Consider the following 57,671-nt stretch of genomic DNA (forward strand, 5'->3'; position numbering starts at 1 on the left):
CCCCAGATAGCCATCGTCACCGGCCCGGAAGGTGAAGAAATCCACTGTGACGAATTTGGCCGGGTAAAAGTACGGTTTCCCTGGGATCGGCGCCAGCAGCAAAGCAAGGTAGAGAGCACCGAGAACAACGAACACAGCAGCGCCTGGCTTCGAGTCAGCCAGGGTTGGGCCGGTGGTCAATATGGCTTTATGGCCCTGCCGAGAATCGGAAACGAAGTCATCGTCTCCTTTCTCGATGGCGACCCGGATCAGCCCATCATTACTGGCCGAACTTTCCACGCCACCAATACACCGCCTTACGCGCTGCCGGAACACAAAACCCGCACTACCCTGAAAACCCAGACCCACAAGGGCGAGGGCAGTAACGAGCTGCGTTTCGAAGATGAAGCCGGAAAAGAACAGATCTATATCCATGCTCAGAAAGACCTGGATCTGCTCACCGAAAACAACCGCACCGAAGTCATCAACAATGACAGCCACCTGACCGTTGAGAACGACCGCTTCAGCCACGTACAGGGCGATAGGCACCAAACCACCGACGGTGAAAAGCGCGAACAGATCGGCAAAGACCATAGCTTCAACGTAACCGGCACATTGCACCTGAAAGCCGGCACCGCGTGGCTCAGTGACTCTGGTACTGAACTACACATTAAGGCCGGACAAAAGGCTGTTATTGAAGCCGGTGCCGAAATTACCCTGAAGGCCGGCGGCAGCTTCGTAAAAGTCGACCCTGGCGGTGTCGCTATGGGTGGGGCTTCTATCAAAATGAACGCCGGTGGCTCGGCGGGCAAGGGGAGTGGACAGAAGGTGGTGGTGCCGGAAAAGCCTGGACGGGTAGAGAAGGCCGGGGTCGTCAGTCCTGCACCTGAACACTTACCAGAGGCACCTCAACGACCAATGGCCAAGCCAGATCAGATTCGCGCAATTAAAAATGCAGCCAATCAGGGCAAGGGAATATGTCAGGTCTGCTCACCAGAATCCCAAGGTGCGATTTGATGGGTAATCTGGCTGGATTTCCTGATATGGGGAAGACGTTCGTTCTCATTGACGGCGCAAAAGTGAATAACTTGTCCCAGTTCATATATCGAGAAGAAGAGTCCCCTCAGTGTGACGCGCTATACCGGGGAACCGAATTCGCCGATCTATCTGAAGTATCGCCGTGGCTGGTTGAAACAGGCTTTAATAGTATTCTGGCCCTGAAATGTTTCGATGAATGGAAGCACTTGGGTGCCGCCATCCTGATGCAGGCCGACTGTGATTTTGAGCAGGTCATGACCCACTTGCGTGGATTGCTTAAAGCCCGGCTAGTCAGCGGTGATGAGGTGATTTTTCGGTTTTACGACCCTGAAATCATGCGGGGTTTGTTGAAACAGGATTCGACAGGCGAGGATACGAGTCGCCTTATGGGTTCCTGCAGCATGTATGCCATTCAGGATCGCCGCACGGGTGAGTGGGAGTATTTTCACAATGCCCAGCCGTCGTATGAGCGGCAGAAGGAAGTGTTCAGTATTCGCGAGGAACATCAGGTTGCCATGGAAAAAGCGGCGGAGCGGACAGCTCTCCGAAAACTTGAGCTTCACACTGCAAAATACTTTCCCCATCTGCTGCAGCGGTCGGGTGGAAACGAGTGTAGCTGGGATGAAATATCTGCGTTGGTCGACGCAGCGAAAGAAAGAGGGCTGCACAGTGCGCGCGATATCGCTCTCTATATCAATATTATTGGCTGGCTTGGGCGTCAGGCGTTTGAGGACCGTGATGTCCAGAATCTGTGGAATAGGAATTCCGCAACACCCAGTAAGGCCATAACGCAAATCGCAGAATTGGCTGAGAACAAGTCAACGGAGGGACTGGCCCATGGGTAGCGCTAACAGCTCAGCATTTTTACAGGGCGCTGACGACATCGATTCCGCAGTGCAGGTATGCCCGCTACAACTTAAAACAGTTGCGTTGTATCCGGTTCGTTGGGCGATCAGCCAGGAAGAGACTGCTCTGCCCGCCAACTTTCACCCGCCAACCGTTTTACTTGAAAACACTCATTACTGTGTTCGCAAACTGACCCCGGGTTGGGTCTATATGTTCTCGGAGGTGTCCGGGACGTTTCATGAGTACAGAGTCAATGAGCAAGGTGTGATAACGGAAGTACAGCCGGGAGTGAATTCGGTTCTGCTCCCAGATGTTGATGCGGAAAGTGCTTTGCCCTGCATACACCACCCTGCGCAGGGGAAAGTGTTTTTGAAATTCGTTCATCATCGATGGACTGCTCGTTTGCAGGAACTTGCACGAACGGATGCAAAGATTCGTGAAGGGTACATGCAGGCATTCGATTTGCAGGAGTTGCCGGAGAAAGGTGAGGGCATCAATATTGGCGAAACCGAAGCTTTAAACGCTTTGGTTGAAGACTTTCGATCCGAGCTGCGGGATTTTAGCTGGAGTTTTACGGACTTCGCGCAAGGAATCAATGAAGCAGATCTGCAGGGCCAGTGTAAAAAAGAAACCGAGTTCTCGTATTGTGTTGCTCTTCAGGACGAGATTGGTATCGCCTCTGAGTTAGGGCAGCTGCATGCCCTGCATGTAAACCTGATTTTGAATCACGCCGAGGAAAATACTTACGCTTATACAACCTCGCAAATGGTGGATGCGCTTATAGCTCGAGAGGCTGGAAAAAAAGAAACGGAAGACAAACGAAACGAAGCAGCCGGAGAGTTGAAAAAGCGTATCCGCCTGGCAGACAAGGATGCCTTTTTAGAGGGCTATCATAAGCAGGCTCAAGAATACGACCAGGCACGCAGCTGCGTGTTTGATGATTGGAAACGATGGATTGATTCCGATCAGATGGCGAGGAAGCTGGAGCTCAACGACATCTACTGTGCAGATGGGTTTAAAGCGGTCGAAAAAGAGCTCGCGGATATTCTTGATGGGTACGTCGGAGCGGAGAAAGGCAAACAAGACGCAGAGAAGTGGATGGCGGCGGAAGAAGGCGATGCTGGCACCGTTGGAGGCTCACTAAAATGTGTGTTATTTCTGGCATCTGCAACCAACAAAATTACGCAACAGCTGAAAGATCTTCCCGGTTTTGACTATGGCAGTCTAAAAGTCGTGGGTCGTATTTTTGACATGCCCGCACATGTTCAGGTGAGTCTGGCTACGGACACCCTGATGCTGGAGTTTGCCGCACCCGCAGCAGCAATGGGGGCGTGGGCTAAAAACACGCAAACTCGTCCCCATTGGAAAAAGTGGATCAAGAATGTCTCGAAACGCTATGGCATCGAAATCCACGAGCACGGCATAGCGCTGGATACCGCGACGGAGTTGCTTCTGGAGGCCAACCGAAAATCACTCGAAGCGGCCTCGGGCCATTACTTCTCAGAGCTTTCAATGACTCCTTTGGCAGCTGGAATGGCAGATGTCCGAATCAGGAACTATCTGCAAACAACCCTGATCGAAGTGTTTCATCTGGATCCGAACTTCAAAGACAACCCGTTTGACTGGCTCCATACACGGCTTGATCCGGTGGTTGAGAGCATCAAAGAGAACTGCGGAAAGTTCATTGGAGCGGTGACTTTTTTTCAGGCGTTTAACATGGTGAGCCTGTTCTCGGGTTTGAGGGAAACACATCAGGATGTGATGTTAGGAGATCGCTCCATGGCTGATAAATGGTTGCCCTTTGTGGACAGTTTTTGGAGTGTCGCTGAGGGTATTGTCAACCTCAGTGGGCTTCTGATCCGATCAGAGTATGCCAAAGCCCTCGGAGTCGATCTTTCGGCAACTGGAGTAAGGGTGTCGGAAATTTTCAGGGGGGCGAGAGCAGTTCAGGCACTGACCAAGGGCACCACAATTATTACGAAGGTAGCCGTAAAATACCTTCCCCTTATTGGGCCGGTTCTGGCAATAATCCTGGAGGGAAAAGCTGTCCGCCAAGCCTGGCACACCGGTCAAAACGCGGCAGTGCTTCTGGCCGCTGTTCAGATCGGGCTGACTGTGAGTATAGGCTACCTGACCATTTTGGCTTTGGCAGGTGCGGCTACTATAGTGAGTGCGCCCATTGTGTTGATAGGTGCGATGTTGTTGGTGATCACCGTAGCTGTCAGTGCTATCCAGATGTACATCGCTCGCTCCCGGATGGAGGATTTCTTGTCACAATCCTTCTGGGGCGAAGCTCCTACTCTTCGCTATTGGGATAACCAATCTAGGCCTTCCAACGATGAACTACTTGACGCGGGAAGCTTCATCACTTCCCAAGATGAAGGTGTTGAAGTAAGGCAGTATTTCGAGGCGGAATTAAACGCGTTCCACTACATATTATTCTCTCCCTTTGTTCGGGTTACCGAGTATATGTCAAAGCATGCGGCAATTACTCGGCAAGGCGAGCACAAGATTCTGTCAGAATTCACGGGATTCGTAGTGTGTTTCCCTGGCTATGATCAGGCGTCTTGCACGGTTTCTATCAAGCTATTTGAGGCGGACCGAAATTGGTTTTTTGATGATCAGTGGGACGATATCACTGATTTATTTGAGCGTAGAATGGATGCCAGTTTTTCCTCCAATGAGGCTATGTATCGATTTACCCATTACAACCACAACAATCGGGAGCAGCTTGAACTGCTTATCGAGTATGTTAAAGACGGACGAAAAATTACAGGGGATGAGGGTCTGCGAATCATCCTGGATGGAAACGGCGTAGAGGAGTTGGGGGTTGATGAGCGACTCACCTTTGAACTGTGATTTCCCTGAGACGGATATTGAGCAGCAGCTAGAGAAGCGGCTGTACCGCACCCATGGAGAGCGGCTTGCTAGCCCTCCGGCCCGCAAAGTTGCGGGGATATCTGACTCTTCGGAAGAGATGGACTACGGTGTCGCTTACATCAGTGAACGATTCATGGACATACGGACGGCCTTTTTGATTTTTAGAAGATTTCAGTTGGTTGTCATAAACTTGTTTATGATAATTGCGCTGTCCGTCATGTGGATGATTGGCCAGTTTTACTATGGTGTGTTCTCAGCATCAGCGGCTCTGTTGTTACCTCTTTGGGTTGCAGTTTATCTGTTCGAGATATTCTTTCCGCTCACGTTGCCGGTTCGGATCGACCGGCAGAAACGTTTCGTATACGCGGGGCATCGGGGCACATTCTATCGTATTCCATGGGATGAGCTGGAGGTGAGCTTTTCCCACAACTTGCAGTACTTGGGTTCTGGTGTTGTTTGGGAACGGCAGTATTACTCCCATCTTTACCTGCGAGATAAGCACTATTTTTGCGGAAAAGCCCCCCGGAGGCCACTGCAGCGCAAAAAGCTCTCTTCGGGCTTTAAGGAAGAGGATATTTACAGGAAATGGAATTTCATTGTCAGGTATCACAATGAGGGGATTGTTGAGGGAGATGATGACAATCTTGCCACGGCCAATTATGACGCATATATAAAGCACGTTGGCTTTAAATCTTTAAGGGTTTCCCTTATTGATCACTTCTTCTTTATTTTTTTTATGCCTACTTTCATCTGGTGGAAATTTGCTCCTTTTAAGTTCAAATGGCCTAAAGAAATCGAAGATGTATTTGGCAAGTTTAATTGCTACTGATTTTTGGCGAACCTTGCCATTCGCTTTTGACGCAAGAAAGCCGAGCCTCCCGACTAACCCAATAAAATCTGAATGACTCACCGGCTAATATAGCCAAGTTTCTTAATAGTAAACTCCAGCATACAGGGATCAAAATCGATGAAAGGACTCCTTATCCCCCTCTTGTTATTAGTTACCCCCATCACCCAAGCCGGCGCCTACCGCTGGGTTGATGAAAACGGCCAGACTCACTTCGGTGATCGGCCACCCGCGAATGCAGTTGCTGACGAGGTACGCCTGGAAACAGCACCGCCGAACCTGGATGCGGCTGCCAGTGAGCGCAAACAGCGGGTTAGTGAATTCCTTGAGCAAAGCGAAAAAGAGCGTGCCGCCCGGGAAAAAAACCAAGCTGGACAGGAGGCCAGAGCGGCCAAGCTCAAAGCTCACTGCGAGGCCTTGGAGGCGCGCCTGAAACATCTGAAAAGCGTTTCGGGGATTTATCGGCTGAACAAGGAAGGCGAACGCGTTTTTGTTAATGATGAAGAAAACGAGCGTATTCGTAAGGAGTTTCGGGCGCGTGTCCAGAGTGAATGCGAAGTTTGAGTCTGGTTTGGTTTGCTGTCGCCCTCTCGGCTCAGGCAGCTCAATAATGCGGTAATGCCTCACCAAAGGTACACTGGCCTGCTTGCCAGCCGAAACTTCGGTGGCACACCAAATCAGGCCGGCAGCGACTTTAATCGCTGCCGGCCGACAGGCTATGGATTTTTTTATGGAAGACGAACAGCACTCAAGTGAACAGAGCAGCCCTGGAGTCGGAAAAACTCTGGCCGACCTTTCCACGCCTATCTACGGTCTCTTTACCCTGGGTATTCTTTACACCCTGTATCTTGCTCATCAGATCATTTTGCCGATGGTGTTGGCGCTGCTGACAAGCTTGCTGTTGTCGCCTCTGGCTTCGCGTATGTGTACCGGGCTGCGTCTTCCCAGAGTGGTCAGTTCGCTGATTCTGGTATTGCTGCTACTTGCCGCCATCGCGGGTGTGTCCATTGCTGTTGCCACGCCGGCGCTGGAGTGGGCGGGTAGGGCTCCTGAGGGTATTTCCCGCTTGCTGGTCGGAGAAAGTGAGTTGAAGCGGCAGATCAGTAAGGTCACGGAATCTGCACAGAAAGTGGAGGACTCTGTCAGTGAGTTCTCGGAGGGGGATGGCAAAAAGACCAGGCAGGAGCCAACCACGGTCGTTCTGCAGACCGAATCCTGGCGTGCCCAGCTTATGAACAAAGCCCGTGTAGGTATTGTGGGCCTTGCGCTTGCGATGGCACTGACATATTTCCTGTTGGTCAGTGGCGACAGGCTGGTGCTTAACTTTGTACGTCAGTTGCCGAGAGGTCACCGCAGAACTGTTTTGCGTATTACCCGGGATTCCCAGCACCAGATTGCCCAATATCTTGGCGTTCTGGGGTTCAGTAATACATCGGTTGGCGTGGCTACCGGTCTGATGGCCTGGGCTATCGGCCTTCCAGATCCGGCCGTATGGGGGCTGGTGGCGGGCCTGGCCCGCTTCATCCCTTATCTTGGCGTTATCCTCACCATTCTGTTGTTGGCAGTTGTTTCGGCGGTAAGTCTGGATACCGTCTGGATGATGGCCATTGCGCCGGCGGGCTATCTTGCCCTGACAACGATGGTGGGGTTCTTCATCGAGCCTTGGATACACGGTTTTCGCATGGCAATTAACCCGGTGATTATTTTCGTTTCCATTTTTTTCTGGGGTTGGCTGTGGGGTCCCGTTGGCGTGTTGCTTGCGGTGCCTCTGATGACCGTTATTCAGGTTGTTTTGAAGCAGATTCCCAAGCTGCGGCCTGTTTATAAGGTGATTGCCCGTTAGCCTGTAGCAGGCAATATCATGAATACCCGGCATAAGCCCTGACACCTGTGTGAATGTCACCTATCCTGAGGGGATACCTTACATTCCGCGGGCAGGGAAGATCATTTACTTATGATCCCGAATACCATGAAAGCCATGGTTCTTACCGACCACGGCGACATAGAAAAGCTTCAGTATCAAGAAGTGCCCACGCCGTCTCCGGCGCAGGGTGAGGTTCTGGTTCAGGTAACTGCTACCGCCAAGAACAATACAGATCGTAAGGCTCGGGAAGGGCTGTACCCCACCAAAAAAGGCGAAACCACTTCGTTTCAGATGGGTGGCAAGCCCACTTTGATTTTCCCTCGTATTCAAGGCGCAGACATTGCCGGCCGTGTCGTAGCCGTGGGTGACGGGGTTGATAGCAACCGTGTTGGCGAGAGAGGCCTGCTGGACTTCAATATCTATGCGGATAGCCGCCGGGACATCAATCTGACCCCGGATTATTTTGGCCATGGCGCAGATGGCGGTTATGCGGAATACGTGGCCGTTCCATCAGATCAGTTCCACGCTGTGCCGAATGAGGACCTGACCGATGCCCAGCTTGCCGCAATGGGAATGTGTTCATACCAGACAGCCATGCACATGCTCACGTCTGCCCATGTACAAGCCGGAGAGCGTGTTCTGGTTACCGGCGCAAGCGGCGGAGTTGGCACGGCTCTGATCCAGCTCTGCCGGATTATGGGTGCTATTCCTTACGCCCTGAGTACGTCGGATAAAGCCGCAGCTCTCGCGGAGTTAGGTGCAGAGTCGGTGCTTGATCGCTCTGATATGGACAGCTTCGTGGAGCGTGTAAAGGCGAAAACCGGCGGCAAACCCCTTGATGTGGTTATGGATCTGGTGGGCGGCGATATGACCGATCGCTTCATCGACGCCATGATCTTTGATATGAACGCCCGCGAGACCTATCCACGCCTGAGTATTGCCGGCGCCAGTGGCGGAAATGTCAGTGAAATTCTGTGGACTCGGATTTACCTGTATCAGGTGCAGATCTTTGGCGTCTCCCACGGCACCCGGGACGAAGCGGAACAGCTTGTGGCGTGGATTCGTAGCGGACAGCTCAAACCGGTGCTTCATGGTGCTTTCCGGCTTTCGGAGCTGCATCAGGCAGAGCGCTATTTCATGAATCGTGGCAGCAATTATCTCGGCAAGATTGTCATTGTTCCGGATTCGCAGTGGGAAGAGCACGGCAAGCCCTGGTCTTTGGAGAGAAACACATGAAACAGGAACTGACGATTCAGCTTATCGACACCCACGCCGGAGGCGATGTCAGCCGCATTGTGACCGGCGGCATCGATCCGCTGCCTGGAGACAGTGTGCGGGCACAAATGGAGTATCTGCGTGACGACGCCGACGGGCTGAGAAAATTGTTGCTGGAGGAGCCTTACGGTATCCCCGAGATGTCCGTGGATTTGCTGGTTCCTTCATCCGATCCCCGTGCGGCTGCCGGTTACATCATCATGGAAGTGATGGGGTACCCGATTTATTCGGGCTCCAACACCATCTGCACAGCGACTGCAGTGCTCGAAGCCGGAATAGTGCCGAAACAGGAAGGCAGGCAGAGCTTCCTGCTGGAGTCTCCGGCGGGTCTGGTGCGCATCGACGCACTGGTTGAAAGCGGGGTGGTTGAAGCGATTACCTGCGAAGGCCTTCCAAGCTACATACATACCCACCGGGCCAGTATCGAGGTGCCGTCACTCGGCACTGTTACTTACAGCGTAGCCTACAGCGGCGGGTTCTACGCACTCGTGGATGCGGAAGCTCTGGGGTTTGACCTGACACTGGATGAAGAACGAAAGCTCGCGTGTGCTGCCCACGCCATTGTCGAGGCGATTCAGGCGGAGCGGGGATTTTCTCACTATACCTTGGGTGATGTGGGGCCTCTGCCGTTTCTGCACTTTATGGGGCCGGTACACCAAGTGGCCGGGGGCTATTATCGCTCCCGCTCGGCGACCTATGTGCACCCCGGCGTCATCTGCCGGAGCACGACGGGTACAGGTACCTCGGCGCGGCTGGCACTGATGCATTATGAGGGGCTGATTCGCCCCGGAGACAGGCTCGAAACCGTGTCGCTTCGGGAGACCGGCTTTATCGGTGAGTTTTCTGGTATAGAGCAGGAAGGTGATTACCAGGTTGTGAAAAACAACATAACCGGGAAAGGCTACGTCATTGCTCGTTCGGATATTGTGGTCAATTGCGACGATTCATTGGTGGATTGTGATGGGCTTCATCATATTCTCAGCAGTCGCGAGTCCTGCTGATTGTTAACGACGTTCGCCTAAAGTTTACCTTTACGTAAAGTGAAGGCTATGATAAATCTTCATCATGCATTTAATGATAAAAATAGCAGGAGTTGATTATGAGCCTTCCCGAATACGCTGACGTCTACAGCAACTTCGATCCCGCCGCTCTGGAAGCGGACATCCTGGATGGAAGTCTGGAGAATGGGCTGAACGTCTGCCACGAGATTTGTGACAAGTGGGCGACCGATCCAAAGAAAGTCGCGCTTTATTACGAAAAAGATGGCGGCGGCGACGGCGTGCTCACCTTTGCTGAGCTAAAAGAACAGTCTGCCCGTTTTGCGAACTATCTGGCTTCGCAGGGTATTGGCAAAGGCGATCGGGTTGCCGGCCTGCTGCCAAGAGGCCCGGAACTGCTTATTGTTATCGCAGGTACGCTGCGCGCTGGCGCAGTTTATCAGCCGCTGTTTACGGCTTTCGGCTCCGGTGCTATCGAATATCGCCTTGAGCGTGCGGGAACAAAGCTGGTAGTGACGGACCCGACAAACTACCCCAAGCTCACCGACGTGAAGGATTGTTCGCCAGTACTGTGTATTGATGCAGAAAAAGCGGGTGCCGGTATTCCGGATTTCCGAAGTGTTCTTGACGCACAGAAGCCTGACTTTGAACCAGTGATGATCAAGGGTACTGATCCATTCCTGCAGATGTTCACCTCTGGTACCGTGGGCAAGTCAAAGGGCGTTGCCGTGCCGGCCCGTGCGCTGATGGCTTTCTATGTGTACATGAAGTACGCCATTGATCTGCGCGATGACGATACATTCTGGAACGTCGCAGATCCGGGCTGGGCATACGGTCTTTATTATGCAGTGGTTGGACCACTGCTGATGGGGCATGCTACCCACTTCAATCCGGGCGCGTTTACCCCGGAATCCACCTACGACATGATCCGCAAGTACAAGATCACCAACCTCGCCGCTGCGCCTACGGCTTACCGCCTGCTTAAAGCCAATGATCACGTACTTCCAGAGGGCGAGAACCTTGGCCTGCGTGTGGCCAGCAGTGCAGGTGAGCCCTTGAATCCCGAAGTGGTTAACTGGATCAAAAATCGGCATTACTGCCCGGTTATGGATCACTACGGCCAGACTGAAACCGGTATGACCTGCTGCAACTTCCACGCCCTTGCGCATCCGGTGCGCCCAGGCTCAATGGGCTACTCTTCTCCGGGCCACAAAGTGGTTGCCCTGAACGAGAAAAACGAAGAAGTGGGCGAGGGAGAGGTCGGGCAGATTGCTGTGGATGTGAAAGCCTCTCCGCTGTTCCACTTTGACGGCTACACTTGGGGCGAAAAAGACCCCTTCGTAAAAGGCTACTACCTCACCGGTGATATGGCGATCTGCCACGGTGATGGCAGCTTCTCATTCAGTGGGCGTGATGACGATATCATTAGTACGGCCGGTTACCGGGTAGGCCCCGCGGATGTTGAAAGCACACTGCTGGAGCACGCTGCTGTTGCAGAGTCCGGGGTAGTTGCCAAGCCGGATGAGAAGCGTGGTTCGATCATCAAGGCCTACGTTGTCATTAAAGGGGATCAGCAGCCTGCGGATGATCAGGTCCTGCGGGATGAGCTGCAGGAGCTGGTTCGTCGGCGCCTGTCTACGCATGCATTCCCCCGTGAAATTGAATTTGTGGATGAGCTTCCTAAAACGCCCAGCGGTAAGATTCAGCGCTTTGTGTTGCGTAACCGGGCCCAGGAAGAGCCCAATTCATGAAGATTACGTTTGAGGAGTTGGACATATTTCTTCAGGAACAGTTTCCTCAGGGGGCCGCTTACGGCAGCCTGAGGAAACTCGGTGATGGCTGGGCAGAGATGAGCCTGGATGTCGACGACGGTCACCTCAGGCCGGGTGGAACGGTATCTGGCCCGGTGATGATGGGGCTGGCGGATGTAACCCTTTACGCAGCGTTGCTGAGTAGAATCGGGCTGGTACCTCTGGCCGTAACCACAAACCTGAATATCAACTTTTTACGTAAGCCTGCAGCACATGCGCCAATCTGGGCGAGAGCGACTATGCTTAAAGTGGGGCGCACGATGGGGGTGGGGGAAGTTTTTGTCTATTCCGAAGGTTCGGAAGATCCTGTCGCCCATTCAACGATGACCTATTCGATTCCACCGAAAAAACATGAGAATTAGATTGACGTCTACGTAAACGTCAATCTAATCTGTACACAAGTACAAATGTACAACAATAACAAAAGGTAGATTGGCTCATGAGTGACCAGTACGTGCTGGAGACCCGAAACCTTGTTAAAGAGTTCAAGGGCTTTGTTGCGGTCGACGACGTGAATCTGAAGATTCAGAAAGGCCATATTCACGCTCTGATCGGCCCTAACGGTGCGGGCAAGACGACTGTGTTTAACCTGCTCACCAAGTTCCTCATTCCCACACGCGGAAAGATCCTCTTCAAAGGCGATGACATTACGTCCATGAAGTCAGCGGCGATTGCTCGCAAGGGCGTGGTGCGTTCCTTTCAGATTTCTGCGGTGTTCCCCCACATGACCGCTCTGGAGAACATCCGGGTGGCACTGCAAGGCTTTGAAGGCTCCTCGTTCAGTTTCTGGAAGTCCGGAAGTTCTCTGAACAAGCTGAACGGGCGTTGCATGGAATTGCTCGATTCTGTTGGTCTTGCCGAATACGCCAACACAACAACCGTTGAGCTGGCCTATGGCCGAAAGCGGGCCCTTGAGTTGGCTACGACCCTGGCCATGGAGCCGGAACTTCTGTTGCTGGATGAGCCTACCCAGGGTATGGGCGCAGAAGATGTGGACCGGGTTGTGGAGCTGGTCCGCAAGGCGGCGCAAGGTCGGACAGTACTCATGGTTGAGCATAACCTGAGTGTCGTGAGCAAACTGTGTGATCGAATCACAGTACTGGCGCAGGGCGCGGTGCTCACCGAGGGTGACTATGAAACGGTGTCTGCCGACCCGCGTGTCCGTGAAGTTTATATGGGTACCGCTTCCAGCGGAGAGCGCGGTTCGACCTCCGAGGAAAGCGAAACGGAGGCCGCCCGATGAGTCATAGCTCAGACAAACAGTATGAACAGCTGCGTATTTCCGGCCTGCATGCCTTTTACGGTGAGTCCCATGTTCTGCACGGCATCGACATGGTGGTTCATCGGGGCGAGCTGGTCACGTTGCTGGGGCGTAACGGGGCCGGTCGCAGTACCACGCTGAAATCGATCATGAACATGGTAGGGCGCCGTACTGGCTCGATCATGATCAATGGTGAAGAAACCATGGCCTGCGCGCCACATCATATTGCCAGGTTGGGTGTCGGGTATTGCCCCGAGCATCGGGGAATTTTTTCCGCACTCAGCGTCCAGGAAAACCTCACGCTTCCGCCAGTAGTGCGAAGTGGCGGAATGAGCCTGGAAGAAATCTACTCCATGTTCCCCAACCTCTACGAACGCAGGTTCAGCCAGGGCACTAAGCTTTCGGGCGGCGAACAGCAAATGCTGGCTGTGGCCCGTATCCTTCGCACCGGCGCCAACATGCTGTTGTTGGACGAAATTACCGAGGGCCTCGCCCCGGTCATCGTCGAGATGCTGGGGCATGTGCTGATGAAACTGAAGGAGAAAGGGCTGACCATCGTCCTTGTAGAGCAGAATTTCCACTTCGCTGCGCCTCTGGCCGACCGACATTATGTCGTCGAACACGGGCAGATAGTGGAAGAGGTCAGCGCCGATGAGCTGAGTACCAAACAGTCGGTGCTGGATCGCTATTTGGGCGTTTGATCCCGGATAGGAAAGAGCGAAAAGTAAAACAATAGCAACAATAAACCCGAACCAACGCAAACAGTAGCGGAGATATAATAATGACAATGATGAAAAAGCTTCTGACTTCAGCCGTTGCCTCAGCCATGATGGCCAGTGGTGCCCAGGCTGCGATTTCAAACGATACCGTCAAAATCGGCTATCTGGCGGACATGTCTGGTACCTATCGTGATCTTGCGGGCCCAAATGGTCTGACAGCACTGGAAATGGCGGTTGCCGACTTTGGCGGCAAGGTCAATGGTGCCAAAATCGAGATTGTGAGTGCTGATGACCGAAACAGCCCGGACGTTGCATCCAGCACCGTTCGTCGCTGGGTTGAAAACGAGAACGTCGACCTGGTAGCGGGGCTTGTGGCCTCGTCTGTCTCCATCGCCGTCAGTGACATCCTCGAAGAGAACGACAAGCTGGGCATCATTTCCGGTTCCGCTGCTTCGAGCATCACCAACGAGCACTGTACCCCGAACCACATTCACTACGTGTACGATACCTACCCGCTGGCCAACGGCACCGCAAGTGCTGTCGTCAAAGAGGGTGGCAAGACCTGGTATATCCTGACTGCAGATTATGCGTTTGGCCACTCCCTGGAAGCTGACGTAACCCGTGTGGTGGAAGCCAATGGCGGGGAAATCATCGGAAAGTTGCGTCATCCGTTCCCGACGCCTGATTTCTCGTCCTTTATTCTTCAGGCCCAGGCTTCGGGTGCTGACGTGGTTGCTCTGGCGAACGCCGGCGCAGATACCACCAACGCCATCAACACGGCCAGCGAGTTTGGTGTGACCCAGTCCGGTCAGACCCTCGCCGCGTTGTTGTTGTTCCTGACGGATGTTCACGCACTGGGTACTGAAGCGGCCCAGGGTATCCAGCTGACAACAGGCTGGTACTGGGATATGAATGATGAGACCCGTGCCTGGTCGGACCGTTTCATGGAAGAGACCGGTGTACGTCCAACCATGGTTCATGCCGGCATCTACTCCAGCGCCATGCAATACCTGAAAGCGGTTGACGCTACCGGTTCAGACGATGCCCAGACTGTGCGCAAGCAAATGATGGATACTCCGATCAACGACATGTTTGCCAAGAACGGTAAGATCCGTGTCGATGGCCGGATGGTGCATGATATGTTCCTGGCGGAAGTGAAGACCCCGGACGAGTCCACGGGTGAGTGGGATCTGTACAAGATTCTTCGCACTATCCCGGCAGACGAAGCCTACCGTCCGCTTTCCGAGAGCAAATGCCCGCTGGTAACTGGCAAGTAAGAGCGTAACCCTTCGGGCTCCCGCACCTGACGGGTGTGGGAGCTCCGGAGAACCCCAACGATGATTCCTGGTATCACGTTTGCGCTGCTTTTGGAGTAAGCAACATGTCCATGATTTTTGGTGTCCCCCTTGCTGTCCTTGCTGGTCAGCTTTTGATCGGGGTCATTAACGGCGCCTTCTATGCGCTGTTGAGTCTCGGGTTAGCCGTTATTTTTGGTCTGCTCAAGATTATTAACTTTGCCCATGGGGCAATGTACATGCTCGGCGCCATGGCTACCGTCATTCTGTTCGACGCTCTGGGCGTCAGCTATTGGGTCGCTCTTTTCGTGGCACCGCTGCTTGTCGGCGCTGTCGGCGTGCTGATCGAGTACTTCTTGCTCAGGCGCATTGCAGGCCAGGACCATATTTACAGCCTTCTGCTGACCTTCGGTGCTGCCCTGCTGATTCAGGGTGTACTGACAAACATCTACGGGGTATCGGGGCTCCGTTATTCCATGCCGGACCTGTTCAAGGGTGGGATGAATCTCGGATTCATGTTTCTGCCGTATTACCGGGCCTGGGTTATAGTGATTGCACTGCTAGTATGTTTTGGCACCTGGTTCATGATCGAAAAGACAAAGCTTGGTGCTTACTTGCGAGCAGGAACAGAAGATTCTCAGCTGATGCAGGGCTTCGGCATTAACGTGCCTTTGCTGATCAGCCTCACTTATGGATTTGGCATTATGCTCGCCGCTTTTGCCGGCGTTTTGGCGGCGCCAATCTATTCCGTAACGCCCGTGATGGGCTCGCACATTCTGATAACGGTGTTCGCGGTGGTGGTTATCGGTGGCATGGGTTCCATTGGTGGCGCGATCATTACCGGTATCCTGATGGGCATAATTGAAGGGCTTACCAAAACGTTCTACCCGCCTGCGTCATCCGCGGTGATCTTCCTGGTCATGGTGGTAGTTTTGATGTTCCGGCCTGCGGGTCTGTTTGGTAAGGAGACATAACCATGAACCAGCCCTTTGATCAGGCCGACATCCATAAAGCCATCCTGGAGCAGCAGAAGGCGGAAGACCGAAAGAAAATGATACTTAACGGTGTCCTGCTCCTGCTCCTGCTGGCGGCGCCGTTTGTCATGTATCCGGTCTTCCTGATGAAGATACTTTGCTTCGCACTTTTTGCTGTCGCATTCAACCTCCTGTTCGGTTTTACCGGGTTACTGTCCTTTGGTCACGCCGCCTTCCTGGCAACCGGCGGATACACCACCGGCTATCTGCTCAGCAATTACTCCGGCCTGCCTACGGAAGTCGGGATCCTCGCGGGAACGGCGCTGGCCACAGTGTTGGGACTTGGTTTTGCCCTGTTGTCGATTCGTCGTCAGGGCATCTACTTCGCGATGGTAACCCTGGCGCTGGCGCAGCTTGTTTTCTTCTTCTTTGTCCAGTCGTCATTCACGGGCGGGGAAGACGGTATGCACGGAATTCCCAGAGGAAACCTGTTCGGGCTAATCAATCTGGAAGACAACCTGAATATGTACTACTTCGTGCTGGCTGTGTTTATCGCATGTTACTTGCTGGTGCAGCGCATCGTCAGTAGTCCCTATGGCCAAGTGCTCAAATCCATCAAGCAGAACGAGCCCCGGGCGGTCTCTCTCGGTTACAACGTGGATCGCTACAAGATTCTGGCCTTCGTGATTTCCGCTGCGCTGGCGGGTCTGGCCGGATCCATGAAGTCGGTGGTATTCCAGCTGGCTTCCCTCAACGATGCGCACTGGCACATGTCCGGTGAAGTTATCCTGATGACCCTGGTGGGTGGTATGGGCACCTTGCTCGGCCCGGTGGTCGGCGCTACCTTTGTGGTCAACCTCGAGTACCAGCTTTCACAGGGCCCACTCCGGGACTGGGTAGACCCGATCCTGGGTGGCATCTTCGTGCTTACGGTGCTGGCGTTCCGCAGCGGTATTGTGGGGGAGATTCAGAAGTTCATGAAAAAGAATATGGGGTAGTGTCGGAGCCACGGATAGAGAAAGCAAAGGGTCACTTTTCGGAGTGGCCCTTTTTTATTGCTCCAACTAGTTCACTCAAAAGGTAAGCATGCTTATAATGCTGCGGCTCACAAAGAGCTGGTGGCTGCTTCATGCTTCACATTTCGAGGAACCGGGACACTATGTGCGATAACAACTACAGATCATCCGGAAAGCTGATAGGCAATGAGTCCGGACTTGTGAACAGCAGATTCATACTGCTCACCGTTATACCCCTCGCAGTGATTCTGATAGCCACTGTTATCTACCTTCTCGGCGGCCGTTATGTTGAAACCGAAAATGCTTACGTGCGCGCGGACATGGTCTCCGTGGTGCCTGAGGTATCCGGTACCGTTCTGAATGTAGCCGTGAAAGAAAATCAGAATGTGAAAACCGGCGATTTATTATTCGAGATAGACCCTCAGCGTTATCGGATTGCCCTTGATCAAGCAGAATCTGAACGGGCAGAAGTGCAGACCCAGATCGAAACCATGAAAGCCAGCTACAGGGAAAAACAGCAAGAGCTCTCGGTAGCCAGGAACAATCAGGCCTTTTCCCAGCGTGAGTACGAGCGGCAAGGAGAGTTAGCCAGAAAACGTGCGGTTTCCGAATCGGTGCTGGACAGCTATCGCCACAAAATGGAGCTCGCAGAGCAGCAGGTTCTGCAGGTTCACATGGGCCTTGAGCGCATCAAAGCCGGCTTGATCGGTGATCCCGATATTGCAGTGGAAGAACATCCGCTTTACCGCAAGGCGCAGTCTGCTCTTGAGGCAGCCCGGAAGGATCTTGACGATACTCGCGTACTTGCGCGTTTTGACGGCATTGCGTCCAAAACACCGGTAGAAGGGCAGTACGCCAATCCCAGCCGGGCGGCTATGAGTTTGGTATCCGTTGCCAGTGTCTGGGTGGAGGCCAATCTGAAGGAAACCCAGCTGACCCATATTCAGCCGGGCCAAAAGGTTGAGGTTGAAGTGGACGCCTATCCGGATTATTCGTGGCATGGTCGCGTAGGCAGTATTGCGGGTGCGGCTGGTTCCGAGTTTTCCGTTTTGCCGGCGCAGAATGCAACTGGAAACTGGGTGAAGGTCGTGCAGCGAATTCCTGTGAGGGTTGAGCTGGAAAACACTCCAGACGCGCCAAGGTTGCTGTCAGGCATGAGCGTGATGGTGTCGATTGATACTGGCGCTCAAAGTCGTGGCCCCGCGTTTATGCAGCCGCTGACGTCCTGGATTCAGCGAGTTTTTGGAGTTGATGCCGCGCCTGAGATGGCCGGAGATTCTGAGTGAGCGAGCAGGCCACTGGCTCCGGTGTCGCTAACCGGGGGCTGATTACCGTATCCATAATGCTTGCAACGATTATGCAGACGGTTGATACCACCATTGCCAATGTTGCGTTACCCAACATGCAGGGAAGTATGTCTGCCACGTCTGAGCAGATTGCCTGGGTGCTGACCTCTTATATCGTCGCTGCAGCGATCATGACGCCCATGACCGGCTTCCTGGCCGCCCGCATGGGCCGTAAAAAGTTATTTATGACCGCAGTTATCGGTTTCACCGTAACGTCGATGCTGTGTGGCATTGCCACCTCGCTGGAAGAAATGGTGTTGTTCCGTATTTTGCAGGGCGTATTCGGCGCTGGCCTGGTGCCGCTGTCCCAATCGGTGCTCCTGGATACCTACCCGAAAGAGAAACATGGCTCCGCCATGGCGATGTGGGGTGTGGGCGTCATGATTGGCCCTATCCTTGGCCCGACATTGGGTGGCTACCTTACTGAATACTACAACTGGCGCTGGGTTTTCCTGATTAACCTGCCGTTTGGTGTTCTTGCTCTGGTTGGCATCTTCTTGTTTGTTGAAGAAACAGAAAAGGTGTCACGGCGTTTCGACTTGTTCGGCTTTGCGCTGCTTTCGCTGGCTATCGGTTCTTTGCAGCTGATGCTGGATCGTGGGCAGAGTCTCGACTGGTTCTCCTCCATGGAAATCATCATCGAATCACTGGTCGCAGCACTGTGTCTGTACATGTTTATCGCTCATATGATGACCGCAAAGGAACCCTTCCTGGAGCCAGGGCTGTTCAAGGATCGCAACCTTGTTCTAGGTCTGGTGTTTATCTTCATTGTTGGCGTGGTACTGCTGGCTACTCTGGCGCTGCTGCCGCCGTTTCTCCAGAACCTGATGGGCTTCCCGGTCATTACTACCGGCGAGGTGCTGGCGCCCCGCGGTATAGGCAGTATGGTTGCCATGATTGTTGTCGGCCGCCTGCTGAGCGTCGTGGATGCCCGTTTGCTGATAGGCATCGGCCTTATGCTGGTATCAGTTTCTCTGTTCCAGATGGCGCAATTCAATCTGGATATCAGCCCCTGGGCTCTGGTCCAGACCGGCCTGATTCAGGGCGCCGGCCTTGGCCTGGTGTTTGTGCCGCTGAGCACGATTACGTTCTCCACACTGGCGACCCGTTATCGCACTGAGGGAACGTCCATGTTCAGTCTGATAAGGAACATAGGCAGCAGCATCGGTATTTCGGTGATGGTTGCGCTTGCCGCCCGGAGCACCCAGACCAATCATGCGGTTCTGGGTGAGCAGCTGACGCACTATCGCGATCCGGTTCAGAGACTGCTTGAAGAAGGGGGAGGCCTGGGTTCCGCGGATCAGGCCCTTGCCATTCTCAATGGTGAGCTCAGCCGGCAGGCAGCCGCCATTGGTTATCTTAACGATTTTCAGCTTATGGCATGGATGACGCTGCTGGCGATCCCACTGATTCTGCTGTTCCGGAAGCTTTGATGAAAAGCATCAAGATAGGTTGTTGCTCCGCCACCCGCTCTCTATCTCAAGGCAAGCTCAACTGCCTGGGCTGCGTGGATCTCTGTCGTGTCGTATAGCGCAACATCCGTATCGGAGCTTTGGATCAGCAAGCCGATCTCAGTGCACCCCAGAATAACGGCCTGAGCTCCGCGCGCGGCCAGTGAATCTAGGATATCAAGATACGTAGCTTTTGAATCAGGATTGATGATGCCCTGGCATAGTTCTTCGTAGATTATCCAGTGTACAGCGTCTCGCTCACCACCATCCGGAGTGATGACCTTGATGCCCTGTTTTTCGAGACGCTCTCGATAGAATGCCTGCTCCATGGTGAATCGGGTGCCAAGCAGCCCTACCGAGGTTATACCGTCTCTGATGAGTACCTTGGCGGTGGCCTCGGCAATGTGAAGCAGAGGCATAGTGGTAGCCTGCTCAATCTGCGGGGCGATTTTATGCATGGTGTTGGTGCAAATCAGCAGAAAGTCGGCTCCGCCGGCCTCAATGGACTGTGCAGCCGATATCAGTATCTTCGCAGTTCCGCCCCAGTCGCCCTTATGCTGGAGAGCCTCAATCTCGGAAAAATCTACACTGTAGAGAACGATTCTGGCCGAGTGGAGCCCACCGAGTTGTTCCCGGACTTTCTGGTTGATGAGGCGGTAATAGGTCTGGGTTGATTCCCAGCTCATTCCGCCAATTAATCCGATGGTTTTCATACAGCCTCAAATGTTCAGAAGGCGTTCTCAGCTTTTGACGTCACCATTGCTTTAGTGACGCCGGGATCACTGATGTTTTCTAGCCCACGAACATTTTTTTCGCAAGCGGAAGCCCCTTGAAACCGCTCACGGCCACAGTCGTCAGCAGGCCGCCGAGCATTGCGCCCACCACGCCGCAGGTCATGATGTCCTGGCCGGTGAGGTACAGGCCGGGTATGCGGGTTTTGGGCTTCAGCCAGTCCAGCTCGAAGCGGTCAGGGGTGTGATCCAAGCCATAGATTTCACCCTTGCTGTAGCGGCAGAAGTAGTTGGTGGAAAGTGGGGTGGATAGCTCGTAGTAATCCACTTTGCCTTCCAGATGCGGGAACTTCTCGTACAGCTTCGCAAGCAGGCGTTGGGCGTATTCTTCTTTTTTGGCTTCGTAATCGTCACCGCGCTTGCCCCAGGTTTTGTCCGCCCATGCTTCGTACCACTCAAACGGGCCAGGGGCCACGATCTCAATGGTGGCGCGGCCAGGGTAGCGCTCGGAAAAGCTGGGATCTTTGGCGGAAGGGAACGAAATATAAGTCAGCGGTATATCGTTGGCCTCCGGGTCTTCCATGAAGTCCTGTACCTGCTTTTCGTAATTCGGGCCGGGGTAAATCCAGTAGTTGGTTTTCGGTAGACCCAAGTTCTCAGCGGTATCCTGCAGGCCGATATACAGGCAGTTGCTGGCCATGGAGCGCTTAACGGTTGTCAGCTTGCCCTGGTAGTAGTCCCAGTTGGGTGCGTCTTTCGGCAGCAGTGTGTTGAAGGTGTTGAATACGCCGGCGTTGCTGATGACCAGTGGCGAGCGTATCTCCGCACCGTCGGACATGCGAACGCCCACGGCTTTACCTTTCTCGATCAGGATGCTGGTAACGTCGGCGTAGGTGAAGACTTCACCGCCGCCTTGCTGAACCACCGGGATGATGGTCTTAGCCATTTCGGAAGCACCGCCGATAGGGTAGTAGCCACCATGCAGGTAATGGCGAGCGATCAGTGAGTGAATGATGAAGCTGGATTCCGCCGGCGGCAGGCCGTTGTCGCCCCACTGGCCGGTGAGCACGGCAATCAGTTCCTGGTTGCTGGTAATGCTCTCCAGCACCTCACGGGTGGTTTTGTTGAGAAAGTCCGGAGCCCGGCGTTTGTTGAGCATGCTTAGCGGGCCGGCGGCCAGATCCGGCAGAACTTTGCCCAGAACAATGCCCGGCATGGCCCTGGATACCTTGCGCAGGTAATCCAGATAGGTATCGATCGCGCTTTCTTCTTCCGGGAAAGCCTTGATCAGTTCTGCGCGGAAGGCGTCCGGGCCGGCAACCAGATCCACGTGTTTGTCGCCCAGGAATATACGGTCGTAATGAGCGTCCATCGGCGCCCAGTGCAGCTGGCCGTCGGTGATGTGATCGAACAGCCGCTTGCCCATGGTATGGTCTGCCCCCATGTCGCCGATGTAGTGCACACCGACATCCCACTCATAGCCGTTACGGTCGTAGCTGTGCGTAAATCCGCCTGCGGTGTAGTGCTGCTCAAGGACTAGAACCTTTTTCCCCATCTTGCTCATGCACGCTGCAGCAGTCAGGCCGCCAATGCCGGAGCCGATGATGATGGCGTCGTAGGGGCCGTCCAGGCGGTTGGCGCGATAGCGGCGGCCGACACGAATAGTGCTGGGTTTGGGGCTGCTCATAGGATGAGTATGTCCTTGGTCAATATGGGTTCGGCCCGAAAAAAAGACCCCGGGAGTACCGGGGCTCAGATGGTCAGGATTTTACCTCAGCCCCATTTCCTCAATGGAGATTTCCCGCATCTTGAACTTCTGGATCTTGCCGGTAACCGTCATCGGGAACTCATCCACGAATTTGTAGTTCCGGGGAATCTTGAAGTGGGCAATCTTGCCCTTGCAGAAGGCCATCAGGCCGTCGGCATCAACCGGGGCTGCGTCGGGCCGCAGTTTGATCCAGGCGACCAGCTCTTCACCGTACTTGTCGTCGGGAACACCGGTTACCTGCACTTCCTCAATGGAAGGGTGGGTGTAAAGGAATTCCTCGACCTCTTTCGGGTAGATGTTTTCACCGCCACGAATCACCATATCCTTGATGCGGCCGACAATCTGGACATAACCTTCTTCATCCATCGTAGCCAGGTCCTCGGTATGCATCCAGCCGGCGGAGTCGATCGCTTCGCGGGTTTTTTCTTCATTGTTCCAATACTTCAGCATCACGCTGTAACCACGGGTGCACAGCTCACCGATCTCGCCACGGGGCAGGACGTTGCCGGTTGCCGGGTCGACGATTTTGGTTTCCAGGTGCGGCTGAGTGCGGCCCACAGTGGTTACCTGCTTCTCGAACGGATCGAGGGAGCTGGTCTGGGTGGACACCGGGCTTGTCTCGGTCATGCCATAGGCGATCTGAACCTCTTTCATGTTCATCTTGCCGTTGACCTTTTTCATCACCTCTGCAGGGCATATGGAACCTGCCATGATGCCGGTGCGCAGAGTTGATAGATCGTAGGACTCAAACTCCGGTTCGGCCAGTTCTGCGATGAACATGGTGGGCACGCCGTAGAGGGCTGTAGCCTTTTCCTGGTGAACCGCCTGCAGTACGGCCTTGGGTTCAAAACCTTCACCCGGGTAGATCATGGTGGAGCCGTGGGTGATGCAGCCGAGGTTGCCCATCACCATGCCGAAGCAGTGGTAAAGGGGCACCGGAATAACCAGACGGTCTTTCTCGGTCAGAACCTGACTTTCACCCACAAAGAATCCGTTGTTCAGAATGTTGTGGTGGGTGAGGGTGGCGCCTTTGGGGCTGCCGGTAGTGCCCGAGGTAAACTGAATATTGATGGGGTCGTCGAACTGCAGCTGACTCTGAACCTTGTCCACTTCCTCTTGGCTGACATCACCCGCAAAGCCGGTGAACTCGTTCCAGCTCCACATACCGGCGTGCTTTTCCGTATCGAGGTTGATCACCGCGCGCAGATCAGAAAGCCGCTGGGCCTTTATCTTGCCCGGTGTGCCGGCTTTCAGTTCGGGCGCCAGGTCATAGAGCGTTTTACGGTAGTCAGAGGCTTTAAAACTGTCTGCGGTAACCAGTACGCTGATGCCCGCCAGGTTCATGGCATATTCCAGCTCGTGCATGCCGTAGGCCGGGTTGATGTTAACGAGAATGGCGCCGACCTTGGCGGTGGCGAACTGGGTAACCGTCCACTCATAGCGGTTGGGTGCCCAGATGCCCACGCGATCGCCGCGCTTGACACCGATGGCGAGGAAAGCGCGTGCTGCCTCATTGACCTTTTCAAGAAATTCTTTATAGGTCCAGCGAATGTCCTGGTGCAGACACACCAGGGCTTCGGTGTCGGGATACTTGTCGGCGGTGCGATCGAGCATTTCGCCGATGGTCATGCCCAGCAGTGGTGTTTTGGAGGTACCGCTGGTGTAGCTTGGAAGAGTCTGGTTCATTGTCTGCCTCCGGTTGTTTTTGTCGTCGAGGTCTGAGATTTTGTAAGTCGGTTAACGACTCTGGCTGTGGTATTCAGGGTTCGGCCGCATGTCGCTGGCAATCGCTACGCGGTTGGACATGTTGTAAAAGCCTATTATGTTGCTCAGATCCCAGATTCCACTGTCGCTGAAGCCCACATCTCGAAGCGCCTGCACCTCGTCTTCTGCAACGGTTGCCGGGGAGCGGGTGAGGTGGGATGCGAAATCAAGCATGGCGCGCTGGCGCTTATCCAGTTTGGCCGACCGGTAATTCATTACCAGGTGCTCGCCCAGCGCCGGATCACCGCTCATAACGCGTACCGCTGCGCCGTGGGCTACGAGGCAGTAGAAACATTTGTTTTCTGAGGAAACCACCACGGCAACCATCTCCCGCTCCAGTTTACTGAGCTCGCTTTCGCCCATCATCAGTTCATTGTAGAAGCTGGTGAAGCCATTCAGTTGTTTCAGATTCTGGCTGAAGGCGGTGAGTACATTGGGAACCATCCCCAGCTTTTCCATGCAGATATCAAAGTACTTTTTGACGTCCTCGGGCAGATCTTCCATATTGGGAACAGGAAGGTCCAGGGCGACAACATTTTTGTTATTGGTCATGTCAGATCCTTAGGGTTGAAGAGCCTGGCCCACTTTCGAGCCGTTATGTCGTTTGAGCTGGCCGGAGATCCACTCGCCGGTGGCGACCAGTTTGTTCAAATCCACACCGGTACTGATGCCCAGGCCGTTGAGCAGGTAAAGCACGTCTTCGGTGGCGACGTTACCGGAAGCGCCTTTGGCATAAGGGCAACCGCCAAGGCCTGCGACGGATGCATCAATAACCGCCACACCTTCTTCCAGCACTGCGTAGAGATTGGCCAGTGCCTGTCCGTAGGTGTCGTGGAAATGAGCGGCCAAGCGCTCCACGGGCACGTGCTTTGCCACCGCTTCCAGCATGCGTTTGGCTTTCAGCGGCGTACCTACGCCAATGGTGTCGCCCAGAGAAATTTCATAGCAGCCCATGTCGGCCAGCTCTTTGGCGACCTTCGCCACCTGTTCCGGAGCAATATCGCCTTCATAGGGGCACCCCAGCACGGTAGAAACATAGCCGCGCACCGGGATGTTGTTCTTTTTTGCTGCTTCCATCACGGGCAGGAAGCGCTCCAGGCTTTCTGCGATGGAGCAGTTTATGTTTTTCTGGCTGAAGGATTCAGAAGCCGCACCGAATACCGCTACTTCGTCCACGCCCGCCGCCAGGGCATTCTCAAAGCCTCTGAGGTTAGGCGTAAGAACCGAATAGCGAACACCGTCTTTGCGCTTGATACCGGCCATCACTTCAGCGGCGTCGCCCATCTGTGGCACCCACTTGGGCGAGACGAAACTGGCGGACTCGATGTGAGTCAGCCCGCAATCGGCCAGCCGGTCAATCAGCCCGGTTTTGATGTCTGTGGCAATCACCGGGCCTGCCTCGTTTTGCAGGCCATCCCGGGGGCTCATCTCAACCAGCCGAACCTGTTTGGGAAAGGCCATCAGCCCGCCTCCTCAGCGCTTTCTTTCGCGATTTCAATGGCAATCAGTTCCGCGCCTTCCGAAACCTGCTCGCCTTCGGAGAAGAAAATCTCAGTGACAACACCGTCTGCAGGTGCCTTGATGGCGTGCTCCATTTTCATGGCTTCCATAATGACCAATGTCTGGCCAGCGGTAACCGCATCACCCACTTTGGCCTGTACCGCGACAATAGCACCGTTCATGGGGGCGTTAAGGCCGCCTTCGGGCGCCATGTCTTCGGAAACGTAGTTTTCCCGGTACACCGTGCAATTAAAGGTGTCACCTTCGTAGAAGAGCACTAGCTGGTCGTTGTGCAGGTTGCCATGGATGCTGATCCGATGACCATTGACCACCGCCTGAAGATAATCGTCATCCAGCTTTGCTGTGAGGCTGTATACGCTGTCATTCACGAACACCTGATAGCGGTCGTCTTTTTCCAGGATTTTCAGTTCGTGTATCTCGTCACCCACCTGCAGCTGCAGGGGCTGAGCGTATTCCGAGTTGAGGCGCCAGCTGTTGCGGCGACCGAATGGCGACCAGGGGTCTGTGCTCACGGATTCCGTGGATTTGCGCTCTTCCAGTACAAAGCCGGCGGCCAGTACCAGCGCCTTGTGAGTGTCCAGTTTCGATTTCGGGAACAGCAAGTCCCGGTGGGTATCGATAAAGCCGGTTGTCAGGTCGGCCTCCCGGAACGGCTGTGAATCGGCCAGGGCATGCAGGAACCGGATGTTGGTTTTTACGCCGGCGATCCGGTAATGCTCCAAAGCCTGAACCATGCGGTTGATGGCCTGATCACGGGTTTCGTCCCATACGATCAGTTTGGCAATCATCGGATCGTAGTGAATGCTGATTTCATCGCCTTCGATGACGCCGGTATCTACGCGAACATGGGCACTTTCATCGGGCGTGCTCAGGTAACGCAAGTTGCCGGTGGCGGGCAGGAAATCCTGGTCTGGATCCTCGGCATAAATGCGGGCTTCCAAAGCATGACCACGGGTTTTCACTTGCGACTGTTCCAGCGGCAGGGGCTCGCCCCAGGCCACTTTCAGTTGCCACTCCACCAGATCCTGGCCGGTCACCATTTCGGTAACCGGATGCTCTACCTGCAGGCGCGTGTTCATTTCCATAAAGAAGAATGAGCCATCGACGTCGTAGAGAAACTCTACGGTGCCAGCACCCACATAGTTGATGGCCTGTGCGGCTTTAACAGCGGCGTCGCCCATGGCTTTGCGGGTTTCTTCACTCAGCCCGGGCGCCGGGGCTTCTTCCAGAACTTTCTGATGACGGCGCTGAACCGAGCAGTCACGTTCCGCGAGATACACGCCGTTGCCGCTCTGGTCACAGAAGACCTGGATTTCGACGTGGCGCGGCTGGGTGAGATAGCGCTCAATCAGCATGTCCGGGTTGCCAAACGCGTTCTTTGCTTCCCGCTTGGCAGCGGCGAGGGCCTCATCAAACTCGCCCATGTGCTCAACAACGCGCATGCCTTTGCCGCCGCCACCGGCGACCGCTTTCAGTAGCAGAGGGAAGCCGCATTTTTCAGCTTCCTTGCGCAGAGTTTCCGGAGACTGATCGTCGCCGTGGTAGCCAGGTACCAGAGGTACGCCGGCTTTCTCCATAATGGCTTTGGCGGCCGACTTGGAGCCCATAGCCGCAATGGCCGAAGAGGGCGGCCCGATAAATACCAGGTTGTTGGCTTCGCAGGCTTCGGCAAATCCGGTGTTCTCGGAAAGAAAACCATAGCCAGGATGGACAGCCTGGGCGCCGCTCTGCTTGGCGATTTCGATGATTTTTTCACCGCGCAGGTAGCTTTCTGAGCTGGGTGCGGGGCCGATGTGGAAAGCTTCGTCTGCCATGGCTACGTGGTGGGCGTTGGCGTCTGCATCGGAATAAACCGCGACGCAACGGATACCCATGCGATGTGCGGTCTGAATAATCCGGCAGGCGATTTCGCCCCGGTTGGCAATGAGGATTTTGCTGAACATGTTAGTTGCTCTCCGGAATCCAGTTGGCGCGACGTTTGTTCAGGAACGCACTGAGACCTTCCTGACCTTCTTTGCCTACGCGGATATCAGCGATGCGGTGCGCGGTGTCGTCAATCACAGTGCTGTTTATGGGCTTGTGGCTGACGGCAAACACCAGGCCCTTGGCGGCTTCCATGGCTTCCGGGCCATTCTGGCCAAGCTGTTGCAGTATCTCGTTGCAACGGGCGTTCATGGCGTCAACATCGTCGCAGACGATATGCACAAGGCCGAATTGCTCGGCATCCCGGGCGCTAAACACTTCCGCTGAAATAAAGAAGCGGCGGGCCTGGCGCTCGCCGATGGCGCGCACAACGTAAGGGCTTATCACCGCAGGAATCAGACCCAGTTTTACCTCACTCAGGCAGAAACTGGATTTTTCCGTTGCGATAACAATGTCGCAGCAGGCTGCCAGGCCAACGGCACCGCCGTAGGCCGCACCCTGAACAAGGCCGATGACCGGCTTTCTGAGCTGATTCAGGCATTCCATAAGACGCGCAAGTTGGCGAGCATCGTCCAGGTTTTCCTGGTGGCCGTTGTCTGCCATGCGGCGCATCCAGCCAAGATCTGCACCGGCAGAGAAATGTTTGCCTTCGGAGCGCAGGATCACCACCTTCGTTTCACTGTCGGCGTCTACCTCTGCTATCGCGCTGATCAGTTGCTGGATGATCACGTCATCAAAGGCGTTGCGTTTGTCCGGCCGGTTCAGGACGACTTCGGTCACGCCCTGGGCTCGGCGCCTGAGCAGAACTGCCGATTCCCGTTCTGCCTGTTCTGATTGAGCGTTGGAGTCTGTCATGGTTATTCTCCCCGATTACATCCGGAAAACGCCGAAGCGCGTGGGCTTCGCCGGTCGGTTGAGGGTGGCAGAGAGGCTGAGGGCAACCACTTCCCGGGTCTGGGCCGGGTCGATCACACCGTCATCCCACAGGCGGGCACTGGCGTAGTAAGGGTGGCCCTGATGCTCGTAGGTATCGGTAATCGGCTTTTTGAACGCAGCTTCTTCCTCCGCGCTCCATTCCTGGCCTTTGCGTTCCATGCCCTCACGACGAACCTGAGCCATTACGCCGGCGGCCTGCTCCCCACCCATTACGGAGATGCGGGCATTTGGCCACATCCAAAGGAAGTCCGGGCTGTAGGCCCGGCCACACATGCCATAGTTGCCGGCTCCGTAGCTGCCACCGATCAATACGGTGATCTTTGGTACGTTGGCGCAGGCGACAGCCATAACCATTTTGGCGCCGTGCTTGGCGATGCCTTCGGCTTCGTACTTCTGGCCCACCATGAAGCCGGTAATGTTTTGCAGGAACAGCAGCGGGATATTGCGCTGGCAGCAAAGTTCGATAAAGTGCGCGCCTTTCTGGGCGGACTCGCTGAACAGGATGCCGTTGTTGGCGATGATGCCCACAGGGTAACCGTGTATGTGGGCAAAGCCGGTCACCAGGGTCTGGCCGTAGTAACGTTTGAATTCGTCAAACTCGGAGCCGTCGGTGATGCGTGCAATGACGTCTCGCACGTCGAACTGTTTGCGCAGGTCGGTGCCGACGATGCCGTAGACTTCGTTGGTGTCGTAAAGTGGCGCTTTGGGTTTGCGGATCTCTACGTCGACCGGTTTGCGGCGATTGAGGTTTGAGACGCAACGCCGGGCGATTTCCAGGGCGTGAGCGTCGTTCTCAGCATAGTGATCGGCAACACCGGAGGTTTTGCAGTGTACGTCGGCACCGCCCAGGTCTTCTGCGGTCACGACTTCACCGGTGGCGGCTTTTACCAGCGGCGGGCCAGCCAGGAAGATGGTGCCCTGGTTGCGGACGATGATGGATTCGTCGGCCATGGCGGGCACGTAGGCGCCACCGGCGGTGCAAAGGCCCATGACGACGGCGATCTGGGGGATATCGTCGGCGGACATGCGGGCCTGGTTGTAGAAGATGCGGCCGAAGTGATCACGGTCAGGGAAAACCTCGTCCTGCAGGGGCAGGTTGGCGCCGCCGGAATCCACCAGGTAGATGCAGGGCAGGCGGTTTTCCAGGGCGATTTCCTGGGCGCGCAGGTGTTTTTTGACGGTGAGCGGGTAGTAGCTGCCGCCTTTTACTGTGGCGTCGTTGGCGATGATCATGCATTCGGTGCCAGAGACGCGACCTACGCCGGCGATGACACCTGCTGCCGGTACGGCTTCATCGTAAACGTTGTAGGCAGCAAACTGGCCGATTTCGAGAAACGGTGAGCCGTCGTCCAGCAGGCGGTTGATGCGTTCCCTGGGCAGGAGTTTGCCACGGGCGATGTGGCGTTCCTGGTAGGAGGGGCCGCCACCTTGCTGGATGGTAGAGACTTTTTCCCGCAGGTCTGCGACGGCTTCTGCCATGGAGGCCTGTTTGGCCTGAAACTCTTCAGACCGGGGGTTTATTTTGCTTTGGAGTATCGTCATGGGGCTTCTGGTCCGTGCATCGGGAGTGACGATCTGGCTTTCCGGGAACCGCTATGAGCACATCCCTGTGCGCTTGTCTCCGGCCGTCCATGGCCTACGACATTCCCGGAAAGCCAGACCGCCACCCCCTTGTTGTACTTGGTACATTTACCCGACTTATTAGTGCCGAGTACCCATTACTTGTTCAGGAACAGTTCTCGACCGATCAGCATGCGCCGGATTTCGGATGTACCTGCACCGATTTCATAAAGCTTGGCATCACGCAGTAATCGGCCCGTAGGGTAGTCGTTGATGTAGCCGTTACCGCCAAGAAGCTGGATGGCGTCCAGGGCCAGCTTCGTCGCCATTTCGGCGGAGTAGAGGATCGCGCCGGCGGAGTCTTTGCGGGTGGTTTCGCCGCGGTCGGCGGATTGGGCCACCATGTAAACGTAGGACTTGGCGGTGTTCATAAAGGTGTACATATCCGCCACCTTGCCCTGAACCAGTTCAAATTCGCCAATGGCTTGGCCGAACTGTTTGCGCTCGCGGATGTAAGGAACCACAACGTCCATAGCTGCCTGCATGATGCCCAGCGGGCCGCCGGCAAGGACGAGGCGTTCGTAGTCGAGGCCACTCATGAGCACGCGGGCACCGCCGCCGAGCTGGCCGAGCATATTTTCCTTGGGTACTTTGCAGTCCTGGAATACCAGCTCACAGGTGTTGGAGCCGCGCATGCCGAGCTTGTCCAGCTTCTGGTGTCGGCTGAAGCCTTCGCAGTCGCGTTCTACGATGAAGGCGGAGATGCCTTTTGAGCCGGCCTTCACGTCGGTTTTGGCGTAGATAACGTAAACGTGGGCATCGGGGCCGTTGGTGATCCACATTTTATTGCCGTTCAGCACGTAGTGGTCACCGGCGTCTTTGGCGCTCAGCTTCATGGAAATAACGTCAGAGCCTGCATTAGGCTCGGACATGGCCAGGGCACCGATGTGTTCGCCGCTGACGAGTTTTGGCAGGTATTTTTGCTTCTGCTCTTCGGTTCCGTTCCGGTGAATCTGGTTTACGCAGAGATTGGAGTGAGCGCCATAGGACAAACCGACAGAAGCGGATGCACGGCTGATTTCTTCCACTGCAATCACGTGTGCCAGGTAACCCATGCCAGAGCCGCCATAGGCCTCATCCACGGTAATGCCCAGCAGGCCCATATCGCCGAACTTCTTCCACAGGTCCATGGGGAACTCGTTACTACGGTCGATTTCTTCGGCGCGGGGCGCGATCTCGGTAGTGGCAAAACCGTTGACCTGCTCGCGCAGCATATCGAGGGTTTCGCCAAGGCCGAAGTTGAGTTCCGAGTACTGTGATTTCATGATTGGTTGCCTTTTGTTCTGCCAGATATGTGTGTTAAAACGGCTTGCCGGGTCAGGCGTTAGTTGCTGTCAGTTCTGCTCAGCAACACTTCTGGGTTCGTCATTGGCCGGGGCCTGGTGTTTTTTCGTTTTTTTCAATTCAGAGAGAGCTTCCTGACACCGTGACTCTGCCATGTCGATTTCCATTTCTGCCATGGCTATGTCGCTTTTCTGCTGTTCCATCTGAACGCGCTTGTTGCTCAGAATGGTTAGCATTTTCAGTAGCTGCTTTTCGTTACCGGTTGGTGTTTCGTCCCACAGATCGAAAAGCTCTTTCGTTTCAGCGAGCGAAAAGCCCATACGCTTACCCCGGAGGATTAACTTCAGACGCACCTTGTCTTTGGTGCTGAAGATTCGCGTCTGCCCGCGCCGTGCCGGCTTCAGCAGGCCCTGATCTTCGTAGAAGCGAATGCTACGGGTCGTGACATCAAACTCAGTGGAGAGCTCGCTGATACTGAACGTTCTCTTTTCGATCATGGCGATATCCTTTTTTAAGTAAGGTTAGATAAAGTTTACGTAAACGTAAAGTATTTTCAGAGGGAAAATCGACGGCTGTGAACACCCGAAAGGAAATAAACCAGGCTGTTTGTTAGGTTGCGATGGATTGTAGCAGAAGCCATCGGGTTGCTGGACAGGGCCTGCAGGGAAGCGGGTGGTGAATCCAGGTTGCACGGCTCATCCGCAAAGATGCGGCATGGGCCGGGCAGGGGAGAGGTTTACGCGAGTTCTTCTCTGAGCTTTCGTTTCAGCAGTTTACCTGCGGTGTTCTTGGGCAGGGTCTCTGCAAAGTGGATGTGCTTTGGTAGCTTGAAGCTCGCCAGTCTGGTGCGTGCGTGGCTCATCAAAGCTTCCGCATCTTCCGGGTAACCTTCTTTGACAACCACCACGGCACAGATGGCTTCAATCCACTTTTCATCCGGCACACCGATAACCGCGACTTCCGCAACGGATTCGTGTAGGTAAAGGGCTTCTTCCACGTCGCGGCTGGCGACCAGCACTCCGCCGGTGTTCACCACATCCTTGATGCGATCAACAATGTAAATGTAGCCCTCTTCGTCCTGGTAACCCAGGTCGCCGGAATGGAACCAGCCGTCTTTGAATGCTTCTTTGGTGGCCTCCGGTTTGGCCCAGTAACCCACCATCAGCTGCGGTGAGCGGTGAACCAGTTCCCCTTGCTCCCCGGGCTTGCAGTCTTTGCTGGTAATCGGGTCCACAATGCGGGTCATAACGGTTTGCATGGGGCGGCCGGCAGAAGAAGGTCGGTCGGCGTGTTCTTCCGGTAACAGAACGGTTGCCAGCGGTGCGATTTCGCTTTGGCCATAGCAGTTGTAAAGGCCGGCGCCGGGCAGTTTATCGCCAAGCTCTTTCACTACTTGGACAGGCATGATGGATGCGCCGTAGTAGAGCTTGTCCATGTGTTGCAGTTTGTCAGGGTTGAATTCCGGGTGGTGCAGCAGTGCAATCCACACGGTAGGTGGCGCAAAAAAAGCATTTAGCTGATCGCTGGCCAGCAGTCCGAGAATTGCGTCGGGTGTAGGCGTATTGATCATTCGGCTGTACCCGCCGCTCAACAGCATGGGCATGGTGAACACATGCATCTGGGCGGAGTGGTATAGCGGTAACGCAGCGAGTGATCGGTCGCTGGACCGAATATCCAGGTGGTATTGGCAGGCGGCATAATGCGTCATCAGTGAACGATGCGTATGCATGGCGCCTTTGGGGTCGGAGGTGGTGCCTGAGGTATAGAGAATCTGCACCACGTCTGTGTCGGAGAGCTCCAGTTCCGGCGCTGAGTCTTTGCCGGCCTCCAGCGCGAATTGCAGTGCATCCGGGCTTTCGCCGCCAAGAGCACTGCTGCCATAGATACTGCCGTGAATGGCAACTTCTGTTGCGTCCCGGATCGCATCGACCTGAGGCTGCAGATCCAGGTCGGAAAACAGGGCCTTGCAGCCAGACTGGTTGAGTGCGTAGGTAAGCTCGTGGCCAGTCAGGGCGTAGTTGAGTGGGACATGAATCAGCCCGGCTTTTGTGCAGGCGAGCCATAGCAGAACGTAAGCATCCGAGTTTTTGCCATAGGCACCAACACGGGCACCTTTTTCAAGCCCCAGCGCGATCAGACGGTGGGCCAGCCGGTTCGAGGCTGCATGAATCTCTGAGAACGTCCAGGTGCGGTCGTCAAAAACCAGTGCAGTACGGCTGCCGTGGGTGCTCGCCGAGCGGGCAATGGCGTCTCCGATGGTGTTGCGCAGAGCCCGCTGGATATCCGCCGATACGGAGGAAGAAGCGGATGTACGGGAGTTGTTCATGCATATACCCCTTTAACTGTTGTTATTTCGTGCGTGGCGGCATTAACTCAGAGGAACGGACCCTGCGGGAATGATCGGTCAGGTCGAAAAAATTGACCCAATTGGACAGCGAGGTGTTTATAACCGGCTGATTACCCTGGCCACTGTGAAGGGGGCTTCCCGGTCCAGCGCTTGAAGGCTCGGCAAAACGAGGCGGTTTCTGAAAAGCCAACACGCTCGCTGACGTCGGCAACGCTGAGGTTTTCCGTGCTCATGAGCTTTGTCGCATACTCCCGCCGCAAAGACGTTTTGATATTGCGCAGGGAGGTGCCTTCTTCTTGCAGTTTCCGCCCGATGCTTCTGGGTGTCATGTGCAACAGTTGCGCAATCTCATCCAGGCTTGGCATATCTTTGAGGCTTTGCTGGGCAAGTAGGGTGCGAACCCGGTTGCGTAGGCTGTCGTCGTGATCCGGGCGGCGCAGGATATAGGCAGGCGCTTCTTTCAGGAAAACTGCCAGTTCCGTTTCACTGCGGGTAATGGGCAGCTGCAGGTATTTTTCGTGCAGATAAAAACCGCAGACAGATTCATCAAACTGCAACTCGGTTGGGAACATGGCCCGGTATTCGGCAACGTGAGGCGGCGGCGGATAACTGAACTGCGTGGTTGCAAACGGAATCTGCTGGTCCACCAGCCAGCATGCGAACCTTTGCCACATAAGCAGCAGGAACTCCTGCAGCATGTGGTCAGTATCCTGGCTGGCCTCTTTAAGGCTCAGGCGGAAAAACACCAGCTTGTGGCGGTTATTTTCACCCAGGCCAATGTCGATGTTGTCGCAGGCGATGCTGAAAAAGCGCGCGCTTTTTCTCAGCACGGCACCGAGCGTCGCAGAGCCGAGGCAGTAATCTGTCATCAGAGCGAAGGTGCCGTTCTTGCAGCGGCTGGTGGATAGCCCCAGGAACTCGTCGCGTGTTGCTCTCCATACACTTTTTATAACCAGAGTGAGCTGTTCTTCGGTGATCGGATGATCAGGCTTGTTAAGCCATGCCGCCGGCACGCCAGCGCTGGCCAGCAGTGTGTCGCGCTGAAACCCCTGTCGTTCAGCACCGCGAATAGATGCTTGAAGATAGTGGTTTGCAATATGGGGTCTGGGCTGGGAGTCGCGCATGTCTATGACGGTTCTGGTGCGTAATGTGTCAATTATTTCGGCTTGTACGGCCATTCTCGGTGAACAGGATAACCCTTTAAATAGGCGGCTGCCTGATTTATCAGATCAACAACGGTGTTATGTAAGGGTTATGTAGGGGGTTATGTATGTCCGGACATCAAGAAGATATCGAGCTGTTTCACTCCATGATCAACCGGGTTCTCGATAAGGAAATCACGCCCTTCTATGAGCAATGGGAGGAGGAAGCCGCCACCCCGCGTGAGCTGTGGCATACCCTGGGACAGGCGGGAATGCTCGGTATTGATATGCCGGAACAATACGGCGGGGCGGCAGCGAGTTTTGAAATCTCGCAACTGGCAATTGAGGAGATGGCCCGCAAGGGCTTTGGTGGCTTGGCCTCCGGGTACAATATCCACGCCAATATTGTGATGCCCTATATTCTGCATCTTGGCTCTGAAGCCCAGAAACAGCGGTACTTGCCGGATATGATCAGTGGTAGCGTGCTCAGTGCGATTGCCATGACGGAGCCGGGTGCCGGTAGTGATCTGGCCGCTATGCGCACCACGGCCCAGCGCACCGATAAAGGCTATGTGATCAACGGCGCTAAAGTGTTTATCACCAACGGCTTGCAGGCAGAACTGGTAATTGTGTGTGCAAAAACCGATCCCGGGGCCGGCGCCAAGGGCGTATCCTTGTTTCTGGTTGATGCCAGTCTGCCCGGGTTTTCCCGGGGCAAAGGTATCCGTAAAATCGGGCAGCACGCCAGCGATACCGCCGAGCTGTTCTTCTCGGATCTTGTGGTTCCACACGATGCGCTGCTGGGGGCAGAAGGGCGAGGATTCGCTTACCTGATGCAGGAGCTGCCCCGGGAGCGGCTGGGCGTGGGTGCGCAGGCGGTGGGGGCGACCGAGGGTGTGCTGGCGATCACTCTGGATTATGTGCAGCAACGCCAGGCCTTTGGCCAGAGGATTGCTGATTTTCAGAATACCCGGTTTAAACTTGCAGAAGCCCGGGCGCGGCTGGAGATGGCGAAAGCCTATCTGAATCAGTGCATTGCTAAATATCTCAAAGGCGAAATGGGGCCAACAGACGCTGCCATTCTGAAACTGATGCTCACCGAAATGCAGTGTGATATCGCCAACGAGTGTCTGCAGTTGTTTGGCGGCTACGGTTATACCATTGAGTACCCCGTGTCGCGATTTTTTGTTGATGCCAGGGTACAGACAATCTATGCCGGCACGTCTGAAATCATGAAAGAAGTGATTGCCCGTTCCATGCTGGGCAAATAGATTATTCGTTCTCCGGACTTTTGCTGATCTGAAACTTAAGGAAATAAACGATGAAACTGACCGATGTTGTAATTCTCGACGGCGCGCGTACCGCCATTGGTGGCTTTGGCGGCAGCCTGAGCTCAATGGGTCCGGCCGAGCTGGGTACCTGTGCGGCAAAGGAGGCTATCACGCGCTCAGGTGTGCCCGCCGAAAACATCGACCATTCCGTTTTCGGCCATATTATCCCGACTGGCCCGGCAGATGCATACGTAGCGCGTCATATTGGCCTCAATGCCGGCCTGCAGAAAGGTTCTGCGGCATTCAACGTGAATCGTCTCTGTGGTTCCGGGGTGCAGTCGGTTATCAGTGTCGCGCAGATGATCATTATGGGTGACAGCCAGATTGCTCTGGCCGGTGGCGCCGAGAGCATGAGCCAGGGCGCCTATGTACTGCCTAACGTCCGCAAAGGCCTGCGGATGGGTGACGGTAAAGTGGTTGATATGACTCTGGGTACGCTCAGCGATCCGTTTGGCAGTGGCCACATGGGCATGACGGCTGAACGTATTGCAGAAAAGTATGGCCTTAGTCGTGAAGACCTGGATACATTCTCGGCGGAAAGCCATCGCCGGGCGAGTCACGCCATTGAGAGTGGCTACTTTAAAGAGCAGATTGTACCGGTAACCGTAAAGCAGGGCCGCAAGGAGTTCACCTTCGAGCAGGACGAGCATGTGCGTGCCGGCACCACAGCAGAAAGCCTTGCTAGCCTGAAGCCGGCCTTTACCAAAGATGGCATAGTCACGCCGGGCAACGCTTCCGGCATTAACGACGGTGCCGCCGCCATGGTACTCACCAGCGCTGCGGAAGCAGAAAAGCGCGGCCTGAAAGCTCGTGCACGCATCGTAGGTTACGCTTTTGCAGGTGTGGACCCCAATGTAATGGGGCTGGGCCCGATTCCGGCTGTGCGTCGGGTGCTGGAGAAGACCGGCCTCAGCGTGGCCGATCTGGATGTGATTGAATCCAACGAGGCCTTTGCGGCTCAGGCGCTTGCGGTCAGCAAGGAGCTTGGCTTGCCGGCAGACAAGGTGAACCCGAACGGCGGCGCTGTCGCAATGGGCCACCCGGTAGGGGCGACCGGCTCTATTCTCATCATTAAAACCCTCGCAGAGCTTGAACGCACAGGTGGCCGCTATGGCCTGATTACCATGTGTATTGGTGGTGGCCAAGGCATTGCTCTGATTGTTGAAAGCATCAGCTGAGCTGACATACAGATTTCTTTTTACGGCTAAATTGGATAAAGTTTACGTTAACGTAAAGGTTGTTCTGTTTCCGATTCAGCCGACAACATTTGATGCAAAGGGAGAAGACGATGGAATTCAACAAGGTACCGGCCATTGTTACAGGTGGTGCATCCGGGCTTGGCGAAGGCGCAGCTCGGGCACTGGCCGCAGCCGGGTGTAAAGTTGCCATCTTCGATCTGCAGAAAGAGCAGGGCGAGAAAGTTGCTGCGGATATTGGCGGAATCTTCGTGCACTGCGATGTGAGCTCGTCCGAAAGCGCGGAAGCAGCGATGGCTAAAGCCCGTGAAGCCCATGGCCCCTGTGGTATTGCGGTTAGCTGCGCGGGTATTGGCCCGGCGGCCAAGATTCTGGGCCGAAACGGCGTTATGCCGCTGGAGAGCTTCAGCAAGGTAATCCAGGTCAACCTGATCGGAACCTTCAACATTCTGAGACTTGCAGCCGCTGAGATGGCGCAGCGCGAACCTAATGCAGACGGTGAGCGCGGTGTGATTATCAATACCGCTTCGGTAGCCGCATACGAAGGGCAGATCGGGCAGGCGGCTTACAGTGCGTCCAAGGGCGGTGTTGTTGCCCTGACGATACAGTCGGCTCGGGAGCTGGCCCGCGAAGGCATCCGCGTGAATACCATCGCACCGGGGCTGTTCATGACACCGATGATGTCCGGCATGCCGCAAGAAGTGCAGGATAGCCTGGCGGCAACGCTGCCGTTTCCCAAGCGTCTGGGTAAGCCCGAGGAGTTTGGCATGATGGTGGATCAGATGGTGCGCAACCCGATCCTGAACGGAGAAACTATCCGGCTGGACAGTGCCTTGCGTATGGCGCCTAAATGAATTCAAGCACATGCAGGAGACTGCAATGGCGAGTGCAACGGAGAGAGCAATGACCAGTACTGTGGATCAAGAAGAACTCGCACTGTTCCGGGCGTCTGTCATAAAGGCTCTGGAGACCGAAGTCGCGCCGCATTACGAGGCTTGGGAGAAAGCAGGCCTTGTACCCCGTGAGCTCTGGAACACGCTCGGCGATGCCGGCATGTTATGTGTGGATATTCCTGAAGATTGCGGCGGGTGTGAGGCTCCGTTTCAGTACTCCGTGGTTGTCGGTGAGGAGCTGGCTCGCATGGGGTTTGGTGCGCTTTCGACCAACGTGATGGTGCATTCGGACATTGTGGCTCCCTATATCAGCCATCTGGGTAACGATACCCAGAAGCAGCAGTGGCTGCCGAAAATGGTGTCTGGTGAAGTGGTTGGCGCCATCGCCATGACCGAGCCGGGTGCCGGCAGTGATCTGCAGGCTATGCGCACCAGCGCGGTTCGGGATGGCGACGACTATATCCTGAACGGCTCAAAAACCTTTATCACCAATGGCCAACATGCCGATATGGTGATTGTTGCGGCGAAAACCGACCCCTCTGCGGGCGCCAAAGGCATTAGTCTGTTTCTGGTGGACACGAGCCTGCCAGGTTATAGCAAGGGGCGGAATCTTGACAAGATAGGCCAGCACAGCGGCGATACCTCCGAGCTGTTCTTTTCCGATATGCGTGTACCGGCATCGGCTCTTGTGGGTGAGGAGGGCAAAGGCTTTGTTTACCTGATGCAGGAATTGCCGCGTGAGCGGCTGGTCATCGGCGCGCTGGGCGTAGCGGCTGCAAGAGGTGCACTGGACCTGACCATAGCCTACACCCAGGAAAGGGTGTTGTTCGGGCAGAAGTTGGCGCAGATCCAGAATACCCGCTTTGAAATTGCCCGCATGGAAACCGAGTACCAGGTTAACAAGGCGTTTGTGGCCCAGTGTATAAGCCAATACGAAGCCGGCGAACTGGATGCGCCTACGGCGTCCATGGCCAAGTACAGCGCGACCGAAATGCAGTGCCGCGTGGCAGATGGCTGCCTGCAACTGTTTGGCGGCTATGGCTACACCACGGAATACCCCATTTCCCGTGCCTTTATGGATGCCCGTGTTCAGCGCATCTATGGCGGTACGTCGGAAGTCATGAAAGAAATCATTGCCCGCTCCGTTCTGGGTAGAGTCTGAAATCAATGAGGTTTGAATATGAGCGATAACAGCGTTGTGATTGCGGGTTCGGCTCGCACTCCCATGGGCGGCATGATGGGCTCCCTGAGTTCCGTACGCTCTCCGGAGTTGGGTGCCATTTCCATCAAGGCAGCCATTGAACGCAGTGGTCTGCAACCGGCAGACATCCAGGAAGTGATCATGGGTTGTGTGTTACCGGCCGGCCTGGGCCAGGCTCCGGCGCGTCAGGCGTCCCGCGCTTCCGGTATTCCGGACAGTTCAGGCTGCACGACCGTGAACAAGATGTGTGGTTCCGGAATGCAGGCGGTTATTCTGGCTCACGATCAGATCAAGGCTGGCACCAACAGCATTATGATTGCTGGTGGAATGGAGAACATGAGCCAGGCGCCTTACCTGTTACCAAAAGCTCGCGGCGGCATGCGCATGGGCCACGCACAGGTGATGGACAGCATGTTCCTCGACGGCCTGGAGGATGCTTACGAAGGCGGTCTCATGGGTGTGTTTGCACAGCGTTCGGCCGATCAATACAAAATCACCCGGGAAGCGATGGACGAGTTTGCTATCGGCTCACTGAATAAATCACTAGCGGCTATTGAGAGCGGCTGGTTCAAGCCCGAAATTACGGCGGTGACCGTTGCCGGCCGTGGTGGCGAAACCCTGGTGGATACTGATGAACAGCCCGGTAACGCCAGACCGGACAAAATACCTACACTCAAGCCCGCTTTTGCCAAAGATGGCTCGGTAACCGCCGCCAACTCCAGCTCCATCAGTGACGGTGCTTCTGCTCTGGTGCTCGCTTCTGCGGCTGAAGCCAAAGCCCGGGGCCTGACTCCCCAGGCCCGCATTGTGGCGCATGCGACGCACGCACGTTTGCCGGCCGAGTTCACGTTGGCGCCCATCGATGCTATCGAAAAGGTGCTGAAGAAGGCAGGCTGGAGCAAGGACGATGTGGATCTGTTTGAGATCAACGAAGCCTTTGCGGTTGTCAGTCTGCTGGCGATCAATGAGTTAAAACTGCCGGCTGAAAAGGTCAACGTTTATGGTGGCGCCTGTGCTCTCGGGCACCCCATTGGCTCATCTGGCTCGCGGATTCTGGTGACACTCATCAATGCCCTGAAACAGAAAGGATTGAAGCGCGGAGTGGCCTCCCTTTGCATCGGCGGTGGTGAGGCAACTGCGATCGCTATTGAGCTGATCTGACACGGTCAGCATCGGGGCCGGCTCTGGCATTCCTGGGTGTTGAGCCGGCGCATCGACCAGAGTCCCAGAACCGGGCCGGGCAATAGCCAGAGTGTCACCCAGGTGCCCTGGGACTCCCAAAGATTACTGGTGATCCAGATTGCCGGTATGGTCAGCGCGAAACCTATGGCGTTCATCACAGCCAGTGACGCCCCAACGAATTCCCGGGGTGCGGCAGAAGCCGCTAGTGCGGAAAACTGCGGTGAGTCGGCAATGACAGTAATACCCCATAGCATCAGCAACATCAGTAAAGCTCCGGGTGGTGCCCAGGGAAGAAAAGGGTAAGCCAGGCAGATCATTCCCGATATGGCCAAGGCCCGGTTTGCGACCCATTGGCTCCCAAACCTTTGACTGAGTCGGCCGCCTCCGACGCAACCCAAAAACCCCACTCCGATCACGGTGAATGAAAGCAGAGGAATCAGGGCTGGTGCTGCCTGCATTCGAAGCACTTCCCGTGTGATCAGGAGCGGTGTTAGCGTCCAGAAAGCATAAAGCTCCCAGCAATGGCCAAAGTAGCCACCTGCCACAGCCCGAAATCTGGGAGATTTGAGCCCGGCGAGCCCAGTTCGCAATCGGGTTTTTGCTGTGCTTATGGGCAGGTGAGGGCCATCACCCAAAAGTAGAACCATCATGCCACCCAAAAGAGCCAGTGCAGAAGAGCCCAGTAAAGGCCACTGCCAGGGCAGCCCCAGTGTTGCGCCGCGCAGCAAGTGAGGCATGGCGGTACCAAGCGTCAGCATTCCAACCAGCCAGGCCAGTGCGGTGCCTGTGTGTTTAGGCGTCCATCCAATGACCATTTTCATCCCCAAAGGATAAATTCCGGCAAGGCAAAGGCCCGTCAGAAAGCGCATGACGAGGTCAAACGGGGGCAAGGCTGCGGTGATTACGAAACCAGCGTTCATCAGAGCACCAAGCACACTGGAGAATGCAAAAATGTAACTGGCACGGAACCGGTCGGCCAGGCCGGTTATAGCAATGCCCAGAGTGCCAACGATGAAGCCGGCCTGCACTGTGAGCGTCAGTTGCCCGAGATCTGATTCAGAAAGCCCCAGCTCCCGGGAGATGGACAGCCAGACACCGTTGATGCTGAACCAGAGCGAGGTTCCACAAAGCTGCGCCAGTACGATGACGAATAATGGATAGCGCTGCCAGGTGTTGCGGAGCATCACGGGATTTCCCTGTCTTCGTCCTGGTTTTTCAGGCTGTGCGGCCTACTGCAGGCGCCATGGCTGGAGTGGTCAGTATAACCTCCACCACAGTGTGCAGCTTTTCCAGTTGCGATTGAAGCATGGCGACCGGCCGGGAGCCCTGAATGGTCAGGGCAATATCGAGTGTCTCTTCCGCATTCTCCACGGAACTCTCCACCGCCATTTTTGCGATCCGGAAACCGCGAATACGAACCACCTGGCACAGGCGCTCGAGCGCGGCCGCTTCGTGGTTCATCCGACAGGTAATCGTATAGCTGGGTGCTTTGCTGCTGCTCTCAATGGTCATGCAACCTTCTCCTTTTTATCCGCGGCAGAGCGGCGGGTTTCATCAATCATCTCGTTGTTACTTCCGCCCGGCTTTACAATCGGCCAGACGTTTTCTTCCCGGGCAATGGCTACATGTAGCAGCATCGGGCCACTATAGGCGAGTATGGTTTCAATTCCCCGCCGAACCTGATCGGTGCGCTCAATTTTAAGGGCAGGGATGTCGAACGCCCGGGCCATGGCGACAAAATCTGGGTTGTCATCGAGGTTAATCTGGCTTTCCCGGTTGTTGTAGAAAAGCTCCTGTTGCTGGCGCACCATGCCCAGGCACTGGTTATCCATGATGATCAGCTTCAATGGCAGGTTGTACCTGCTAATGGTGGCCAGCTCCTGCGCGTTCATCATGAAGGAGCCGTCGCCGGTCACATTCAGAACGGTGCTTTGGCGGTTGGCAAACTGGGCGCCGATAGCTGCCGGCAAGCCAAAGCCCATGGTGCCAAGGCCGCCGCTGGTAAGGTGATGCCGCGGGTGATCAAACTGGTAGTGCTGGGCAACCCACATCTGATGCTGGCCGACGTCGCACGCAATAATCGTGTCATCCGGGGCAATCCGGGAAAGCTGGCGGATGAACGCGGGGCCGGTAATAGGGGCCAGTGGCTCTTCGTTGTCTGCCGCCTGAAATCCGCCCGTCGTGCGCCAGGTCTGGCATTGCTTCCGCCATTCGTTGATCGCCAGAGGTGTTTCTCTGAGCGATCGAGTCAACTCGCCGAGAATAGCGTTCAGGTCGCCGCGAACTGCGAGTTCCGCGCTCCGGAGTTTGTTGATTTCGGCGGCGTCGACGTCAATGTGAATCAGGCGCGCGTTGGGCGCGAAGCCGTCCAGCTTGCCGGTGGCTCGGTCATCCAGGCGGGCACCGATAACCAGCAGAAGGTCGCACTCGTCTACCGCCCGGTTGGCGGCGCGGGAGCCATGCATGCCCAGCATGCCAAGGTTTTGAGCGCTGTATTTACCGGGGTTTCCGATACCCTTGAGAGTCACAACCGCAGGCAGCACTGAGCACTCAGCAAACTCCCGGAAGCTGTCTTCTGCGTGAGCCAGGCTAATGCCTCCGCCGCTGTAAAGCAGTGGTTTCCGGGCCGCGCGCAGCAAGGCTATCGTGCTCGCCAAGTCAGGGCAGACAGCTGCCGGCTGTGCCGAATCAGTGATAGGCACAAAGGTAGTTTCGGCAAGCAATACATCCTTGGGGATATCAATCCAAACCGGTCCCGGTCGCCCGCTTTGAGCCAGCTCCATGGCTTCTTCCAGAATGGCGGGTAGTTCGTGCGCACTCTCAACCAGATAGCTGTGCTTTACGATACCCAGGGTCATCCCGAGAACATCGGTTTCCTGAAAGGCATCGGTGCCAATCAGCCCGGAGGGAACCTGGCCGGTAATGACCAGCATGGGAATGGAATCCCGGTGCGCGTTGGCAACGCCGGTAATCAGGTTGGTAGCGCCGGGGCCGGATGTTGCAATGCAAACCCCCAACCTGCCACTGGCACGGGCATAGCCGTCGGCGGCCAGGGCACAGCCTTGTTCGTGGCGGCACAGCACATGCTCCACGCGCACATCATCCACCAGAGCATCGTATAGCGGCATGATGCAGCCACCCGGGTAACCAAAAACCGTCTGGATGTTGTGGCGGTGGAACGCTTCAAGAATGTGCTGTGCGCCGTTCATTGTCTTATTTCCTGTTTTTTCTTCCGCAAAAAAGAAACCCCCGGGACCTTGCGGTGCCGGGGGTTTCTGGTGTTTTGTCAGGTTTGTCTCTATCTCACCCGCTTATCCACGCAAAAACCCCCGGAAGGTATCACTACCACCAGGACTAGCATTGCAAGGACGATGACGGAGTTGAGATTCATAAAACGGACAATATGCTCTGAATTCGTAAAAAGATTCTGTGTAGAATCTACCCCACGTTTTAAACAGGTTGCAACCGTTTAATCCTGTTTTTTCAGATAATGTCTCTATTCTGGTCGTCATTCATCAATTTCGCGCTGTGTAGGTAGTTCATGAGCAAAGTAAAATGGAGTTCGCTGGGGCTGTCCGTGGTGGTTGTGATTGCTCTGGTGATCTGGATGGCAACGGGCGATATCAAAAATGCCAGTATCAAGCCCCCCGCAAAGCAGGAGGTCGCGCAGCAGGAGCGGACTCGGGTTCAGGTTACAACTCTCAACGCGCAGCGGTATGAGCCGGGCCTTCTGCTCCAGGGCCAGATTGAACCCTGGAGCGCTGTAAACGTAAGCGCCCGGGTTGCCGGCACGGTCGAGACCATTGAGGCAGAGCTTGGCGATGCGGTAAAAGCGGGGGCGGTGCTGTTAACGCTTTCGGAAGACGGCCGCAGAGCGGGAGTTGAGCGTTGGCAGGCACGGGCCAGAAAGCTTGACGCAGATCTGGCTGCCGCGCGCACATTGCGCTCCAGCAACCTGGCATCGCAGTCAGAGATACTCAGCATCGAAAGCGAACTGGCGGCAGCCCGCGCGGAGTTGAAGAATGCTCAGCTTGAAGTTTCTCATCTCAGGCCTACAGCTCCGTTTGATGGTGTGATTAACAGCAAAAACGTTGAGGCCGGCAGCCTGGTTCAGGTTGGCTCGCCTTTATATGAGCTTGTTCGCATAGATCGCCTGAAAGCTAAAGGGCAGGTGCCCCAGCAATCCGTCGCACAGGTTGCGCCGGGCCAGAAAGTGCGGGTACGCCCTCTGGACGGAGATGCGCTTGACGGAGTGGTTACCTTTGTAGCCAGTGCCGCAAACCCGGAGACCCGGAGTTTTGCGGTGGAGATTGCCGTTGAGAACCCGCAGGAGAAACGTATAGCCGGAGGCAGTGCCAACCTTCGTGTTGCTCTGGCTGATGTCCAGGCCACATTTATTTCCCCGGCTTATTTGTCTCTGGGGGACGATGGCCGCCCCGGCGTGAAGTATGTTGATGAACAGAATCGGGTTGTTTTCCGCACGGTGAAGTTAGTCAGTGTTTCCACCGAAGGCGCCTGGGTCACAGGCTTGCCCGATGAGGTTCGCCTGATTACCCGTGGTGGTGGCTTTGTCAGTGAGGGTGAGTACGTTGAGCCTGTTGATGCTGCCGACGAGCGGGGCTGAGTAATATGCGCGCTCTCATTTTCGCCGCAATAGACCGTAGCCGCACCACACTACTAACCCTGTTGTTTTTGATAGTGGGCGGTATTGCCGCATTTCAGGCCATCCCCCGGGAGGCAAACCCCGACGTTACCATTCCCATGATTTATATCTCCATGACACTGGAAGGTATAAGCCCGGAAGATGCGGAACGGCTGCTGGTACGCCCTATGGAGCAGGAACTGCGATCGCTTGAGGGCATCAAGGAAATGCGCAGCACAGCCTCAGAGGGGCATGCCTCGGTCATACTGGAGTTTGATGCCGGTTTTGATCCGGATACAGCCCTGCAGGACGTTCGGGAAAAAGTGGATACAGCCCGCAGCAAACTCCCCCGGGAAGCCGACGAGCCGCGAGTGAATGAGATTAACGTTTCTCTGTTTCCAGTGCTTTCCATTGGTCTTTCCGGGCCGCTGTCTGAGCGCGAGCTGATAACCATTGCCCGTGGGCTTCAGGATGCCATCGAAGCGATTCCCGAGGTGCTGGAAGTCGAGATCGGCGGCGACCGGGAAGATCTTCTGGAAATTGTTGTGGATCCACAGGTGTTGGAAAGCTACGGCATAGACTTCGACCAGCTCAGCTCCCTGGTAACCCGCAATAACCAACTGGTGGCAGCCGGGTCGCTGGATACCGGAAATGGCCGCATGACGCTCAAAGTGCCCGGCGTTATCGAGAATATCGAAGACGTCATGTCTATGCCGATCAAGGTTGATGGCGACACCGTGGTCACCTTCGGTGACGTCGCCATGCTGCAGCGCACCTTCAAAGATCCGACGGGGTTCGCCCGCATCAACGGCGAGCCGGCTCTTGTCCTGGAAGTGTCCAAGCGCAGTGGCGCCAACATTATTGAAACCGTAGGCCAGGTGCGAGAGTTGATTGACCGGGCAAAACCGCAGCTACCGGACTCTCTGGATATCCGCTATATCATGGATCAGTCCGACGAAGTCCGTGACCTGCTTAGCGATCTGCTCAACAACGTGCTGACCGCCATTGTTCTGGTCATCATCGTCATCATTGCCGCCATGGGGCCGCGATCGGCGTTGCTGGTGGGGCTTACCATTCCCGGAGCTTTCCTCACCGGCATTCTGGTGATCTGGATGTTGGGCCTCACCCTGAATATCGTTGTGTTGTTCAGCCTCATCTTAGTCGCCGGGATGCTGGTAGACGGGGCCATTGTGGTATCAGAGCTGGCGGACCGTAACCTGTCTGAGGGGTATACGGTAAAAGAGGCCTGGGCGGAGGCAGCCAGCCGCATGGCCTGGCCGATCATTGCGTCTACGGCTACCACCCTTGCGGTGTTCGTGCCCCTTCTGTTTTGGCCGGGTGTGGTGGGCCAATTCATGAAGTTCCTGCCCATTACCGTGATTATCTGCCTGGTCGCGTCTCTGGCTATGGCTTTGGTGTTTCTGCCGGTTCTGGGTGGAATCAGCGGCGGCCGTCGTGCCCGTATGGTCAGCGAAAGCGGGCGAATGATGCAGGGCTACCGCCGTCTGCTCTCCACACTTCTGTCCTATCCTGGCTTTACGCTGTTGGGCGTGCTGGCGGTGGTTGTGGTGGTCTATGCCGCCTATGGCAAGTTCAACTATGGCGTTGAGTTCTTCCCCAGTGTAGAGCCGGATTCTGCCCAGGTGCAGGTTCGTGCACGCGGAGATCTTTCGGTGCTGGAACGGGATGCCATTGTGCGGCAGGTAGAGGATCGTTTGCAGGGAATGCCGGAAGTTAAAGCCCTTTATGCACGGTCAATGCTGAACGTCAGCACGCAGCTGGCACCGGATGTGATCGGGGTGCTTCAGTTCCAGTTTACCGACTGGTTTACTCGCCGCCCGGCCAGCGCCATTCTTGATGACTTTCTGGCCCTTACTGAGGACATTCCGGGCATAGAGCTGGAGTTCCGCAAGCAGGACAACGGCCCTGCAGGCGGCAAGCCGATCGAGCTGCAGATCGGCAGCCACGACAGCAGCAAGCTCAACGGTTATGTGGATAAGATCGAGAACCAGATGCGTGCACAAGGCGGCTTTCTGGACATTGAAGATGACCGCAGCCTGCCGGGCATTGAATGGCGTCTGGAAGTGGATCGTGAAGCCGCTGCCCGTTTCGGAACTGATGTGCTCAGCATTGGCAGTGCGGTTCGCCTCGTGACAAATGGCCTTGTGCTGGCAACTTATCGGCCTGAAGACGTGCGTGATGAGGTGGATATTGCGGTGCGGGTTCCGAACAACTGGCGCGAACTGGATCACCTGCAACGCCAGACGATTAACACAATGCGGGGGCAGGTGCCGCTGTCTCAGTTTCTTGACCTGCAACCGGGAAACAAGACCGGCAGCATTGCCCGGGTAGATGGCCAGAGAACGGTAACCATCAAATCCGATACTCAGCCTGGCGAGCAGGCGGACAGCTTGCTGAAAGCGTTGCAGGCAGAGCTCCCCGAAACGCCCGATGGTGTGTCGGTGAAGTTTGCCGGCGAAAACGAAGATCAGCAGCAGGCTTCCAATTTTCTGGCAACCGCGTTTCTGGTGGCGATTGCCATGATGCTGCTTATTCTGGTGACCCAGTTCAACTCGCTGTACCAGAGCTTTCTGATTCTTTCAGCGATTGTTCTCTCCACTGCTGGGGTTCTTCTGGGATTGCTGCTGAACGGTCAGTCGTTCGGCATTGTCATGGTGGGGATGGGGATTATTGCGCTGGCGGGGATTGTGGTGAACAACAACATCATTCTGATTGATACCTACAACCAGATGAAAAGAGACGGAATGGCGGCCTACGAGGCGGCACTGGAAACCAGTTGCCTGCGCTTGCGTCCTGTGCTGTTGACCGCCGTTACCACCGTGCTGGGGCTGATGCCCATGGTGCTGAGTATCAACGTCGATCTGCTGACGCCATCGCTCGGACTGGGCGCGCCATCAACACAGTGGTGGGCGCAGCTTTCCAGCGCCATTGCCGGAGGTCTGGCGTTTGCCACCATACTGACACTTCTACTGACTCCTGCCATGCTGGTGCTGGGTGAGAAAACCGGCCAGCGAATCCGCAGGATCACTGGCCGGGGGTAGGGTGGTTACTGTCGGATGCGTGCCGCCAGATCACGAGCCTTGCTAGCCATGGACTCGAGTTCCGGAACGGTACGCAGGTTGTCGTCGGCGGCCTGGTGCATGGCCTCCGAAACTTCGGCCACTTCGTTGACGTTCCGGTTGATTTCCTCGCTGACGCTGGTCTGCTCTTCCGCAGCGGTGGCCACTTGGGCGGTTGCGTCGTTCACGCTGGCCATTCGGCGATTGATTTCGCCCAGAGTATTGCGAACCGCTTCCACCGATTCACTGCTTTCCTGGGCGACCACGCCGGAGGCCTGCATGAATTCGGTGGCATCGCGGGAGGCGCCGCTGATGGCTGCAATGATCTGATCGATCTCGACAGTAGCTTCCTGGGTCTTGGCGGCGAGGTTGCGGACCTCATCAGCGACCACCGCAAATCCACGACCGGCGTCACCCGCCCGGGCCGCTTCAATGGCGGCGTTCAGAGCCAGCAGGTTGGTCTGGTCGGCGATTTCCCGGATCACCTGCATTACATCACCGACTTTTTTGCCATCGCTGGCCAGCTGGTTGACGGTTTCTGCCGAGCTGCGGATCTGGTCAGTCAGCCTGAGCATGCTGTCCATGGCCTTGTTGATCTGTGAATCTGCCCGGGCGGTTTCCTCGGATGTCTCATGCACTTCCGTCGCCACGGACGCTGCATGCTGTGCTACATCCTGAGCCGTAGCGGACATCTCATTCATGGCGGTGGCGATCTGGTCAATGCGTTGGCGTGCCCGGTCTGACTGGCCGAGAACATTGTTGGCATTCCGGCTGATCAGTTCCCCGGTAGCGTGGAGCTGGCTGGCGTTTTCGCCCAGGAGGGTGCCGGTCTCACTCAGGAATCTGTGAAGGCTGCGGGCGGCATTCGCCAGTTCGCCGAGCTCATCGTTGCGCTCGAGGGTGACCGGTTCAGACAGATCACCCTTGCCCAGCCGTGAGATCTGTGAGGTCAGCTTCTGGGCGGGGCGCACGACGCTGGTCATTAGAATCAGCACCAGCACGATCGTGCCGACCACGATTGCAGCGATCAGAAGCCCTGCAAATATCAGGCTCCGGGCCTCAACGGTTTCGTTCAGAGCCTTCGCCTGAGCCTCGCTGTGTGACCGGACAGCTGCGGCAGCATCATTAATGAGGCGGGCGGGCTTTCGATCGATACCAGAGACCGCCTGGTCGCCTGCAGCGACATCAAAACCGGAGCTTCGGAAGGTGTCCAGACCTTTCCGGTAGTCCGAGCCCATATCCCGATGCGCGTCCCGGAAATCGGTCAGCAGCGATTTTGCCTTTGGCACCTCAATGCGTGGAATCAGATCGCCCAGACGCTCCTGAATAAAGGTCTCTCGCTCCTCGAAACGCTGCCAGTACTTATCGAGCTGGTCCGGACTGGCACCTCGTATCAGAACGTTTTTCCATTCCTGAACCTGGGTTTTGAATGCCACGAGGATGTCCTGAGCTTCAAGGGCTCCCACCATTTCTTCACTGACCAGCTCGCCGAAATCATTTTTCACTCGCAGTGAAAAGTTCAGATAGGCAATCGTTAGGGCGGCGATGATCAGGTTGGCTGCCAGAACCACTGACAGAGTGCGATTGAGAATGCTCTTGGAGTACCAGTTCATTGGCTTATCCTGAATGAGGGTGGGGCATAACTTTACTTAAGTCTTGGTGCATTTGGACCGGACAAAAGATGTTATCGGCACCACTAAAAAGACCTTGAGGTCTTTTCCTGAATCATCGGGCGCTCTCGATCAAGATCGCACAGGAGTGGCCAGGGAGACTCGGCTTCCGGGGCATCTTCGTAATTATTTGCAGCTACTCTCTTTGGAGGCACGCTATCGTCACGCAAAACGTGACGACATGTCATTTCAGGTATGAGTTCACAAGCCCGTCATGTTAACCGGGCTTGTAAGGGTGAGGGTTAGGCGCTGGTTTTGCGGGATTCTTTGATCACATCGTAGGCGTGGGTAATTTCCTGTGTACGTTCTTCCGCCATTTCGCGCATGCTTTCTGGAAGGCCGCGCCCTGCAAGCTTGTCGGGGTGGTTCTCGCTCATCAGTTTGCGATATACCTTCTTGAGCTCCGCATCGCTTATTGAAGGGGGTACCCCCAGAACCTTGTAAGCATCGTCATTTTGCTGAGCCGTAGACCGTTGGCTGCCAGCCTGGCCGGCGCGCGTTCCGCGCAACATAGCTTCCAGTTGATCAACCTGGCTTTCAGGCAGGCCCAGCCCGCGAGCAATGCGAACCAGCATTTCGTGCTCAGCCGGGTGCACTACGCCATCCGCCGCGACGGCGGAAACCTGAACCTGAAGAAACATCTGCAGGAAAGCTGGCTGACGCCCGCTGATGCGCAGGAAGTGATCCAGCTCTGCATCCAGATCAAAGCCTGGATTCTTGCCACGGCTGAACGCGGCCTTGGCGGTCTCTCTCTGGGCTTCGTTAAGGCGGAAGCGCACAAACATGGCTTCGGCTACTTGTATTTCATCGTCCGAAACGACGCCATCTGCCTTGCAAAGGGCGCCCATAACGGCAAATACAGATTCGATGAAGCCGGATTGAATGTTCTGGAGTTTGCCAAGCAGGCGGCTTTTCGCGCGGTTAAGTAGAAATGCACCAAGAGCTGCCCCCACCAGAAAACCGGGAAACCTGCCAAAGGCGTAACCAATCAAACCACCAATGATCATTGCAAACAGCATTAAAACGTCCTTACTGGATAATGGATCAGACCACAGAATATACGTGTTTTTCAGCGGATCTTCATGAACAGGCTTTCATTCAGGCCATCTGTTTTTCAGTGGGTCTGGGAGTTTGCAGGTTTTTCGTGTTAAAAGTACGCGCTATGACACCCGATCTGTTTGCTGATCAGCCTGTTGAAATAACGACCGAAACGCTGTCGGAGGGTGCGCTTGTGCTTCGGCATTTCGCATCGGCCGTGTGTGAGGATCTGCTGCGTGAGATCGGGCAGATAACGGCAGCTGCCCCCGCGAGGCACATGAAAACACCCGGCGGGCACCGCATGTCTGTCGCCATGAGTTGTTGTGGAAGCTGGGGTTGGGTGACCGATGGTCGAGGATATCGCTATCAGGCTGAAGATCCCTGTTCCGGCGACCTCTGGCCGGCGATGCCTTCCGTTTTCGCCGGTTTGGCAAGGTCGGCTGCACTGGCAGCGGGATATCCGGATTTCACCCCGGACGCCTGCCTCATTAACCGCTACGAACCCGGCGCAAAAATGGGGCTGCATCAGGATAAAAATGAGAGAGATCTGTCGCAGCCGATCGTATCGGTATCTCTGGGGTTGCCTCAGGTGTTCCAGTTCGGCGGACTGACGCGAAGCGAGCGCCCACTGAACATCCCTTTGGGCCACGGCGATGTGGTGGTCTGGGGTGGGCCTTCACGATTACGCTACCACGGGGTGCTCACACTGAAGGCTGGAATGCACCCAGTGACCGGCCCTTTCCGTTTCAACCTGACTTTTCGTTGCGCCCGTTAGCGGTTGCGCGACTATTGAAGCCAGGCCACCAGAAGCCCCGCACCCAGCGACAGCAGCATAGGCCCCGCCACATAGAGCCCTGTTTGTCGGTTACCAATCACCCAGGCCATGCCGGACTTGACGAGGTTATTAGTGGCGGCCGCAATAACGATACCCATAACCGCCGCATCCATCGCCAGGCCATTGTTGGACATGCGGGTAAGCGACAGAGTAATCGCATCAACGTCTGCAATGCCCGATGTAGCAGCCAGCATATAAATGCCGGTATCCCCCAGCCAGTTTTTCAGAAAGTCACCAAGAAGCAGAATGGCAGTCAGCAGTATGCCGAAGACCAGAGCCGATTTCAGATCCAGTGGGTTCTGGTTAAGCGTCGGTTGGCTTACCTGACTTGTTCCGGAGTTCCTGCGCCAAATAAGAATGGCCGGTGCGTAAAGCAGCATCGCCATCACCACTACTGGCCAGATCAGGCTCGACAGCAATTCGCGGTTGATCACGAAACAGTACACCAGTATGCGCGGGAACATGGTGCCACAGGCAATCAGGATGCCGGTGGCAAACTGTGCGTTCAGGGCGGGATGCTGATCGGCCTGGCGGGCAAAATGCAGGGTCAGTGCGGTGGAGGAGCTCAGGCCCGCAAACAGGCTGGTGAAGAGAATACCCTTGCTGGTGCCGGCCATCCGCATAGCGAAATATCCAACGAAGGATATGGACGCGATCATCACCACCATCCACCAGATTTCGCGAGGGTTGAGGACGCCACCTGGGCCCATTGGCTCGTTGGGTAGTAACGGCAGCATCACCACGGAAATAACAAGCAGTTTGAGCGCCGCATCCAGCTCGTGGGCTTTGAGTTTGTGCACCCAGCCGTGAATTTCTTCCTTGTTGTCCAGAATAATGGCGGTAATCACTGCAGCGGTGGTCGCCATCACCGGATCGACGGCTACCGCAATGGCGCCGAAACAGAACGTCAGCACCATGCCAACCATGCCGGTAATGCTGAAGTTGCGGATATGATCAAGCCGTTCGCTGTAGCCCACGATCGCCATGGCGACGACGCTCAGTAACAGAACCGGAAACGCCCAAGCGGTGATTTCCTGTGCCAGAACGGCAGAAATGCCTCCCAGAAGACCAATAAGGGAAAACGTGCGAATGCCGGCTATGCGCTCTCCGGATTTTTGTTCGCGGGCGTCCCAGCCTCTTTCAAGGCCAATGATGGCGCCAAGCAGGAGAGCGACAGCAAGATTCAGCGTAGTCTGGTGAGCGGCCAGAAACTGGGATGCAACATCGTCCATAAACGGGCGAAACTCCTTTTGATCTTCAGCGAGGCTTGAATAATAGCAGCCAGCAAGGCGGCGAGGACAGGCGCCCTTACGCCGGCACCGGTATTTTGATAGAATACGCGCCCTTTATTTTGCCGTCTCTCCAGTCTCGGCAATCCGATTTTCATTAAACAGCGCCGCCACCCGGGTACCCGAAACTATGGTAAATACTCTGAAAGCCAACTGGTTTTCCAACACCAAGGGCGACCTGCTCGCCGGAATTGTGGTTGCTCTCGCATTAATTCCGGAAGCGATTGCTTTCTCTATCATCGCCGGAGTGGACCCCAAGGTAGGGCTCTACGCCTCATTCTGTATCGCCGTGATCATTGCGTTTGTAGGCGGTCGCCCGGGCATGATCTCTGCGGCAACTGGCGCTATGGCGTTGCTGATGGTGACGCTGGTAAAGGAGCACGGCCTGGAATACCTGTTGGCCGCCACGCTGTTAACCGGGGTGATTCAGGTTGTGGCTGGCTGGCTGAAGCTGGGTAGCCTGATGCGCTTTGTATCTCGCTCGGTGGTTACAGGCTTCGTGAATGCTCTGGCAATCCTGATCTTTATGGCCCAGTTGCCTGAGCTTACCAACGTAACCTGGCACGTTTACGCAATGACTGCAGCCGGGTTGGGTATAATTTACCTGTTCCCTTATGTACCGGTGCTGGGCAAGGTGCTGCCATCGCCGCTGATTTGCATCGTGGCACTGACTATTGTGGCGGTGCTGTTCAATATAGACGTGCGTACCGTGGGCGATATGGGTGCATTGCCCGACACTCTGCCGATCTTTCTCTGGCCGGATGTGCCGCTAAACCTCGAAACCCTGATGATTATTCTGCCGTATGCCATTCCGCTGGCCATGGTCGGCTTGCTGGAATCCATGATGACCGCCACCATCGTGGATGATCTGACCGATACCGAAAGTGACCGTAATCGCGAGTGCCGAGGACAGGGGATTGCCAACATCGGGTCTGGACTGCTTGGGGGTATGGCCGGTTGCGCAATGATTGGTCAGTCGATTATCAATATCAAGTCAGGTGGCCGCACCCGGCTTTCCACGCTAACGGCCGGTGTGTTCCTGCTGGTTATGATACTTGTCCTGGACGATATTCTGGTGCGCATTCCCATGGCCGCTCTGGTGGCTGTGATGATTATGGTGTCCATTGGCACCTTCTCCTGGGAATCCATTCGCAACCTGAAAACCCATCCGCTTTCTACCAACATTGTGATGTTGGTCACTGTGTGCGTTGTTGTTGTGACTCATAACCTGGCGCTGGGCGTGTTTGCCGGTGTACTTCTTGCAGCGCTGTTCTTTGCCAACAAGATCGGGCACTTTATGGAAGTACAGACAACGCTGGACGAGTCATCGGGCACGCGCACTTACACCGTGATGGGGCAGGTATTTTTCAGTTCATCGGAAAAATTCGTTGCAGCGTTTGATTTCCGTGAAGTGGTCGATAAAGTGGTTATCGACGTCAGCCGCGCCCACTTCTGGGACATTACTGCCGTGGGTGCGCTGGATAAGGTGGTGATCAAGTTCCGCCGTGAGGGTGCGGAGGTGGAAGTGATCGGCATGAACCAGGCCAGCGCCACCATCGTTGACCGTTTTGGAGTACACGACAAGCCGGAAGGCGTCGACCAGTTGATAGGCCATTAATATGCAAGACACGACAGAGAACCCCCAAGCCACTCCTCAGTCCAATCGGCAGGATACGCTGCACGTTGTGGCCTGCATTGACGGCTCCAGCGCTGCACCGGCGGTATGTGATTACGCCGCCTGGGCCAGTAAGCATATGGATTCACCGTTGACTCTGCTGCACGTGCTCGACGAAGAGCGTTATCCGTCAGAGCCGGATCTGGCCGGGAACATTGGCCTGGGTAGTCGCGAGCATCTGTTGGATGAACTGGCTCAACTGGATCGCAAGCGGGCCAAACTGGCGCTGGAACACGGTAATCATATGCTGGACGAGGCGGCGCAAAGGTTGCAGACAGTCGGTATCAGCGAGATCAAAAAACGTCAGCGTCACGGCGATCTGACCGAATCGCTGCTGGGCATGCAGGAACAGGTCCGTCTGCTGGTAATGGGGCTGCACGGCGAAAGCAGTTCAGACCGTGATCAACACATTGGCAGCCAGCTGGAAACCGTCATCCGCAGTATGAGCCGCCCGATTCTTCTGGTGCCGAATGAGTTTTCAGCGCCCAAAAGCTCCATGCTGGCTTTCGATGGCAGCGCAACAGCGTTTCGTGGAGTTGAGCACCTGGCTGCCAGCCCGGTACTCAAAGGCATGCCGCTGCATCTGGTGATGGTGGGCAATGAAACGCCTGAAGCCATGGCCCAGCTGCGCAAAGCCGAGGCTATGCTGGCTCCTTTGGAGTCCGACATTACACTGGCCATCCGTAGCGGTGTTGTAGAGTCGGTGCTGCATGGTTATCAGGATGAGTTCAATATCGATATTCTGGTGATGGGCGCTTACGGCCACTCGAAAATACGCCGCTTTTTGTTGGGCAGCACGACCACCAGTATGCTGACGTCGGCTAAAAAGCCGCTGGTGATTCTGCGCTAGGTTTTGGCCAGACAGTTGAGACCTTGGAAAAGCCAGACACAAAAAAGGCGAAGCCGTTATGCGGCTTCGCCTTTTTTGTGTCTGCGACAGGCGCTTACAGCCCCAGTTTTTCTGCCACGTAGTCGGCGTCTTTATCCCCACGGCCTGAAAGGTTGATCAGAATGGACTGCTCCTGCGATAGCTTTGGAGCCTCGCGTATGGCCCAAGCCACCGCGTGAGCGCTTTCCAGCGCAGGAATGATGCCTTCCACCCGCGACAGCATCATAAACGCATCCAGACACTCGTTGTCATTGGCGCTGGCGTACTCCACACGGCCCAGGTCTTTCAGATGGCTGTGCTGTGGGCCACTGCCAGGGTAGTCCAGCCCGGAAGCAATGGAGTGCACAGGCATTGGGTTACCTTCGCTATCTTCGAGCACATAGCAGGCCATGCCGTGTATCTGACCGGGCTTGCCCAGTGTCATGGTTGCTGCGTGGCGATCTGTATCCAGGCCTTCACCGGCCGGCTCTACACCTACCAGCTTGACGCTTTCATCATTCAGGAACGCCGTGAAAATGCCCATGGCATTGGAACCGCCACCCACGCAGGCAGCTACGTAATCCGGAAGCTTCTTGTAACGCTCCATAAACTGCGCGCGGGCTTCGCGACCAACAACCGACTGAAAGTCGCGAACCATCCCCGGGAAGGGATGCGGGCCAACAACGGAGCCAATGGCGTAGATGAAATTCTGCGGATCTTTCAGGTACTCATCAAAGGCGCTGTCGACGGCGTCTTTGAGGGTGGCGGTACCGCGAGTAACCGGAACCAGCGTGGCGCCCAGGATTTTCATCTTGGTCACGTTCGGGTGTTCTTTGGCGATATCCACCGTACCCATATGGATCTCGCAGGGAATGCCCACCAGAGCGCAAGCCGTTGCCAAGGCGACACCGTGCTGGCCCGCGCCAGTCTCCGCAATGACTTTGGTCTTGCCCATGAACTTCGCCAGCAAGGCTTCACCCAGGCAGTGATTGATCTTGTGAGCACCGGTGTGGTTAAGGTCCTCCCGTTTCAGATAGATGCGCGCTCCTCCGAGCTTTTCGGACAGACGGCGCGCGTAGAAAATCGGGCTGGGGCGACCCACATAGTCTGCTAGCAAGTAATTCAGTTCATCCTGAAAATCCTTACGCTGGCGGATTTCCTGATAGGCGGCGCTGATTTCATCCATTACCTGCTTCATTTCCGGCGGCACAAACTGCCCTCCGAATTTACCAAAAAAACCCTGTGCATCGGGCAGGTTGTCATAGGGGGAAGGTGTGCTCATAAAATAGTGTCTCGCTCGAAATTATGGAGTAATGATAGCGCTCCGTTCGGGGTCGCTCAATGCTGATAGAACCTGGGGGAATGAGTTGTGCCTTTCAAATCAGGCTGACTGCCCCGCAGCCACCCCTGAAGCCCAGGCCCAATTAAAGTTATGCCCGCCCAGGTGGCCTGTTACGTCCACAACCTCGCCAATAAAGTACAGGTTCGGATGATCGAGTGCTGCCATGGTTTTTGATGAAAGCTGGCGGGTGTCTACACCGCCCAGAGTTACTTCAGCTGTGCGATACCCTTCTGTTCCCGCTGGCTTGACTGTCCACTGCCCCAGTGTGTCCGCAATCTGCTCAAGATCGATATTCTTGTAGGCCTGAAGAGGGCCTTGCCAGCCGTATAGCTCGTTGAAGGCCTGCGCAAAACGCTTGGGCAGGTGCTGGGCCAGGTACTGGGCAACGGTTGATTGCGGCTTTTGTTTGCGCAGGGAAGCAAGATCTTCACGGATATTGCGCTCTGGTAGCAGGTTGATCCTCAGCGGATCGCCGGGATGCCAGAAGCTGGAGATCTGTAGCATCGACGGTCCGCTCAGGCCCCGGTGTGTGACCAGCATGGGTTCACGGAAATGTTGATTATTACAGGCTGCATCCACCGGGCAACTCACGCCTGAGAGAGGTGCCAGTTGCTGTTTCAACTCCGGGTGCAGCGTGAAGGGCACAAGCCCTGCCCGGGTAGGCAGAACCGTAAGCCCGAACTGCCGGGCAATCTCGTACCCGAATCCTGTGGCACCCATGGTCGGGATGGATAGCCCTCCGCAGGCGATAACCAGGGATTCACAGAGCAAAGTGCCTGAGCCGGTTTTTACA

The 57,671-nt window shown here is 55.6% G+C and carries 47 protein-coding genes (1 of these 47 running past the window's edge); 27 read left to right on the forward strand and 20 right to left on the reverse strand.

What is annotated here, in order from left to right; genetic code table 11:
• The 17 genes from BUA49_RS15385 to BUA49_RS15465 all read left to right on the forward strand — a co-directional run.
• The coding region (locus BUA49_RS15385; RefSeq protein WP_228704519.1) for a type VI secretion system Vgr family protein at window positions 1-996 on the forward strand (996 nt) is incomplete at its 5' end.
• Window positions 996-1,862 carry a DUF4123 domain-containing protein gene (locus tag BUA49_RS15390; RefSeq protein WP_072799211.1) on the forward strand — a complete coding sequence of 289 codons (867 nt, stop codon included), beginning with the start codon at window positions 996-998 and terminating at the stop codon, window positions 1,860-1,862. The genes BUA49_RS15385 and BUA49_RS15390, both read left to right, overlap by 1 nt.
• On the forward strand, window positions 1,855-4,722 hold the full coding sequence (locus BUA49_RS15395) for a toxin VasX (protein ID WP_072799213.1): 2,868 nt from the start codon (window positions 1,855-1,857) through the stop codon (window positions 4,720-4,722). The genes BUA49_RS15390 and BUA49_RS15395 overlap by 8 nt, the downstream gene beginning before the upstream one ends.
• Window positions 4,697-5,572 (forward strand): hypothetical protein, encoded by an 876-nt coding sequence (locus BUA49_RS15400; RefSeq protein WP_072799214.1) that lies wholly within the window; start codon window positions 4,697-4,699, stop codon window positions 5,570-5,572. The genes BUA49_RS15395 and BUA49_RS15400 overlap by 26 nt, the downstream gene beginning before the upstream one ends.
• Window positions 5,573-5,710: 138 nt before the next feature.
• Complete coding sequence (locus BUA49_RS15405) at window positions 5,711-6,154, forward strand: DUF4124 domain-containing protein (RefSeq protein WP_072799216.1); 444 nt, start codon at window positions 5,711-5,713, stop codon at window positions 6,152-6,154.
• 166 nt (window positions 6,155-6,320) lie between these two features.
• Complete coding sequence (locus BUA49_RS15410; RefSeq protein WP_072799526.1) at window positions 6,321-7,433, forward strand: AI-2E family transporter; 1,113 nt, start codon at window positions 6,321-6,323, stop codon at window positions 7,431-7,433.
• A gap of 111 nt (window positions 7,434-7,544) precedes the next feature.
• On the forward strand, window positions 7,545-8,690 hold the full coding sequence (locus tag BUA49_RS15415; RefSeq protein ID WP_072799218.1) for a zinc-binding dehydrogenase: 1,146 nt from the start codon (window positions 7,545-7,547) through the stop codon (window positions 8,688-8,690).
• Complete coding sequence (locus BUA49_RS15420) at window positions 8,687-9,730, forward strand: proline racemase family protein (RefSeq protein WP_072799220.1); 1,044 nt, start codon at window positions 8,687-8,689, stop codon at window positions 9,728-9,730. Before BUA49_RS15415 ends, BUA49_RS15420 begins: the two co-directional genes overlap by 4 nt.
• A gap of 98 nt (window positions 9,731-9,828) precedes the next feature.
• Complete coding sequence (locus tag BUA49_RS15425) at window positions 9,829-11,478, forward strand: AMP-binding protein (RefSeq protein WP_072799222.1); 1,650 nt, start codon at window positions 9,829-9,831, stop codon at window positions 11,476-11,478.
• Window positions 11,475-11,900, forward strand: coding sequence for a PaaI family thioesterase (locus BUA49_RS15430; protein ID WP_072799223.1), 426 nt, complete (start codon window positions 11,475-11,477; stop codon window positions 11,898-11,900). The genes BUA49_RS15425 and BUA49_RS15430 overlap by 4 nt, the downstream gene beginning before the upstream one ends.
• A gap of 77 nt (window positions 11,901-11,977) precedes the next feature.
• Complete coding sequence (locus BUA49_RS15435; protein WP_072799225.1) at window positions 11,978-12,781, forward strand: ABC transporter ATP-binding protein; 804 nt, start codon at window positions 11,978-11,980, stop codon at window positions 12,779-12,781.
• Window positions 12,778-13,500, forward strand: coding sequence for an ABC transporter ATP-binding protein (locus BUA49_RS15440; RefSeq protein ID WP_072799227.1), 723 nt, complete (start codon window positions 12,778-12,780; stop codon window positions 13,498-13,500). Before BUA49_RS15435 ends, BUA49_RS15440 begins: the two co-directional genes overlap by 4 nt.
• Before the next feature lie 80 nt (window positions 13,501-13,580).
• Complete coding sequence (locus BUA49_RS15445; RefSeq protein WP_072799229.1) at window positions 13,581-14,795, forward strand: ABC transporter substrate-binding protein; 1,215 nt, start codon at window positions 13,581-13,583, stop codon at window positions 14,793-14,795.
• A gap of 104 nt (window positions 14,796-14,899) precedes the next feature.
• On the forward strand, window positions 14,900-15,787 hold the full coding sequence (locus tag BUA49_RS15450; protein WP_072799231.1) for a branched-chain amino acid ABC transporter permease: 888 nt from the start codon (window positions 14,900-14,902) through the stop codon (window positions 15,785-15,787).
• Between the two features lie 2 nt (window positions 15,788-15,789).
• Window positions 15,790-16,785 (forward strand): branched-chain amino acid ABC transporter permease, encoded by a 996-nt coding sequence (locus BUA49_RS15455; RefSeq protein ID WP_072799233.1) that lies wholly within the window; start codon window positions 15,790-15,792, stop codon window positions 16,783-16,785.
• Window positions 16,786-17,003: 218 nt separating this feature from the next.
• Window positions 17,004-18,089: an HlyD family secretion protein gene (locus BUA49_RS15460; protein ID WP_228704520.1), complete on the forward strand. Its 1,086-nt coding sequence runs from the start codon at window positions 17,004-17,006 to the stop codon at window positions 18,087-18,089.
• A gap of 56 nt (window positions 18,090-18,145) precedes the next feature.
• Window positions 18,146-19,582 carry a DHA2 family efflux MFS transporter permease subunit gene (locus BUA49_RS15465; RefSeq protein ID WP_084063611.1) on the forward strand — a complete coding sequence of 479 codons (1,437 nt, stop codon included), beginning with the start codon at window positions 18,146-18,148 and terminating at the stop codon, window positions 19,580-19,582.
• 41 nt (window positions 19,583-19,623) lie between these two features.
• Here the strand turns inward: BUA49_RS15465 and BUA49_RS15470 are convergent, their stop codons facing one another.
• The 12 genes from BUA49_RS15470 to BUA49_RS15525 form a co-directional block, all read right to left on the reverse strand.
• Window positions 19,624-20,313, reverse strand: a complete 690-nt coding sequence (locus BUA49_RS15470; protein WP_072799238.1) for an aspartate/glutamate racemase family protein — start codon at window positions 20,311-20,313, stop codon at window positions 19,624-19,626.
• A gap of 79 nt (window positions 20,314-20,392) precedes the next feature.
• Window positions 20,393-22,018: a phytoene desaturase family protein gene (locus tag BUA49_RS15475; protein WP_072799239.1), complete on the reverse strand. Its 1,626-nt coding sequence runs from the start codon at window positions 22,016-22,018 to the stop codon at window positions 20,393-20,395.
• A gap of 81 nt (window positions 22,019-22,099) precedes the next feature.
• Complete coding sequence (locus BUA49_RS15480; protein WP_072799241.1) at window positions 22,100-23,785, reverse strand: AMP-binding protein; 1,686 nt, start codon at window positions 23,783-23,785, stop codon at window positions 22,100-22,102.
• A 51-nt stretch (window positions 23,786-23,836) separates the two neighbouring features.
• On the reverse strand, window positions 23,837-24,415 hold the full coding sequence (locus BUA49_RS15485) for a peroxidase-related enzyme (RefSeq protein ID WP_072799243.1): 579 nt from the start codon (window positions 24,413-24,415) through the stop codon (window positions 23,837-23,839).
• Between the two features lie 9 nt (window positions 24,416-24,424).
• A complete protein-coding gene (locus BUA49_RS15490; protein ID WP_072799244.1) occupies window positions 24,425-25,324 on the reverse strand; it encodes a hydroxymethylglutaryl-CoA lyase in 900 nt (299 codons plus the stop codon).
• On the reverse strand, window positions 25,324-27,327 hold the full coding sequence (locus tag BUA49_RS15495; protein WP_072799246.1) for an acetyl/propionyl/methylcrotonyl-CoA carboxylase subunit alpha: 2,004 nt from the start codon (window positions 27,325-27,327) through the stop codon (window positions 25,324-25,326). Before BUA49_RS15495 ends, BUA49_RS15490 begins: the two co-directional genes overlap by 1 nt.
• Window position 27,328: 1 nt before the next feature.
• Window positions 27,329-28,162: an enoyl-CoA hydratase-related protein gene (locus BUA49_RS15500; protein ID WP_072799247.1), complete on the reverse strand. Its 834-nt coding sequence runs from the start codon at window positions 28,160-28,162 to the stop codon at window positions 27,329-27,331.
• Between the two features lie 15 nt (window positions 28,163-28,177).
• Window positions 28,178-29,785 carry a carboxyl transferase domain-containing protein gene (locus BUA49_RS15505; RefSeq protein ID WP_072799249.1) on the reverse strand — a complete coding sequence of 536 codons (1,608 nt, stop codon included), beginning with the start codon at window positions 29,783-29,785 and terminating at the stop codon, window positions 28,178-28,180.
• A gap of 176 nt (window positions 29,786-29,961) precedes the next feature.
• Entirely contained in the window at window positions 29,962-31,128 is a 1,167-nt protein-coding gene (locus BUA49_RS15510) for an isovaleryl-CoA dehydrogenase (RefSeq protein WP_072799251.1), read from the reverse strand.
• 69 nt (window positions 31,129-31,197) lie between these two features.
• Window positions 31,198-31,644: a MerR family transcriptional regulator gene (locus BUA49_RS15515; RefSeq protein WP_072799253.1), complete on the reverse strand. Its 447-nt coding sequence runs from the start codon at window positions 31,642-31,644 to the stop codon at window positions 31,198-31,200.
• 239 nt (window positions 31,645-31,883) lie between these two features.
• A complete protein-coding gene (locus tag BUA49_RS15520) occupies window positions 31,884-33,473 on the reverse strand; it encodes a fatty acyl-CoA synthetase (protein ID WP_072799255.1) in 1,590 nt (529 codons plus the stop codon).
• A 131-nt stretch (window positions 33,474-33,604) separates the two neighbouring features.
• Window positions 33,605-34,618, reverse strand: a complete 1,014-nt coding sequence (locus BUA49_RS15525) for an AraC family transcriptional regulator (RefSeq protein WP_139248804.1) — start codon at window positions 34,616-34,618, stop codon at window positions 33,605-33,607.
• A 146-nt stretch (window positions 34,619-34,764) separates the two neighbouring features.
• Between BUA49_RS15525 and BUA49_RS15530 the strand changes: the two genes are divergently transcribed.
• The 5 genes from BUA49_RS15530 (at window position 34,765) to BUA49_RS15550 (ending at window position 40,418) form a co-directional block, all read left to right on the forward strand.
• Window positions 34,765-35,907, forward strand: a complete 1,143-nt coding sequence (locus BUA49_RS15530; RefSeq protein WP_072799258.1) for an acyl-CoA dehydrogenase family protein — start codon at window positions 34,765-34,767, stop codon at window positions 35,905-35,907.
• A gap of 50 nt (window positions 35,908-35,957) precedes the next feature.
• Window positions 35,958-37,145, forward strand: a complete 1,188-nt coding sequence (bktB, locus tag BUA49_RS15535) for a beta-ketothiolase BktB (RefSeq protein ID WP_072799260.1) — start codon at window positions 35,958-35,960, stop codon at window positions 37,143-37,145.
• Between the two features lie 110 nt (window positions 37,146-37,255).
• Window positions 37,256-38,017 carry an SDR family NAD(P)-dependent oxidoreductase gene (locus BUA49_RS15540; protein WP_072799262.1) on the forward strand — a complete coding sequence of 254 codons (762 nt, stop codon included), beginning with the start codon at window positions 37,256-37,258 and terminating at the stop codon, window positions 38,015-38,017.
• A gap of 49 nt (window positions 38,018-38,066) precedes the next feature.
• Window positions 38,067-39,218 (forward strand): acyl-CoA dehydrogenase family protein, encoded by a 1,152-nt coding sequence (locus BUA49_RS15545; protein WP_072799263.1) that lies wholly within the window; start codon window positions 38,067-38,069, stop codon window positions 39,216-39,218.
• A gap of 18 nt (window positions 39,219-39,236) precedes the next feature.
• Window positions 39,237-40,418 carry a thiolase family protein gene (locus BUA49_RS15550; RefSeq protein ID WP_072799265.1) on the forward strand — a complete coding sequence of 394 codons (1,182 nt, stop codon included), beginning with the start codon at window positions 39,237-39,239 and terminating at the stop codon, window positions 40,416-40,418.
• Between the two features lie 5 nt (window positions 40,419-40,423).
• Here BUA49_RS15550 and BUA49_RS15555 read toward each other — a convergent pair whose 3' ends face one another.
• From BUA49_RS15555 to ilvG, 3 genes are read right to left on the reverse strand one after another with little or no spacing between them, the layout of a single operon-like run.
• Window positions 40,424-41,623, reverse strand: a complete 1,200-nt coding sequence (locus BUA49_RS15555) for an MFS transporter (RefSeq protein WP_072799266.1) — start codon at window positions 41,621-41,623, stop codon at window positions 40,424-40,426.
• A 31-nt stretch (window positions 41,624-41,654) separates the two neighbouring features.
• Window positions 41,655-41,951 (reverse strand): ACT domain-containing protein, encoded by a 297-nt coding sequence (locus BUA49_RS15560; protein ID WP_072799268.1) that lies wholly within the window; start codon window positions 41,949-41,951, stop codon window positions 41,655-41,657.
• Window positions 41,948-43,648, reverse strand: coding sequence for an acetolactate synthase 2 catalytic subunit (ilvG, locus tag BUA49_RS15565; RefSeq protein ID WP_072799270.1), 1,701 nt, complete (start codon window positions 43,646-43,648; stop codon window positions 41,948-41,950). Before ilvG ends, BUA49_RS15560 begins: the two co-directional genes overlap by 4 nt.
• 332 nt (window positions 43,649-43,980) lie before the next feature.
• Here ilvG and BUA49_RS15570 point away from each other — a divergent pair, with 332 nt between their 5' ends.
• Together BUA49_RS15570 and BUA49_RS15575 are read left to right on the forward strand one after the other, a co-directional pair.
• Window positions 43,981-45,063 carry an efflux RND transporter periplasmic adaptor subunit gene (locus BUA49_RS15570; protein ID WP_072799271.1) on the forward strand — a complete coding sequence of 361 codons (1,083 nt, stop codon included), beginning with the start codon at window positions 43,981-43,983 and terminating at the stop codon, window positions 45,061-45,063.
• Between the two features lie 5 nt (window positions 45,064-45,068).
• Window positions 45,069-48,143: an efflux RND transporter permease subunit gene (locus BUA49_RS15575; protein ID WP_072799273.1), complete on the forward strand. Its 3,075-nt coding sequence runs from the start codon at window positions 45,069-45,071 to the stop codon at window positions 48,141-48,143.
• A 5-nt stretch (window positions 48,144-48,148) separates the two neighbouring features.
• Here BUA49_RS15575 and BUA49_RS15580 read toward each other — a convergent pair whose 3' ends face one another.
• On the reverse strand, window positions 48,149-49,774 hold the full coding sequence (locus tag BUA49_RS15580) for a methyl-accepting chemotaxis protein (protein ID WP_072799274.1): 1,626 nt from the start codon (window positions 49,772-49,774) through the stop codon (window positions 48,149-48,151).
• Between the two features lie 299 nt (window positions 49,775-50,073).
• Window positions 50,074-50,850, reverse strand: a complete 777-nt coding sequence (gene djlA / locus BUA49_RS15585) for a co-chaperone DjlA (RefSeq protein ID WP_072799276.1) — start codon at window positions 50,848-50,850, stop codon at window positions 50,074-50,076.
• A 143-nt stretch (window positions 50,851-50,993) separates the two neighbouring features.
• Between djlA and alkB the strand changes: the two genes are divergently transcribed.
• Entirely contained in the window at window positions 50,994-51,644 is a 651-nt protein-coding gene (alkB, locus tag BUA49_RS15590; protein WP_072799528.1) for a DNA oxidative demethylase AlkB, read from the forward strand.
• Window positions 51,645-51,655: 11 nt separating this feature from the next.
• Here alkB and BUA49_RS15595 read toward each other — a convergent pair whose 3' ends face one another.
• Window positions 51,656-52,936: an MgtC/SapB family protein gene (locus BUA49_RS15595; protein WP_072799278.1), complete on the reverse strand. Its 1,281-nt coding sequence runs from the start codon at window positions 52,934-52,936 to the stop codon at window positions 51,656-51,658.
• Window positions 52,937-53,123: 187 nt separating this feature from the next.
• Between BUA49_RS15595 and BUA49_RS15600 the strand changes: the two genes are divergently transcribed.
• Window positions 53,124-54,611: a SulP family inorganic anion transporter gene (locus tag BUA49_RS15600; protein ID WP_072799279.1), complete on the forward strand. Its 1,488-nt coding sequence runs from the start codon at window positions 53,124-53,126 to the stop codon at window positions 54,609-54,611.
• A gap of 1 nt (window position 54,612) precedes the next feature.
• Entirely contained in the window at window positions 54,613-55,518 is a 906-nt protein-coding gene (locus tag BUA49_RS15605) for a universal stress protein (protein WP_072799281.1), read from the forward strand.
• Window positions 55,519-55,612: 94 nt separating this feature from the next.
• Here BUA49_RS15605 and trpB read toward each other — a convergent pair whose 3' ends face one another.
• Window positions 55,613-56,818 (reverse strand): tryptophan synthase subunit beta, encoded by a 1,206-nt coding sequence (trpB, locus tag BUA49_RS15610; protein ID WP_072799283.1) that lies wholly within the window; start codon window positions 56,816-56,818, stop codon window positions 55,613-55,615.
• Between the two features lie 99 nt (window positions 56,819-56,917).
• Window positions 56,918-57,671 carry the 3' portion of a BaiN/RdsA family NAD(P)/FAD-dependent oxidoreductase gene (locus BUA49_RS15615; protein ID WP_072799284.1) on the reverse strand. 440 nt of this gene lie beyond the right edge of the window, so 754 of the gene's 1,194 nt are visible here — the last part of the coding sequence; the start codon falls outside the window, past its right edge; its stop codon occupies window positions 56,918-56,920.

It is taken from the genome of Marinobacter antarcticus, assembly GCF_900142385.1.
GTDB classification, from domain to species: Bacteria; Pseudomonadota; Gammaproteobacteria; order Pseudomonadales; family Oleiphilaceae; genus Marinobacter; species Marinobacter antarcticus.

Coding starts and splice junctions, on each gene's coding strand:
- BUA49_RS15595 (WP_072799278.1), bottom strand. CDS start 52,936: ATGGACGATGTTGCATCCCAGTTTCTGGCCGCTCACCAGACTACGCTG.
- BUA49_RS15390 (WP_072799211.1), top strand. CDS start 996: ATGGGTAATCTGGCTGGATTTCCTGATATGGGGAAGACGTTCGTTCTC.
- BUA49_RS15420 (WP_072799220.1), top strand. CDS start 8,687: ATGAAACAGGAACTGACGATTCAGCTTATCGACACCCACGCCGGAGGC.
- BUA49_RS15540 (WP_072799262.1), top strand. CDS start 37,256: ATGGAATTCAACAAGGTACCGGCCATTGTTACAGGTGGTGCATCCGGG.
- BUA49_RS15410 (WP_072799526.1), top strand. CDS start 6,321: ATGGAAGACGAACAGCACTCAAGTGAACAGAGCAGCCCTGGAGTCGGA.
- alkB (WP_072799528.1), top strand. CDS start 50,994: ATGACACCCGATCTGTTTGCTGATCAGCCTGTTGAAATAACGACCGAA.
- BUA49_RS15435 (WP_072799225.1), top strand. CDS start 11,978: ATGAGTGACCAGTACGTGCTGGAGACCCGAAACCTTGTTAAAGAGTTC.
- BUA49_RS15495 (WP_072799246.1), bottom strand. CDS start 27,327: ATGTTCAGCAAAATCCTCATTGCCAACCGGGGCGAAATCGCCTGCCGG.
- BUA49_RS15415 (WP_072799218.1), top strand. CDS start 7,545: ATGATCCCGAATACCATGAAAGCCATGGTTCTTACCGACCACGGCGAC.
- BUA49_RS15600 (WP_072799279.1), top strand. CDS start 53,124: ATGGTAAATACTCTGAAAGCCAACTGGTTTTCCAACACCAAGGGCGAC.
- BUA49_RS15500 (WP_072799247.1), bottom strand. CDS start 28,162: ATGACAGACTCCAACGCTCAATCAGAACAGGCAGAACGGGAATCGGCA.
- BUA49_RS15455 (WP_072799233.1), top strand. CDS start 15,790: ATGAACCAGCCCTTTGATCAGGCCGACATCCATAAAGCCATCCTGGAG.
- bktB (WP_072799260.1), top strand. CDS start 35,958: ATGAAACTGACCGATGTTGTAATTCTCGACGGCGCGCGTACCGCCATT.
- BUA49_RS15490 (WP_072799244.1), bottom strand. CDS start 25,324: ATGGCCTTTCCCAAACAGGTTCGGCTGGTTGAGATGAGCCCCCGGGAT.
- BUA49_RS15505 (WP_072799249.1), bottom strand. CDS start 29,785: ATGACGATACTCCAAAGCAAAATAAACCCCCGGTCTGAAGAGTTTCAG.
- BUA49_RS15405 (WP_072799216.1), top strand. CDS start 5,711: ATGAAAGGACTCCTTATCCCCCTCTTGTTATTAGTTACCCCCATCACC.
- BUA49_RS15440 (WP_072799227.1), top strand. CDS start 12,778: ATGAGTCATAGCTCAGACAAACAGTATGAACAGCTGCGTATTTCCGGC.
- BUA49_RS15530 (WP_072799258.1), top strand. CDS start 34,765: ATGTCCGGACATCAAGAAGATATCGAGCTGTTTCACTCCATGATCAAC.
- BUA49_RS15575 (WP_072799273.1), top strand. CDS start 45,069: ATGCGCGCTCTCATTTTCGCCGCAATAGACCGTAGCCGCACCACACTA.
- BUA49_RS15515 (WP_072799253.1), bottom strand. CDS start 31,644: ATGATCGAAAAGAGAACGTTCAGTATCAGCGAGCTCTCCACTGAGTTT.
- BUA49_RS15395 (WP_072799213.1), top strand. CDS start 1,855: ATGGGTAGCGCTAACAGCTCAGCATTTTTACAGGGCGCTGACGACATC.
- BUA49_RS15520 (WP_072799255.1), bottom strand. CDS start 33,473: ATGAACAACTCCCGTACATCCGCTTCTTCCTCCGTATCGGCGGATATC.
- BUA49_RS15525 (WP_139248804.1), bottom strand. CDS start 34,618: ATGCGCGACTCCCAGCCCAGACCCCATATTGCAAACCACTATCTTCAA.
- trpB (WP_072799283.1), bottom strand. CDS start 56,818: ATGAGCACACCTTCCCCCTATGACAACCTGCCCGATGCACAGGGTTTT.
- BUA49_RS15545 (WP_072799263.1), top strand. CDS start 38,067: ATGACCAGTACTGTGGATCAAGAAGAACTCGCACTGTTCCGGGCGTCT.
- BUA49_RS15550 (WP_072799265.1), top strand. CDS start 39,237: ATGAGCGATAACAGCGTTGTGATTGCGGGTTCGGCTCGCACTCCCATG.
- ilvG (WP_072799270.1), bottom strand. CDS start 43,648: ATGAACGGCGCACAGCACATTCTTGAAGCGTTCCACCGCCACAACATC.
- BUA49_RS15425 (WP_072799222.1), top strand. CDS start 9,829: ATGAGCCTTCCCGAATACGCTGACGTCTACAGCAACTTCGATCCCGCC.
- BUA49_RS15510 (WP_072799251.1), bottom strand. CDS start 31,128: ATGAAATCACAGTACTCGGAACTCAACTTCGGCCTTGGCGAAACCCTC.
- BUA49_RS15465 (WP_084063611.1), top strand. CDS start 18,146: ATGCTTGCAACGATTATGCAGACGGTTGATACCACCATTGCCAATGTT.
- BUA49_RS15485 (WP_072799243.1), bottom strand. CDS start 24,415: ATGACCAATAACAAAAATGTTGTCGCCCTGGACCTTCCTGTTCCCAAT.
- BUA49_RS15475 (WP_072799239.1), bottom strand. CDS start 22,018: ATGAGCAGCCCCAAACCCAGCACTATTCGTGTCGGCCGCCGCTATCGC.
- BUA49_RS15400 (WP_072799214.1), top strand. CDS start 4,697: ATGAGCGACTCACCTTTGAACTGTGATTTCCCTGAGACGGATATTGAG.
- BUA49_RS15605 (WP_072799281.1), top strand. CDS start 54,613: ATGCAAGACACGACAGAGAACCCCCAAGCCACTCCTCAGTCCAATCGG.
- BUA49_RS15470 (WP_072799238.1), bottom strand. CDS start 20,313: ATGAAAACCATCGGATTAATTGGCGGAATGAGCTGGGAATCAACCCAG.
- BUA49_RS15580 (WP_072799274.1), bottom strand. CDS start 49,774: ATGAACTGGTACTCCAAGAGCATTCTCAATCGCACTCTGTCAGTGGTT.
- BUA49_RS15560 (WP_072799268.1), bottom strand. CDS start 41,951: ATGACCATTGAGAGCAGCAGCAAAGCACCCAGCTATACGATTACCTGT.
- BUA49_RS15570 (WP_072799271.1), top strand. CDS start 43,981: ATGAGCAAAGTAAAATGGAGTTCGCTGGGGCTGTCCGTGGTGGTTGTG.
- BUA49_RS15555 (WP_072799266.1), bottom strand. CDS start 41,623: ATGCTCCGCAACACCTGGCAGCGCTATCCATTATTCGTCATCGTACTG.
- djlA (WP_072799276.1), bottom strand. CDS start 50,850: ATGCTGTTTGCAATGATCATTGGTGGTTTGATTGGTTACGCCTTTGGC.
- BUA49_RS15445 (WP_072799229.1), top strand. CDS start 13,581: ATGACAATGATGAAAAAGCTTCTGACTTCAGCCGTTGCCTCAGCCATG.
- BUA49_RS15430 (WP_072799223.1), top strand. CDS start 11,475: ATGAAGATTACGTTTGAGGAGTTGGACATATTTCTTCAGGAACAGTTT.
- BUA49_RS15480 (WP_072799241.1), bottom strand. CDS start 23,785: ATGAACCAGACTCTTCCAAGCTACACCAGCGGTACCTCCAAAACACCA.
- BUA49_RS15450 (WP_072799231.1), top strand. CDS start 14,900: ATGTCCATGATTTTTGGTGTCCCCCTTGCTGTCCTTGCTGGTCAGCTT.